Annotated in this window: 75 protein-coding genes and 1 other RNA gene (1 of these 76 only partly in view); 68 read left to right on the top strand and 8 right to left on the bottom strand. The window is 29.5% G+C overall.

The features are described from left to right. Nucleotides 1-91 precede the first annotated feature (91 nt). The 24 genes from IO99_RS19630 (at nt 92) to IO99_RS19615 (ending at nt 13,998) form a co-directional block, all read left to right on the top strand. Nucleotides 92-220, top strand: a complete 129-nt coding sequence (locus IO99_RS19630) for a hypothetical protein (protein ID WP_278245228.1) — start codon at nt 92-94, stop codon at nt 218-220. A 27-nt stretch (nt 221-247) separates the two neighbouring features. Further along, the gene (locus IO99_RS19290) at nt 248-457 is read left to right on the top strand and encodes a hypothetical protein (RefSeq protein WP_198028565.1); all 210 of its coding nucleotides are present in this window, start codon (nt 248-250) and stop codon (nt 455-457) included. A gap of 200 nt (nt 458-657) precedes the next feature. Further along, on the top strand, nt 658-1,446 hold the full coding sequence (locus IO99_RS06490; protein WP_035131532.1) for a class I SAM-dependent methyltransferase: 789 nt from the start codon (nt 658-660) through the stop codon (nt 1,444-1,446). Between the two features lie 54 nt (nt 1,447-1,500). Next, nucleotides 1,501-2,445, top strand: coding sequence for a phosphotransferase (locus IO99_RS06485; RefSeq protein ID WP_035131529.1), 945 nt, complete (start codon nt 1,501-1,503; stop codon nt 2,443-2,445). Nucleotides 2,446-2,507: 62 nt separating this feature from the next. Next, nucleotides 2,508-2,831 carry a manganese catalase family protein gene (locus tag IO99_RS06480; protein ID WP_035131527.1) on the top strand — a complete coding sequence of 108 codons (324 nt, stop codon included), beginning with the start codon at nt 2,508-2,510 and terminating at the stop codon, nt 2,829-2,831. A gap of 245 nt (nt 2,832-3,076) precedes the next feature. Further along, a complete protein-coding gene (locus tag IO99_RS06475) occupies nt 3,077-3,487 on the top strand; it encodes a VOC family protein (protein ID WP_035131525.1) in 411 nt (136 codons plus the stop codon). A 142-nt stretch (nt 3,488-3,629) separates the two neighbouring features. After that, nucleotides 3,630-4,049 carry a DUF3788 domain-containing protein gene (locus IO99_RS06470; protein ID WP_035131523.1) on the top strand — a complete coding sequence of 140 codons (420 nt, stop codon included), beginning with the start codon at nt 3,630-3,632 and terminating at the stop codon, nt 4,047-4,049. Between the two features lie 5 nt (nt 4,050-4,054). Beyond that, nucleotides 4,055-4,468: a DUF3795 domain-containing protein gene (locus IO99_RS06465; protein WP_035131520.1), complete on the top strand. Its 414-nt coding sequence runs from the start codon at nt 4,055-4,057 to the stop codon at nt 4,466-4,468. 94 nt (nt 4,469-4,562) lie between these two features. Further along, nucleotides 4,563-4,943, top strand: a complete 381-nt coding sequence (locus IO99_RS06460) for an NUDIX hydrolase (RefSeq protein WP_242844097.1) — start codon at nt 4,563-4,565, stop codon at nt 4,941-4,943. Nucleotides 4,944-5,243: 300 nt separating this feature from the next. Then, nucleotides 5,244-6,194 (top strand): AAA family ATPase, encoded by a 951-nt coding sequence (locus tag IO99_RS06455; protein WP_035131518.1) that lies wholly within the window; start codon nt 5,244-5,246, stop codon nt 6,192-6,194. 49 nt (nt 6,195-6,243) lie between these two features. Next, on the top strand, nt 6,244-6,978 hold the full coding sequence (locus IO99_RS06450; protein WP_035131516.1) for an aminoglycoside phosphotransferase family protein: 735 nt from the start codon (nt 6,244-6,246) through the stop codon (nt 6,976-6,978). A gap of 387 nt (nt 6,979-7,365) precedes the next feature. Next, nucleotides 7,366-7,782, top strand: a complete 417-nt coding sequence (locus IO99_RS06445; protein WP_035131514.1) for an OsmC family protein — start codon at nt 7,366-7,368, stop codon at nt 7,780-7,782. Beyond that, nucleotides 7,773-7,928, top strand: a complete 156-nt coding sequence (locus tag IO99_RS19005; protein ID WP_156964304.1) for a hypothetical protein — start codon at nt 7,773-7,775, stop codon at nt 7,926-7,928. The genes IO99_RS06445 and IO99_RS19005 overlap by 10 nt, the downstream gene beginning before the upstream one ends. A 101-nt stretch (nt 7,929-8,029) precedes the next feature. Continuing rightward, nucleotides 8,030-8,491: a GNAT family N-acetyltransferase gene (locus IO99_RS06440; protein WP_035131512.1), complete on the top strand. Its 462-nt coding sequence runs from the start codon at nt 8,030-8,032 to the stop codon at nt 8,489-8,491. Between the two features lie 218 nt (nt 8,492-8,709). Continuing rightward, a complete protein-coding gene (locus IO99_RS06435) occupies nt 8,710-9,150 on the top strand; it encodes an N-acetyltransferase (protein ID WP_035131510.1) in 441 nt (146 codons plus the stop codon). A 202-nt stretch (nt 9,151-9,352) separates the two neighbouring features. Further along, a complete protein-coding gene (locus IO99_RS19625; protein WP_278245227.1) occupies nt 9,353-9,484 on the top strand; it encodes a hypothetical protein in 132 nt (43 codons plus the stop codon). Between the two features lie 5 nt (nt 9,485-9,489). Further along, entirely contained in the window at nt 9,490-10,161 is a 672-nt protein-coding gene (locus tag IO99_RS06430) for an alpha/beta fold hydrolase (protein WP_242844096.1), read from the top strand. Nucleotides 10,162-10,284: 123 nt separating this feature from the next. Beyond that, nucleotides 10,285-10,731, top strand: a complete 447-nt coding sequence (locus IO99_RS06425; protein ID WP_035131508.1) for an NUDIX domain-containing protein — start codon at nt 10,285-10,287, stop codon at nt 10,729-10,731. Between the two features lie 262 nt (nt 10,732-10,993). Beyond that, the gene (locus tag IO99_RS06420) at nt 10,994-11,485 is read left to right on the top strand and encodes a hypothetical protein (RefSeq protein WP_035131505.1); all 492 of its coding nucleotides are present in this window, start codon (nt 10,994-10,996) and stop codon (nt 11,483-11,485) included. Between the two features lie 180 nt (nt 11,486-11,665). Next, entirely contained in the window at nt 11,666-11,797 is a 132-nt protein-coding gene (locus tag IO99_RS19620; RefSeq protein ID WP_278245226.1) for a hypothetical protein, read from the top strand. Continuing rightward, nucleotides 11,775-12,536: a sugar phosphate isomerase/epimerase family protein gene (locus IO99_RS06415; protein ID WP_035131504.1), complete on the top strand. Its 762-nt coding sequence runs from the start codon at nt 11,775-11,777 to the stop codon at nt 12,534-12,536. The genes IO99_RS19620 and IO99_RS06415 overlap by 23 nt, the downstream gene beginning before the upstream one ends. A gap of 188 nt (nt 12,537-12,724) precedes the next feature. Next, a complete protein-coding gene (locus tag IO99_RS06410) occupies nt 12,725-13,237 on the top strand; it encodes a GNAT family N-acetyltransferase (RefSeq protein ID WP_035131501.1) in 513 nt (170 codons plus the stop codon). Between the two features lie 58 nt (nt 13,238-13,295). Beyond that, nucleotides 13,296-13,814, top strand: coding sequence for a hypothetical protein (locus IO99_RS06405; RefSeq protein ID WP_035131499.1), 519 nt, complete (start codon nt 13,296-13,298; stop codon nt 13,812-13,814). Nucleotides 13,815-13,875: 61 nt separating this feature from the next. Continuing rightward, nucleotides 13,876-13,998 (top strand): hypothetical protein, encoded by a 123-nt coding sequence (locus tag IO99_RS19615; protein ID WP_278245225.1) that lies wholly within the window; start codon nt 13,876-13,878, stop codon nt 13,996-13,998. Between the two features lie 212 nt (nt 13,999-14,210). Here the strand turns inward: IO99_RS19615 and IO99_RS06400 are convergent, their stop codons facing one another. Beyond that, nucleotides 14,211-14,654, bottom strand: a complete 444-nt coding sequence (locus tag IO99_RS06400; RefSeq protein ID WP_035131497.1) for a hypothetical protein — start codon at nt 14,652-14,654, stop codon at nt 14,211-14,213. A gap of 441 nt (nt 14,655-15,095) precedes the next feature. Between IO99_RS06400 and IO99_RS19000 the strand changes: the two genes are divergently transcribed. The 18 genes from IO99_RS19000 to IO99_RS06315 all read left to right on the top strand — a co-directional run bounded on the left by IO99_RS19000 (nt 15,096) and on the right by IO99_RS06315 (nt 27,691). Then, nucleotides 15,096-15,248: a hypothetical protein gene (locus tag IO99_RS19000; RefSeq protein WP_156964303.1), complete on the top strand. Its 153-nt coding sequence runs from the start codon at nt 15,096-15,098 to the stop codon at nt 15,246-15,248. Beyond that, nucleotides 15,217-15,597, top strand: coding sequence for a GNAT family N-acetyltransferase (locus IO99_RS06395; protein WP_242844099.1), 381 nt, complete (start codon nt 15,217-15,219; stop codon nt 15,595-15,597). Before IO99_RS19000 ends, IO99_RS06395 begins: the two co-directional genes overlap by 32 nt. Before the next feature lie 63 nt (nt 15,598-15,660). Beyond that, on the top strand, nt 15,661-16,221 hold the full coding sequence (locus tag IO99_RS06390; RefSeq protein ID WP_035131495.1) for a GNAT family N-acetyltransferase: 561 nt from the start codon (nt 15,661-15,663) through the stop codon (nt 16,219-16,221). A gap of 76 nt (nt 16,222-16,297) precedes the next feature. Further along, nucleotides 16,298-17,044, top strand: coding sequence for a GNAT family N-acetyltransferase (locus tag IO99_RS06385; RefSeq protein WP_035131493.1), 747 nt, complete (start codon nt 16,298-16,300; stop codon nt 17,042-17,044). Nucleotides 17,045-17,180: 136 nt separating this feature from the next. Then, the gene (locus IO99_RS06380) at nt 17,181-18,101 is read left to right on the top strand and encodes a phosphotransferase enzyme family protein (protein ID WP_035131491.1); all 921 of its coding nucleotides are present in this window, start codon (nt 17,181-17,183) and stop codon (nt 18,099-18,101) included. 151 nt (nt 18,102-18,252) lie between these two features. Continuing rightward, the gene (locus tag IO99_RS06375; RefSeq protein WP_035131489.1) at nt 18,253-19,095 is read left to right on the top strand and encodes a class I SAM-dependent methyltransferase; all 843 of its coding nucleotides are present in this window, start codon (nt 18,253-18,255) and stop codon (nt 19,093-19,095) included. A 295-nt stretch (nt 19,096-19,390) separates the two neighbouring features. After that, on the top strand, nt 19,391-19,831 hold the full coding sequence (locus IO99_RS06370) for a pyridoxamine 5'-phosphate oxidase family protein (RefSeq protein ID WP_035131487.1): 441 nt from the start codon (nt 19,391-19,393) through the stop codon (nt 19,829-19,831). Next, complete coding sequence (locus tag IO99_RS19450; protein ID WP_242844095.1) at nt 19,824-19,994, top strand: hypothetical protein; 171 nt, start codon at nt 19,824-19,826, stop codon at nt 19,992-19,994. The genes IO99_RS06370 and IO99_RS19450 overlap by 8 nt, the downstream gene beginning before the upstream one ends. A 9-nt stretch (nt 19,995-20,003) precedes the next feature. Next, nucleotides 20,004-20,312 carry a GNAT family N-acetyltransferase gene (locus IO99_RS06365; RefSeq protein WP_341349076.1) on the top strand — a complete coding sequence of 103 codons (309 nt, stop codon included), beginning with the start codon at nt 20,004-20,006 and terminating at the stop codon, nt 20,310-20,312. Between the two features lie 1,056 nt (nt 20,313-21,368). Beyond that, nucleotides 21,369-22,577 (top strand): SDR family NAD(P)-dependent oxidoreductase, encoded by a 1,209-nt coding sequence (locus IO99_RS06355; protein WP_084178098.1) that lies wholly within the window; start codon nt 21,369-21,371, stop codon nt 22,575-22,577. A gap of 116 nt (nt 22,578-22,693) precedes the next feature. After that, complete coding sequence (locus IO99_RS19445) at nt 22,694-23,323, top strand: hypothetical protein (protein WP_035131481.1); 630 nt, start codon at nt 22,694-22,696, stop codon at nt 23,321-23,323. A gap of 42 nt (nt 23,324-23,365) precedes the next feature. Then, a complete protein-coding gene (locus tag IO99_RS06345) occupies nt 23,366-23,917 on the top strand; it encodes a DEAD/DEAH box helicase family protein (protein ID WP_035131479.1) in 552 nt (183 codons plus the stop codon). A gap of 384 nt (nt 23,918-24,301) precedes the next feature. After that, nucleotides 24,302-24,892, top strand: a complete 591-nt coding sequence (locus tag IO99_RS06340) for a GNAT family N-acetyltransferase (RefSeq protein ID WP_035131477.1) — start codon at nt 24,302-24,304, stop codon at nt 24,890-24,892. Nucleotides 24,893-25,084: 192 nt separating this feature from the next. Then, nucleotides 25,085-25,336, top strand: coding sequence for a dihydroxyacetone kinase (locus tag IO99_RS06335; protein WP_035131475.1), 252 nt, complete (start codon nt 25,085-25,087; stop codon nt 25,334-25,336). Between the two features lie 127 nt (nt 25,337-25,463). Next, nucleotides 25,464-25,652 carry a hypothetical protein gene (locus IO99_RS06330; RefSeq protein ID WP_035131473.1) on the top strand — a complete coding sequence of 63 codons (189 nt, stop codon included), beginning with the start codon at nt 25,464-25,466 and terminating at the stop codon, nt 25,650-25,652. 24 nt (nt 25,653-25,676) lie between these two features. Continuing rightward, nucleotides 25,677-26,270, top strand: coding sequence for a hypothetical protein (locus IO99_RS06325; RefSeq protein WP_035131471.1), 594 nt, complete (start codon nt 25,677-25,679; stop codon nt 26,268-26,270). An 81-nt stretch (nt 26,271-26,351) separates the two neighbouring features. Then, the gene (locus tag IO99_RS06320; RefSeq protein ID WP_035131469.1) at nt 26,352-26,858 is read left to right on the top strand and encodes an HIT family protein; all 507 of its coding nucleotides are present in this window, start codon (nt 26,352-26,354) and stop codon (nt 26,856-26,858) included. 302 nt (nt 26,859-27,160) lie between these two features. Next, nucleotides 27,161-27,691 carry a dihydrofolate reductase family protein gene (locus IO99_RS06315; RefSeq protein WP_035131467.1) on the top strand — a complete coding sequence of 177 codons (531 nt, stop codon included), beginning with the start codon at nt 27,161-27,163 and terminating at the stop codon, nt 27,689-27,691. 157 nt (nt 27,692-27,848) lie between these two features. Here IO99_RS06315 and IO99_RS06310 read toward each other — a convergent pair whose 3' ends face one another. Next, entirely contained in the window at nt 27,849-28,196 is a 348-nt protein-coding gene (locus IO99_RS06310; protein WP_035131464.1) for a four-helix bundle copper-binding protein, read from the bottom strand. Nucleotides 28,197-28,451: 255 nt separating this feature from the next. Between IO99_RS06310 and IO99_RS06305 the strand changes: the two genes are divergently transcribed. From IO99_RS06305 to IO99_RS06270, 8 genes are all read left to right on the top strand, one after another. Further along, on the top strand, nt 28,452-28,742 hold the full coding sequence (locus tag IO99_RS06305; protein WP_035131587.1) for a cytochrome b5 domain-containing protein: 291 nt from the start codon (nt 28,452-28,454) through the stop codon (nt 28,740-28,742). 249 nt (nt 28,743-28,991) lie between these two features. Then, nucleotides 28,992-29,561, top strand: a complete 570-nt coding sequence (locus IO99_RS06300; RefSeq protein ID WP_035131462.1) for a hypothetical protein — start codon at nt 28,992-28,994, stop codon at nt 29,559-29,561. 99 nt (nt 29,562-29,660) lie between these two features. Further along, entirely contained in the window at nt 29,661-30,575 is a 915-nt protein-coding gene (locus IO99_RS06295; RefSeq protein WP_242844094.1) for a metallophosphoesterase family protein, read from the top strand. Between the two features lie 307 nt (nt 30,576-30,882). Further along, on the top strand, nt 30,883-31,251 hold the full coding sequence (locus IO99_RS06290; protein ID WP_035131459.1) for an ArsR/SmtB family transcription factor: 369 nt from the start codon (nt 30,883-30,885) through the stop codon (nt 31,249-31,251). A gap of 107 nt (nt 31,252-31,358) precedes the next feature. Next, on the top strand, nt 31,359-33,761 hold the full coding sequence (locus tag IO99_RS06285) for a heavy metal translocating P-type ATPase (protein ID WP_035131585.1): 2,403 nt from the start codon (nt 31,359-31,361) through the stop codon (nt 33,759-33,761). A gap of 409 nt (nt 33,762-34,170) precedes the next feature. After that, nucleotides 34,171-34,440: a CD3324 family protein gene (locus IO99_RS06280; RefSeq protein WP_035131458.1), complete on the top strand. Its 270-nt coding sequence runs from the start codon at nt 34,171-34,173 to the stop codon at nt 34,438-34,440. 177 nt (nt 34,441-34,617) lie between these two features. After that, a complete protein-coding gene (locus tag IO99_RS06275; RefSeq protein ID WP_035131457.1) occupies nt 34,618-35,031 on the top strand; it encodes a RidA family protein in 414 nt (137 codons plus the stop codon). Between the two features lie 381 nt (nt 35,032-35,412). After that, a complete protein-coding gene (locus IO99_RS06270; protein ID WP_035131456.1) occupies nt 35,413-35,865 on the top strand; it encodes a GNAT family N-acetyltransferase in 453 nt (150 codons plus the stop codon). A 204-nt stretch (nt 35,866-36,069) separates the two neighbouring features. Here the strand turns inward: IO99_RS06270 and IO99_RS06265 are convergent, their stop codons facing one another. The 4 genes from IO99_RS06265 to IO99_RS06255 form a co-directional block, all read right to left on the bottom strand. Continuing rightward, nucleotides 36,070-36,675, bottom strand: coding sequence for an alpha/beta fold hydrolase (locus IO99_RS06265; RefSeq protein WP_035131455.1), 606 nt, complete (start codon nt 36,673-36,675; stop codon nt 36,070-36,072). Between the two features lie 2 nt (nt 36,676-36,677). After that, nucleotides 36,678-36,842 (bottom strand): hypothetical protein, encoded by a 165-nt coding sequence (locus tag IO99_RS18995; RefSeq protein ID WP_156964302.1) that lies wholly within the window; start codon nt 36,840-36,842, stop codon nt 36,678-36,680. Nucleotides 36,843-37,037: 195 nt separating this feature from the next. Continuing rightward, nucleotides 37,038-37,661, bottom strand: a complete 624-nt coding sequence (locus IO99_RS06260; RefSeq protein ID WP_035131454.1) for a histidine phosphatase family protein — start codon at nt 37,659-37,661, stop codon at nt 37,038-37,040. 123 nt (nt 37,662-37,784) lie between these two features. Beyond that, nucleotides 37,785-38,306, bottom strand: coding sequence for a GNAT family N-acetyltransferase (locus tag IO99_RS06255; RefSeq protein ID WP_035131453.1), 522 nt, complete (start codon nt 38,304-38,306; stop codon nt 37,785-37,787). A 456-nt stretch (nt 38,307-38,762) separates the two neighbouring features. Between IO99_RS06255 and IO99_RS06250 the strand changes: the two genes are divergently transcribed. The 15 genes from IO99_RS06250 (at nt 38,763) to abc-f (ending at nt 52,030) form a co-directional block, all read left to right on the top strand. Beyond that, entirely contained in the window at nt 38,763-39,302 is a 540-nt protein-coding gene (locus IO99_RS06250) for a GNAT family N-acetyltransferase (RefSeq protein WP_035131451.1), read from the top strand. 202 nt (nt 39,303-39,504) lie between these two features. Continuing rightward, nucleotides 39,505-39,975 carry a GNAT family N-acetyltransferase gene (locus tag IO99_RS06245; protein WP_035131449.1) on the top strand — a complete coding sequence of 157 codons (471 nt, stop codon included), beginning with the start codon at nt 39,505-39,507 and terminating at the stop codon, nt 39,973-39,975. A gap of 221 nt (nt 39,976-40,196) precedes the next feature. Next, nucleotides 40,197-41,492 carry an HAD hydrolase-like protein gene (locus tag IO99_RS06240; RefSeq protein ID WP_035131447.1) on the top strand — a complete coding sequence of 432 codons (1,296 nt, stop codon included), beginning with the start codon at nt 40,197-40,199 and terminating at the stop codon, nt 41,490-41,492. 98 nt (nt 41,493-41,590) lie between these two features. Beyond that, nucleotides 41,591-42,055 (top strand): HD domain-containing protein, encoded by a 465-nt coding sequence (locus IO99_RS06235; protein WP_035131446.1) that lies wholly within the window; start codon nt 41,591-41,593, stop codon nt 42,053-42,055. A 423-nt stretch (nt 42,056-42,478) separates the two neighbouring features. Further along, nucleotides 42,479-43,036: a hypothetical protein gene (locus IO99_RS06230; RefSeq protein ID WP_051823961.1), complete on the top strand. Its 558-nt coding sequence runs from the start codon at nt 42,479-42,481 to the stop codon at nt 43,034-43,036. 147 nt (nt 43,037-43,183) lie between these two features. Continuing rightward, nucleotides 43,184-43,837, top strand: a complete 654-nt coding sequence (locus IO99_RS06225; protein ID WP_035131444.1) for an HAD family hydrolase — start codon at nt 43,184-43,186, stop codon at nt 43,835-43,837. Between the two features lie 6 nt (nt 43,838-43,843). Beyond that, on the top strand, nt 43,844-44,062 hold the full coding sequence (locus tag IO99_RS06220; RefSeq protein ID WP_035131442.1) for a methyltransferase domain-containing protein: 219 nt from the start codon (nt 43,844-43,846) through the stop codon (nt 44,060-44,062). Nucleotides 44,063-44,139: 77 nt separating this feature from the next. Further along, the gene (locus IO99_RS06215; protein ID WP_156964301.1) at nt 44,140-44,676 is read left to right on the top strand and encodes a hypothetical protein; all 537 of its coding nucleotides are present in this window, start codon (nt 44,140-44,142) and stop codon (nt 44,674-44,676) included. 99 nt (nt 44,677-44,775) lie between these two features. Next, a complete protein-coding gene (locus IO99_RS18990) occupies nt 44,776-44,949 on the top strand; it encodes a hypothetical protein (protein ID WP_156964300.1) in 174 nt (57 codons plus the stop codon). Between the two features lie 367 nt (nt 44,950-45,316). Next, a complete protein-coding gene (locus IO99_RS06210; RefSeq protein ID WP_035131439.1) occupies nt 45,317-45,793 on the top strand; it encodes a GNAT family N-acetyltransferase in 477 nt (158 codons plus the stop codon). A 380-nt stretch (nt 45,794-46,173) separates the two neighbouring features. Further along, nucleotides 46,174-46,614, top strand: coding sequence for an NUDIX hydrolase (locus tag IO99_RS06205; RefSeq protein ID WP_051823960.1), 441 nt, complete (start codon nt 46,174-46,176; stop codon nt 46,612-46,614). A 268-nt stretch (nt 46,615-46,882) separates the two neighbouring features. Next, on the top strand, nt 46,883-47,083 hold the full coding sequence (locus tag IO99_RS06200) for a hypothetical protein (protein WP_035131437.1): 201 nt from the start codon (nt 46,883-46,885) through the stop codon (nt 47,081-47,083). 138 nt (nt 47,084-47,221) lie between these two features. Then, nucleotides 47,222-48,673: a hypothetical protein gene (locus IO99_RS06195; RefSeq protein ID WP_035131436.1), complete on the top strand. Its 1,452-nt coding sequence runs from the start codon at nt 47,222-47,224 to the stop codon at nt 48,671-48,673. Nucleotides 48,674-48,945: 272 nt separating this feature from the next. Beyond that, a complete protein-coding gene (locus tag IO99_RS18330; RefSeq protein ID WP_051823959.1) occupies nt 48,946-49,521 on the top strand; it encodes a GNAT family N-acetyltransferase in 576 nt (191 codons plus the stop codon). Nucleotides 49,522-50,053: 532 nt separating this feature from the next. Continuing rightward, entirely contained in the window at nt 50,054-52,030 is a 1,977-nt protein-coding gene (gene abc-f / locus IO99_RS06185; RefSeq protein ID WP_035131435.1) for a ribosomal protection-like ABC-F family protein, read from the top strand. Nucleotides 52,031-52,201: 171 nt separating this feature from the next. Here abc-f and ssrS read toward each other — a convergent pair. Further along, nucleotides 52,202-52,394, bottom strand: a non-coding RNA gene (ssrS, locus tag IO99_RS18685) — 6S RNA. Between the two features lie 310 nt (nt 52,395-52,704). Between ssrS and IO99_RS06180 the strand changes: the two genes are divergently transcribed. Both IO99_RS06180 and cypC read left to right on the top strand, forming a co-directional pair. Beyond that, a complete protein-coding gene (locus IO99_RS06180; protein ID WP_035131434.1) occupies nt 52,705-53,718 on the top strand; it encodes a CPBP family intramembrane glutamic endopeptidase in 1,014 nt (337 codons plus the stop codon). Between the two features lie 214 nt (nt 53,719-53,932). Next, a complete protein-coding gene (gene cypC / locus IO99_RS06175) occupies nt 53,933-55,192 on the top strand; it encodes a CYP152 family fatty-acid peroxygenase CypC (RefSeq protein ID WP_035131433.1) in 1,260 nt (419 codons plus the stop codon). A 148-nt stretch (nt 55,193-55,340) separates the two neighbouring features. Here the strand turns inward: cypC and IO99_RS06170 are convergent, their stop codons facing one another. Then, nucleotides 55,341-55,898 carry a hypothetical protein gene (locus IO99_RS06170; protein WP_035131432.1) on the bottom strand — a complete coding sequence of 186 codons (558 nt, stop codon included), beginning with the start codon at nt 55,896-55,898 and terminating at the stop codon, nt 55,341-55,343. A 286-nt stretch (nt 55,899-56,184) separates the two neighbouring features. Between IO99_RS06170 and brxC the strand changes: the two genes are divergently transcribed. Beyond that, nucleotides 56,185-57,671 carry the 5' end (the start) of a BREX system P-loop protein BrxC gene (brxC, locus tag IO99_RS06165; protein ID WP_035131431.1) on the top strand. The gene runs 2,044 nt beyond the window's last position, so only the first 1,487 of its 3,531 coding nucleotides appear in the window; it begins with the start codon at nt 56,185-56,187; its stop codon lies beyond the right edge, outside the window.

Genomic DNA, 57,671 nt, shown 5'->3' with positions numbered 1-57,671 from the left:
TCAAATATAAATACATATTATAAAAATTGCCAAATATGGTTTAACCTCGTGAATCAAAATAATTAATAGACGAAAAAAGGAGAGCACTAACATGGAAAATGTATCAGATGAATGTAAATTGGAATCAATAAAATCCTTCCAGTCAACTATCAGTAAATCCGAAAAGGCATTGGCTCAGATAACAGAAAAAGGGTCAAATACTACCTTAATAAAGAAATGACTTAAAGCTCTTCACATTGGGTTGGACATGCTAGAGAAAGTTTGGAATCAAATACCCCACCATTACAATGAGAAAGAATTAATTGAAGCTGGAAATGTTCTTACTGGTTTACTCCCATCAATTGAAAGAGTTTATGCTAAATCTAAGGTCGGAAGTCCTCAAAGAACGCTTTTAGAAAGAAGAATTAAATCATTGGAGTTTGCTATCCAAGCCATTGACCATTATTCCAATGAATAAATTATCTATTTTCATAGGTAGTTTAGGTTTTATAGATTGAATTGATGGAAGAAAAAGGATTTGTTAGTGAATAATTACTGATAATATTTATTGTATAGATTAAATAAACTTGTAACGAACAATTTTAAATTATTAGGTAATAAAATTAAATATAAATATCTATTGTAATATATTACGATTTATTAATTGGAGGTTGGAATATGGATGAAGAAAAATATATAGCAGAGTATTATAATAATTACGATGAAGATGGGCGACTTACATCTAAGTATGGTCAAATAGAATTTATTACTACAATGAATTATATCAATAGGTTTTTAAAAAAAGGAATGAGAGTACTGGAGGTAGGTTCAGGAACGGGCAGATATTCTCTTGAAATTGCAGAAAAAGGATTTCAAGTTGATGCAATTGAGCTTATTGAGCATAATATAGAAATTTTCAAGAGTAAAATTACAGAAAATTGCAACATAGATGTTAGACAAGGTAATGCAATAGATTTATCATGCTATAATGACGAGACTTTTGATATTACATTAGTACTCGGTCCTTTATACCATTTATTTGACAATAATGCTAAGAAACAAGCTATTAGTGAAGCTATAAGAGTTACGAAAAAAGGAGGAATTGTTTTTATTTCATATTGTATGAATGAAGCGACAATTATAAACTGGGGTTTTCAAAAAGGCAATATTCTTGATGGCATTAAAGATGGTATAATTAATAAGGATACATTTAAATGTTTGTCAAATCCATCTTTGCTGTTCGTGGTGCATAGGAAAGAGGAAATAGATGAATTAATGGAAGAATATGATGTTAAACGCCTTCATTTTGTTGCAACTGATTTGTTTACAAATCATATGCGTAAAACCATTAATGATATGAATGAAGAAGTTTTTCAAACATATTTGGAATATCATTTTTCTGTATGTGAACGTGCTGATTTAATTGGGATAACACATCATAGTTTGGATATTTTTAGAAAAATGTAATATATTTAAGAACAATTGTAAAAATTTACTCACCATACAAAAGGGGGATATCCAATGAAAGGGGTATATACAGAAAAAATAAGAGACATAAACCATATAAATATGTTGAAGAGTGTTCTTGATGTAATTAATGTAACACTTTCACAGCAAATTCATATTGAACGTTTTCACGATAACGGAGAAGGTGTTGACAGGACGTATAATGTCTATAAAATAATATCAGATGATAAGACATATATTTTGAAAAAGACAGATAAATATGAGGTAGAAGTTTATGAAAAATTTCTTGAGAATAAAAATCTACCTGTGCCAAAACTTGAGGGGTGGGCTTATTTTAACAACGTGAGATGGATATTAATTGAATATATTGCTGGAACGGATTTACGAATGTTTAATGAAGATATGGCCTATGGATGTGCTGACAGTCTTTCTCGTATTTTTAATATGTACTGGCAGAAAAATGACTTTAAAGATAATGAGTTGGACAACCGATTTGAAAGATATTGGACAAGAATAAATAAAAGGTCAAAATGTCTTATAAATGAGCAGAAACTATTTTCTGCATATAGTGTTTTTTTAGATAGACAGTTAGTATGTCCACGCACCTTATGTAATGGGGATTTCTTGCAGTGTAATGCAATAGAAAGCAATGAAGGTATTGTTTTAATAGACTGGGCATTTGCAGGTATTATGCCTTATTCTTTGGATATTGCGCGTTTAATATCCCACGGATCAGAGAAGTTTTTTCCTTTTCCATTTTATATGACAGATGAATATAGAGAGATTTTCCTAAAAAGCATATATGATAAATTGTTATATAAACCTGATTACAAACAGTTTCTTTGGGATGTGACACTTTCACGGCTAAATGAATGTATTGAGTTTATTGAAAGAGAATTAAATGATGAATCTCTTGAAAGAGATGAAGGTTTCACTTATTATTATAAAAATGCAGAGGCGTTAGCTGATATTATTTTAAATGGCAAAGACCAATTTTAGAAAGAAGAATGAAATCATTGGAATTAGATATTCAAGCCATTGACCATCCTTCCAATGAATAAATTACAGTAGAGAGACCTAATCCTCAGTATGCAGTACTAATGCAAGAACAACTAGGAGGAGGAAATGGTGAGTTAAAAGCAGCTATGCAGTATATTTCTCAAAGTTTTAGAATAAAGGATCCTGAAATAAAGGACTTATTCTTAGATATAGGAGCTGAGGAACTTAGCCATATGGAAATGGTTGCACAAACTATAAATCTTTTGAATGGTCATTATGTTAATAATACTGAAGATTCTAAGTTATATTTTGATTTATCAACTCCAGGACCTTCCCATGAAGCTCCAAACCCAACACCACCTTCCTTTGAAAACCCTAGAAGATAGTAGTATTTTAAATACCGTATTATTCAGAAGTGAATTATGCGGTATTTTTTATTTTGTGACTTAAATAATATGAAAAATTAATCAGATGCTGCTTAGAGCACCTCTTTATAGAAGTGATTTTTTCAAATGTTAAAATACATTATATAGTATTTATGCTACAATAAGTATATAAAACTGTAAATGTAAGTGAATAATTATAATTTGTGGTGAACTAAAAGATTATTTGAATTAACGGAGGTATAACAATGAGATTTGGAGCAATTGGATTATATGTAAATAACATGGAAACCATGGTTAAATTTTATAAAGATGTAATGGGATTAAATATAAATTGGGATGGCAGTGGATTTACAGCTATTGAAATGGAAGGACAAATTCATCATTTTATTTTATGCACAAGAGAAGGTTTTGAAGAATCTATACCTGAGGTATACCATTGGAATAAAGGCATAAACGGCAATATGGAGCTTTGTTTTGATGTTCCTAATTATTCTGATGTAGATATAGAATTTCAACGTGTTATAAATACAGGAGCAAAGCCGGTTTATAAACCTACTACTGAATCTTATGGTATGCGAATTTGTTATGTTGCAGATCCAGAAGGAAACCTTATTGAAATATGTTCAGGTAATGACGATACCTACCATGTAGAATAATCATAATTTGAAGTGATGTTAGTGTGTAATTTTCTTAAATTGTGAACCTATCAAGGTAATAAATATACATAATTATCTATAGGAGACAATGATGATTATATAAGTTTCAATTATTTGAATTTATAAAAAGGGGGATATACTTATGCTTGAAAAAGTACCAACAGAAGAGGAATTGAATCAATTAATGGAAGAGGATGTATTTAAAACTTGGTGTGCTATCAATAACTTCATTAAGGATAATTACGATATGGATATGCTATGGGATAATGGCGGGAAAACAGGTGTTTTTGAATTAAAATATCGTAAGAGTGGAAAAACATTTTGTGCGTTGTATCCAAGAGAAAAAGGTATGAGAGTTTTAATTATATTGGGAAAGAATGAACGAGAAAAATTTGAAACTTCAAGGAAAGACTTCTCTGAATATATTAATAATTTCTATGATAATACTCGCCAGTATCATGATGGAAAATGGTTATATTTAGATATAATAAATAACACAGTAATCGCAGATATAGAAAGATTATTATTTATAAAGAAAAAACCAAATAGAAAGAGAGCGTAATTATCATGAATATAACAAGATGTGGATATTGTTGCGACTTATGCAAAGCATTTGAACCAAATATAAAAGAAAATGACCAGCGAAAAGAGCTTTCAAAAGCATGGAAGGATTATTATGACCTCGATATTTTAGAAGAAGATATACATTGTGATGGATGTAGATGTGAAAAAGAAAATCGAAAACTTATTGATACCAATTGTTCTGTAAGAAAATGCGTTATAGAAGAAAATTTAAATCATTGTGGAGAATGTAACAAATATCCCTGTTCCACTTTTAATCAAAGGCAAGGACTTTCAGCAAATGAAGCAAAAGAAAAATTAGGAGAAAACTATGATGCTTCTAAATATAATGAGTATTTACTTGCTTATGATAATAAATCAAGAATTGACGAGTATAAAAAAATAAATTTTAATAAATAATTTGTAGAGGTGAAAAATGGGAAAACATTTTAAGTTATTTTCAGCAATATTTCCAATTATTTTATAAGAGAAGGATGATACTATACAAATTTTATTGCATCGTAGAAAAAATACTGGTTATCAAGACGGGAAGTGGGATATAGCAGCAAGTGGACATGTGGATGAAGGTGAAACGGCTAAAATGGCTGTTGTAAGAGAGTGTGGAGAAGAGTTAGGGATTGATGTGAAAATTAAAGATTTATCTTTTGTTCATCTATCTCATCGTGTTAGCAACAATGGAGGAAGAACTTATTATGATATTTATTTTGTCGTTAATAAGTATAATGGTATACCTAAAGTCATAGAACCAGATAAATGCTCAGAGTTGAGATGGTTTAAAATAGATGATCTTCCAGATGAAATTATTGATATTAGAAAAATAGCTCTTGATAATTATAGAAATGACATTCAATATAGTGAAGTAATTGAAATGTAAAGCTGTAAAAGATATATATACATGAATATTACTTATAAAGAGAATATACTTACAGCGGAAGATGTGATTTTGTTTCAAAGGAAAATGAATTGGGATGAAGACCCAAAGACACAATGAGAAAAATCATTGTTAAATACAATTTATTATATTGTTGCAATGAAAGATTATGAGAAATTGGAATTTCGTACCCGTCCTCATGAATACGAAGGGGCTGGTATGGAAATGGAGATAGTTATAAAATAACTTTTTATAATACGGTATTTTAGAATTACTATGAGTTTTATATTTTGGGAGGTCTTTATGGATAGTAAAATAATATTTTTTGAAGGTCAGCCGGGTACGGGAAAATCAACTATATCCCAATATATATGTGAGCAACTCCAATTAAACGGAGAATCTGTTCGCTGGGTAGATGAATATGAACATAATGCAATTCAGTTTAGTAGGTTTTGGGAGAAATATGATAATTGTGATGAAGACTTTATCGATGTTCTTGTTAGCTGCTGGGAAGAATTAATAAATACAATAGAAGAGTCAGAACATATATTTATAATTGAAAGTGCTTTCTTTAGCTATACACTTTATTTAATGAACCTAGAATTTTCTAAGGAAAAAATTAATAACTATTTTAAAAAGTTAAATATCATTTTATCAAAGTTAAATCCTCAGATTATCTTATTAAAAGGAGATACTGAAACTATTATTAGAAGAGCTTGTGAGAGAAGAGGTAATCAATGGACCAACATGACTATTGATATGATTGAGAAGGGTCCTTATCAATATTCTAGAAAGCGAGTTGGTTTTAAGGGGATGGTTGAATATTTTTCCGATGCCCAGAAGCTTTATTTTGAACTAATGCCTTTAATTAATTTTCCAATCTTACAGATTGATGTGACGGAAGATAATTGGATTACAACTGAAAATGTAATTTTATCATGGTTAGGAGACTATACCATTCAAAATCATTATCATAATGAAAATATGAATTTGAAAATATATGTTGGTAAATACCAAGTACCCAAGGAATTTCCTGCTAAAGGTGAAAATTTAGAGATATTTTTTGAAGACAACTTATTAGTTTTAAAGGGCACATATTGGGAAGATTATAAACTTAGCCCAAGGTCTGAAACTAAGTTTCTGATTAAAGGAATTCCGATGGAAGTTAATTTTAAGTTGAAAGAAGGTAAGATAAAGGGATTTGACTACACTTTTATTGATAGAAATACCTATTTCTGTTCTAAAATAGAATAATGAAGATTAATGGATAAGTTAGTGTTCTGAAAGATTAGGAGAAAAGTAAATGAAATATGGAAAAGTAATTGGCTTAGGTAATACGGCAACTGTATATGGATGGGAAGAAGGCAAGGTGATTAAGCTTTTCTATCAAGGCTATCCAAAAGAAGCGGTAGAAAGAGAATTTCATAATGCGAAGGCAATAAGAAATATGGATTTTTCAAAACCAAAGGCATATGAAATTATTTTTTTAGAAAAGCGAATGGGTATTATATATGACAGAGTAGATGGTGAATCCTTGTTGGATTGGGTTATGAGAACAGGTGAGGTACAGGAATGTGCAGTATATATGGCAAATCTACATAAGGCAATCATTAAGAATAAGATTAGTAATGTACCTAATTACAAGGAGTTTTTAAAATGTAATATAGTAAATTCACCATCAACTAATTTGAAGAAACAAGAAGAAGTATTGCAAATTCTAGATAAACTGATAGATGGAAATACACTTTGTCATGGTGATTTCCATCCAGGTAATATTTTAATATCGGATGGACATACAATAGTTATAGATTTCATGAATGTGTGTCATGAAGATTTTTTATATGATGTTGCAAGAACTGTATTTCTGGTGGAATATACACCTGTGCCGATAGAAGTAGGCGATAGAGAAATGCTCTTAGGATTTAAGAAAACATTGGCAGAGTTGTATCTTATGCAAATGAATGTTACAAGAGAAATGATACAAGATTATCTAGCAGTTATTATTGCGGCTAGAGTGGGTGAATGCCCTGAAGAATAGTTATATCCATTGTCATCATTATAATTGTATGGATAGACATACCATACCGTTTTCCTTCAAAGAACTTAATTTGAAAAAAGATTAATAAATATCATATATCTAATAGGTGTAACTGTAATATTTTTAGTGATTATTTATTTTCATTTCTATATATCCGTACAAATTTCTTTAAATATTTAGCAATTGAATGAAAGTTACAATTACTTAAAATACGTATATTATCATGGACTATTAGTATGTAAGAAGCAATAAAAGTTATCCCAAATGTATGAAAAAGGGATGCAATAAAGTAGTAAATATACTGTACTTTTGTTGTGAGTTAATACATAGTTGTAAAAAAATAAAATATTATCAAATAGTATAAACGTAATTTTAGGAGGTTTTATTGTGAGTAATAATTTGACAGTAACAGCAGATCTTATAAATGACAAGGTAAAATTTTCAGGGGTATCACGTTATAATAAGGAGATAATTATTGATTCCGTGGAAGGCGATGGGTATACTCCACTTGAGCTATTTCTTATGAGTCTGGCAACCTGCAGTGGGATGACCTTAGCTTTATTGCTTAGGAAGATGAACAAAACTGTATCTGAATTAAAAGTAGTTGCTTCAGGTGAAAGAAGAGAAACCTATCCTACATATTTTAAAAGTATACATCTAATATTTGAAATTGCATCAAAGGACGTACAGACTGATGAGTTCGAAAGGACTATAAAACTGATGGAAGAGTCGTTATGCCCTGTTTGGAACATGGTAAAAAGTAATGTTGACATAAGCTATGAGTATAAGATAACATGCCACTAAAAAAGGTAATTGAACATAATTTGGATTTGATAAAAACCGCAGACTATATAATAGATATGGGCCAAGATACAGGAGAAAATGGTGGTCAGATAGTAACAGCGGGAACCCCTGAGGATATTATAATGTGTGATGAATCATATACATGAAAATATCTAAGAAAATATATGACAAGAGTTCTTTTTTGAAAATTGAATAATGCGGTATTTAAAAATATCTTGTAATAATATTAATTTTTGAGGAGTGAAAAATGAGCAATTATAGAATTATAAAAATACAGGAACACCCTGAATTAAAAAACTACGCAGCAAATTGGTTTCATGAGAAGTGGAATATTCCCCTTGAAGCATATCTTGAAAGTATAGATGAATGTATGAAAAATAAAACTCCTGTTCCACAATGGTATATAGTAATAATAGGAGATAAAATTGTAGGTGGACTTGGTGTAATAGAAAATGATTTTCATAACAGAAAAGATTTAACTCCTAATGTATGTGCTGTTTATGTGGAAGATGATTATCGCTGTCAAGGAATTGCTGGTAAAATGCTGAACTATGTATGTGATGATATGAGAGAAAAAAATATTGATACACTTTATCTTGTTACAGACCACACGTCTTTTTATGAGTGTCATGGTTGGGAGTTTCTGTGTATGGTCCAAGCCGAGGGTGAAAAAAATCTGACAAGAATGTATATCCATAGAACAACATAAATTTAAGTTTATTGGTTAGATTATTGAAGAGATAAGAAACATATAATAAGAAATACTAAATAATATGATATGATGTAACATAGTTAATAGTATTTATTTAACTTAATAGAGTTTTCTAATAGTATAAAATATATTATTAGAAAAGCAATAGAAAGGGTGAACTTCATGAGTGTATTCTACTCTTACTTTTAATATTTTTAAAAATGAAGGAGAATAGAATGATTAAAAAATTTGATATAAGTAAATTAGATGATGTAATGGCAATCTGGCTTGAAACTAACATTAATGCTCACAGCTTTATACCGGAAGAATACTGGATTAAAAATTATGATATGGTGAAACAAATGTTGCCATCTGCTGATATTTATGTTTATGAAGAAAATAATATTATAAAGGGTTTTATAGGAATTGTAGAACAAAATTATATAGCAGGAATTTTTGTGAAAAAAGAATATCAAAAAGAAGGTATAGGACAGAAACTGATAGATCATTGTAAATCTAGATATCCATATCTCCTATTAGATGTCTTTACAAAAAACAAAAGAGCAATAAACTTCTATGATAAAAACGATTTTATAGTTGTAGATGAACGTATTCATGAGGAAACAAAAGAGATGGAGTATACTATGTCTTTTGGTGAAAAAAAGTATAATATGTAATCAACATAAAGAAAGCGTATTGCAAAAAAAATTCTGCAACAGTCTTTTAAATTAGGAGGATTATTTGTGAATAAGAAAAAAATCATTTGGGGAATAGTTATTTAATATAAAGAATAGTAAAAGGTAATATTTAGAGCATCTCTATGTAGGGGTGCTTTTATTAAAATTACTTTAAAATATGAATTTATGAAATGGATCTAATATGGATGATAGAGTAAAAGTATTAAGTGATGGGAATGTGAATATAGATTTTGTAAGTCATGATATTAACTGGAAACAGAATCAATATCACTGGAATGTTGAAGATAAAGAAATAAACATAACTGTGAGGTGAAAGGAATGCCAACTGTGATATTTGAATCAGGTTTAGGAGATGACAATGGAGTTTGGAAGTTAGTTCAGAAAGAAATTTCAAAAACTACAATAACATTTTCTTATGATAGAGCACAGCTGAGAAATAGTGCTACAGGTGATTTGTCAAGAACAAGTTTAGAGCAAGTTCACGAGTTACATACCCTTTTAAATAAAGCAAAGGTTAAAGCACCCTATATTATAGTTGCACACTCAATAGGAGGCTATAATGCAAGATTATTCGCTGGTACATATCATAAAGAATTAGCTGGTATTATATTTATTGACTGTTCACATGAAAATCAATTTGAAGATAGGGTAAACCGTTCTTCTGCTGAAGAAATAGAAATGGTGAGAAAACAATTGATTGGAGAAGAGCAAACTTTTGATAAATTATTAATGAGTGCTAAGCAAGTAAAAGAAATAAGAAAAAAGGATGCTTTAAGGAATATTCCAATAATTGTACTTACTGCTGACCATAAAGGTGAAGAGTCTGCTGCCATTTCGGAAGAAACTTGGTTAAGCTATCAAAATGACCTATTAACATTATCGGATTATAGTAAACACATCATGGTTAAAGATTGTGGTCATTATATACAGAAGGATAAGCCTCAGATAGTAATTGATGCTATAAATGAAATAGTTGATAAGATGCTTTGAATACATACATTTTACTGAAATTATGCTGCAATAAGTATATGTAACCATATTTGTAAATGAAAAATTATAGGATAGAACGAAGTAAATATTATTTATATTTGGAGATATAAAAGGAGTAAGAGAATGAAAAGAAAAATACGTAATTCTGCAAAGGCATTGATTATTAAAGATGGGAAAATGTTAGCATCAAAAATCAATGATAACGGTGATATTTTTTATATAATGCCTGGCGGTGGTCAAGAATCTGAAGAAACTTTGGAAGAGGCTGTTATAAGAGAAGTTAAAGAAGAGTTTGGATTGATTGTTGAACCAAAAACCCTTGAATTTGTAATTGAAGGAGTAACAGGGGAGTCATTTCATAGAGTTGATTTAGTATTTTTGTGTGAGTACATCAAAGAAATACCTGATGCTCAAATTACTGGTGATTATAATCAAATTGGATTTGATTGGTTACCTATTGAAAATCTTATGAATGAGCCATTATATCCTTCAAAATTAAGAAAACAGATAATGAATTTATATAATACTGAAGAAACGATAGTATATCTTGGAAATGAGAGTATGGAATAAATATTTGCTAATCCATATTGGCCTACTGATTCTGGTAAGAGTACTACGTTAAAATGTTTAATTGGAATACTGCAACCGATATTAGAAGTGTAGAAATTGAAGTGCCTAATTGTGAGATAGAAAGTGTTATTTATAGTAGTAACTTTTATAAATATAAACATACATTATATAGAATTTATGCTATAATAAGTATATAATATTGAAACTATAAAGTATAAGTGTAAAATTTTTAAACTGCCTTATAAAATTAGGAGGGTTATTTGTGAATAAGAAAAAAATCATTTGGGGAATAGTTATTTTCATTTTCTTTGCTATAATTGTATGGATTGACATACCATATATTTTTCCTAAAAATAACTTAATATCAAAAAATAATTATGATTACACCTATAAACAAGTAAGTGCATATGACTATACCTATAGACAAGAAGATGAAATAGATTCAGATTTAATAGATTATTCAACTTGGATAGATAATACTGAAAATGGCAAAGTAGATAAGTTAGTCAGTATAATTGATGAGTTATCTTATAAAAAAGCTAGGAGGCCTAAGGATTGGTCTAAATTTAGTCTTAATTTTATGGCAAGCTATGATGAAGATGAATACACTACTTATACTAAAGATGTATTTTCTATTACATTTTATGATGATAACGTAATTGGTTTTCGAGAACAAGATCAGCATAAGGAAAAGTATTATAAAATCCAAGATAAGGATTTTGATATTAGGAAGGTTATTGAAGAGCTAAAATAGTTATTTAATATAAAGAATTAGTAAAAGGTAATATTTAGAGCATCTCTTTCTAGGGGTGCTTTTTTATATACATACATTTTATTGTAATTATGCTACAATAAGTATATGAAACTATGTTGCAAGCGGATAATTATAAAATATTGTGAAATGGATACTTATTTCTTATGAGGTTGTAGTTGCATGAACGAAGGCGACATTAGAGATATTACAGACATTAAAATTGAAAAACCTAATGAAAATGCTTTTATGAAAAGCAATCACAATCATTTTCTCACAGGAGGTAATTACAATGAAAGAAATATTATTATGTGACAATGGCGAATATTTAAGAGTTGCTGATTTATGTGAAAAATTTAATGTCAATGTAAATATTGATGCATTTAGTGACCCTGAATATTTTAATACTTATCCAAATGAAATAGAAAAACAATTAGAAAGGTATAAAAATATAAAAGTCTGCTCAATCCATGGTTCTTTTACCGATTTGTGTTTTGGAAGTAAAGATAGTCTTATAAGAGAGGCTACAAAAAACAGATTTGAATATTCATATGAAATATCTCGTAAATTAGGTTGTAAAAACATAGTTTTTCACCATGGTTATGTACCTGGTACAAGTTATCCCCCTAATTGGGTTAAAAGAAGTAAAATATTTTGGGATGACTTTTTAAGAAATAAAGATGATGAAACAGTTTTTTATATAGAAAATTTGCTTGAGCATACTCCTGATTTGATTTCTGAAGTAGCATCAACAGTAAATGATAGTCGTTTGAATATATGTCTTGATATAGGTCATGCTCATTGCAATTCAAAAACATCTGTTTTAGATTGGGTTAAAAAACTTAATAAACAAATAGGATTTGTTCATTTACACAACAATTATGGACAAGAAGATGAGCACTTAGGGTTTGAAAAAGGTACAATTGATTTTTTAGAAATTTGTAACGCTTTAGAGGAATATGCTCCAAACTCAATTTGGGGAATAGAAACAAATATAAATGATATGGAAAGTTCAATAATTTGGCTTATAGAAAATAATTTCTTAAAAGCATAAGTTTTAATATGATTCACTTTGAACTTAATACACAATATTCTTTAAGGATGTACTGTCTGTAAGAAGTAATTGAGAAGTGTAATTTTAATATTATACAAAACACTATAGAAACCTTAATATGCAAATAGTTTATAAAATTAAAAGTGCATAAAACTTTACACTAATTTATCTAATATGGGGGAGCATAAATGGAAAATAACAAAGTGGAATTAAAGACACCTAAGTTTGAAGAGTTAGATTATAGAAGAAAACTTTTATCAGATAGAGAAACAATGACTTACAATATAGGATATGGAGACACTGATGGAACAGGATGTATAGATTTTAAGGAAAATACTTGGAGAGACTGGTTTTTCCGATGGGTTGATAATATTCCAGAAAGATATTATGCATATATTATTAAGATTGATGAAAATATACCTGTTGGAGAAGTCGCTCTAAGATATGTCAGTGAAAAAAAGTCTTACTGTGTTAATATATTAGTCGAAGCAAGACATAGGGGCAATGGATTTAGTGAACAAGCCTTAAGATTATTAATTGATGTTGCATTCAATGAGTTAGGAGCAGATAAGGTATTTGATGATTTTCCAAAATCCAGAAAATCAGCAGAAAAAGTATTTGAGAAAGTAGGATTTAAACGAGTTTCAGATGAAATTGTTGAATTAACTAAACAGTATTATTTAAGTAAGCAGACGGTATAATACGATGGGGATAAAAAAGTGAAAGAGTAGACTTGAAAATCGAGAGGGATGGATTTAAATGAGTGTAAAGCAAGTTAGCATTTTTATATTACTACTATTAATTATATCTTTATTGTACAGCACCATAGGACCAGGTATAACTATACTAATATTAGCAATAATGTTTTTTACATTGGCTATATTATTTACCTTTAAAACAGAATACTATGATAAGTATTTAGTACTAGTAAACCCAAAGTTATACGATGCATACGAAGAAAAAGGAAGTGACTTCATTAGAAAAAAGAGAATTACCACTATAATAAGTTATTATATATTGTCTGGTTTAACAGGATTCAATGGATTTATGCAAATAAGGTTAATGAATGAAATGGGTACAAAATTATTATTTAGCTTTAATGAGTTTTTACCATTTGCGTTAGTTGTTTTAGTAGTAGTATTTATAACAAATTATATTTGCATTTATATAGCAAAGAAATCTAAAACAGCCGGTGAAGATTTAATGTGGAATATTATTGTAGGAATTGTACTTGCTATTGCTTTAATGATCTTCATCACATTCTATATACTCAGTTAATAAATAATGATTTTAATGGTGCCATGGGTGATAAAATAGTTATGGAAAAGATGAAGAAATAATGGCTCATAGAAGAAATGATTATAACACTGCAAGAGAGAGGCATACTCAAAGATTTAGTAAGGGAATTAGAAATTGGACATCTCCTAGTGCGGTATCACTTAATATTGCTGAAGAGGTCTAGGAAAAGCTTAAGAATAAAGACACCCTATTTTAAAATACCTAGTATTTTAGAATAGGGTGTCTTTTTTAAAATGCAACTGTAAAAATTATAAACATGGATTTCATATGAAAATAGAAAAAGGTTATCTATCTGCGTCCCAGCCTAACAAGAATTTAACTATCTTCATCTTGTGCATCCATAAATTTTGATCTGCATTAATTTTAGATAATCGCTTAATTTAAAAGGGCTTTCCCTCTCAAATTTTTAAACTCGATTTTTATAGCTTCATCTTCTGCCTGAGGGTTTAAGCTTTTTTGCCAGGCAATGTAATATGACATTATTTTATCTTCATATTTAGCCCAATCATCTTCATTAATTTTTAAAAATACACTGCTACCTACTTTAGCTTGCTGTTCTTGCGTGGTTTCTTCTACGCTTTTAGTTTCAATAATTTCAATGATTTCTTCAGACAAGGCAATTCCCTTTGCTGCACTATTCCATGCACCTTGTACACCAATAAAAACCCCACCTGCCACAAGCAGCAAAGAAACAAGTAAAAGCAATAAACCGGTTTTGAAATTTCTTTTTTTAAAGTAAAGACATCCAAACAATATCCAAATTGCTATAATAAATCCCACTGCACCTATAACGGCTAATATAGTTCCAAAATTATTCATATTTTACTCCTTAATTTATACGTCGTCTTTGAATCCATTCAATTGAAGATCTATATTTATACTCCATTTTTAAAATTTCATTTTAAAATAATTATTTTCCATTAAAACTTGTATTCTTGCTATTCTTTCATTAACCCTATTAATTCCAAATATAAAAACATCCCACAGGGTAATTTAGGTACACAACCCCTTTGCAAATATTTTGATTAGTAGTTATTTTTATATTTTATCATAGCAAGATCATTGCTTCAACCATTTAATTCAGTTCACTATCCAATCTATTTAAATTTTTAATCATCCCTAAAATCTGATTTGAAAAGTTTAAAATCCTATCTTTAAAGGTATTTTTTTCAGCTATCCCTGGGTGTGATAAATATATATAATATATTGTAAATCATGTTATAATTAGTATAATTAAAACTATACTTAAGGAGGGACAATATGGAAGACTTCAATATAAAATTTAGAGAAATGAGTGATGATGAATTTGATAGATTTGCTCAGTGGGATATTTTAGATTATTCCAAAGATTTAATAAAGGCGGGTCTATCTAGTGAAGAAAATGCACTGGAGGATGCAAAAAAAAAGTTTTAATGAATTGCTCCCACAAGGAAAGGGCACAAAAGATAATTATATTTATGTGATTGTAAATAAGGACAATGAAAATTTGGGATTTATCTGGTATCAAAAGTATAAGGAAGATATAGGGTTTATTTGCGATTTTTTAATACTTGAAAAGTACCGTAAACAAGGTTATGGAAAACAGACCTTGCTTATGCTTGAAAAAGAAGCAATAGAAATGGGGTTTAATAAAATATTACTAAACGTTTTTAAATACAATAAACCTGCTTATTCACTATATAAAAGTTTAGAATATGAAGTTATAGATGAAAAAAATCAGAATATATCTATGTTGAAAAATTTGAAAATTATTAATATTTAACCGAAGATAACTATGAAAACCATAAGAACCTATGGAGTATGCAAAAAAATAAGGGGGATTACTATGTATCAAGTATATGAAACAGAAAGGCTTGTTTTAAAAGTTATAGATGGTTCATTTGCTGAACTAGTATTAGATTATTTTAATAGAAATAGAGAATATTTGAGTCAGTTTGATCCATTAAGAAGTGAGAATTTTTATAAATTAGAAAATCGTAAAAATGCAGTTGAACAGGAATTAATTGAAATAATTGATGGTAAACAATTAAGACTATGGATTTTTAAAAAAGAAGATATAGGATATGAAAGGATAATTGGAACAATTTGTTTTAGTAATATAACTAAAGGGTTTTTCTTATCATGTTATGTAGGTTATAGCATTGATTGTAGTGAAGCAAATAAAGGATACATAACAGAGGTATTAAAGAAAGGAATAGCTGTTATGTTTGATGAATATAAACTTCATCGTATTGAAGCTACAGTAATGCCTAAAAATATATCTTCATTAAAAGTTTTAGAAAAACTTAACTTCAAAAATGAAGGTTTATCTGAAAAATATCAAAAGATAAATGGGAAATGGGAGGACCATTTGCATATGGTTTTATTAAATCCAATAGTTGAGTAGTATCAGTTCTTGTTTCTTACTATAAATAAGATTATTCGAATAATAGATACATAGATAAAGCTTAGGAGATGGATAAATGAATAAGATGCAAATTAAAAAAATTGTGAAAGAAAATCTTGGAAAACATTTAAATTGTGAACAAGAAATCTTTGATCATAATGGATTAATTTTTCATAAACCAATTAAATTAAATGAATTTCAACAAAATCCATTTTTGGAAATTACGAGCATCGAAAAAACAATTATTGTTTCAGCTTCAGATGAAATTATGGAAAATGTGAAGACTTTATTAGTTGGCAAATCAAGAGATGAGGTATTTGAATGCCCTTTAATATATGGTCAATCAATTTATTATATTCCTGATATGAAAGAAATGAAGTTATGTGATTTATTACCACAATACGAATATTTCTATTTAGAAGGAAATGAGATAAATAAATTAAGAGAAATTAAAGGATTTAATAATTCATTAGAGTTTGATGAATGTGGAAATGCATCTACTGCAATTGTATTTTTTGCTATGAAAGATGGAGAAATCATAGGACTTGCTGGTGCATCGAAGGAATACAATAATATGTGGGAAATGGGTATAGATGTAAAAGGTAATTATAGAACAGGTGGTTTGGCCACAGTACTTGTAAATCATTTAATGCATAAAATATTGAGCAAAAACATTTTACCCATATACTGTGCATCATCATCTAATATTGCCTCACAAGCAGTAGCTCATAGAGCTGGGTTGATACCTTACTGGATAAGCACATATAAGAACATACTTGATGGTAGTTCATCTTATAATGAATTAGTGAAACTATTATATTAATATTACAAGTGAAATAACAAGCAATTTACAACTGCAATTTTTTTATGTGATATTTCAATAGAAAATTAGATTATAACATTAAGCAATTATAAAATAATTAACTTCCTTAAATAATTTATATTCAGGAGAAAGAATTATGATTAAAGAAGCAATAGAAAAATACAATTTTGTAAATCCCACATCAAGATTTGTGCGTCATAATGAAAATATGACATATTGTATTACTGATGATAATGGACAATATGTTCTCAGGATACATAAACCATCAAATGGTTTTTCTGTGGATTTTTTGCGTCTTGGAGTGTCACAGGATAAGTTTGTTGAAAGTGAAATGGAAGTACTTACTTATTTGGAAAACACTTCTCAATTAGGTACCCAAAAAGTAGTTAGAAACAAAAGTGGAGAACCTATTACCAGTTTAAGGGATGGAAGTCTGGTTACTGCTTTGGAATGGGTAAAGGGTAAGACTTTAGAAAATGTGGAAATTACTAATGAATTAGCCTTCAGGCTAGGATGGATGATTGGTAGTGTTCATAAATCTATGAGTAAGGTAAAGATAGAAAATAGATATATATATGGAGCAGAAATGATTGATAAATTATTGGAAGAGGCCAGGTATGCAATAGCAGCTAAGCATTATGATAAGGAGCATGGGGCAATTATTATAGATACTTTATTGAAAATTAAGATGAAGATGGATAAAGATAAAAATAGATTTTCTTTTGTTCATGCTGATCTTGGAAAATCAAATCTCCTTTTATGTAATGAAGCAATAGTTCCAATTGATTTCTCATTGTCAGGATATTGTCTTCCAGAAATGGATTTAGCATCAATATTCAGTCATATCAATAATGACCAATTAAATAAAGAAATTTTGAAGGGTTATGAATCCTATTGCAGTATAAAGGTCGATGAAAAAGCTATTCAAACATGTTTAAGTTTACAGGTACTATTATTTATCATCTGTCAACATGAAAAAATTTATAATCAGCCATGGATTGAGAAATCAATGGAACGTTGGTGTAATGATATATTTTTACAATATCTTAAAGATTAATAATTATACAAAAGGGGTTGTGGTCAAAGGAGAAGATACTGAAGAATTTCTGCAAGAAAAGCTTGAATACATGGGTTTAACATATAGTATGAGTTTATTATATTTAGTATTAAAAAATAATTGATTAACTTATTTGGTAGGAGAGAAATTTATGGAAGACAAAAGTATAGAAATAAAAAAAGATATAACTAATATATTTAATAAGGTATCAGCAGTTTTTGATGGTAGTGGTCCAAGATACTTTACATATTTTGGAGAGAGGTTGGTTGAATTTGCAGATGTAAAGGAAGGCGAAAGAGTTTTAGATGTTGCATCAGGAAAAGGAGCTTCACTTTTTTCAGCAGCAGAGAAAGTTGGAAAGAGTGGAGTTGTTACAGGTATTGATATAGCTGAAGGAATGGTTAATGAAATTGATTTAGAAATGCAACGACGAGGTGTAAAAAATGTACATGCAATGGTAATGGATGCTGAAAAATTAGAATTTGCAAATCAAACTTTTCAGCATATACTCTGTGGATTTGGAGTATTCTTCTTACCAAATTATAAAGTTGCCTTTCATGAATTTATGAGAGTTTTAAAAAGTGGTGGTCGATTTTCATTCACTACATTTCTTAGAAAAAAAGATGAAAAATTTATGTGGCTAAATGAATTATTTGATAAATATTTACCTGTATTTGAAGATGAATTAGATGAATATCAATCAGAGGATATCCCTGAATTTGATACAGAAGAAGGTTTGTATAAAATTTTGAATCAGGCTGGATTTAAAAATATACAAGTTATAAGTGAAGAAAAAGTTTTTATATACAAAGATGAACAAGAATGGTGGGATAAACTTTGGACTCATGGTGCTATAAGCACACTAGAAAAGATACCAAAAGATATGCTTGAAGACTTTAAATCAGAAGTTTTTGAAAAACTTAGAGAAATGAAAGAAGCAGGAGGCATACCACATACAAAGTCTGTTTTATATGCCTTTGGTGAAAAATTATAAATTCTTAAAAAATTTAGATACCGTATTATTCAGTAATGTGTAAAAGCATAAAATTAGTTATATATTAGTTACGTTACAATTTGTAGGTATTGCGAAGTAAATGTTCTTTGAAAACTAAATAATACGGTATTGAAGATAAAACTTAACATAAGCATATTGGAAATTAGTGCAATAAACGGTTAGTATGATACACTTTTTTTATGAGTTAAGTCATAGTGGTATTATATGATGAATTAATGATTTATAAATAGTAATTTGTAGGGAAGATTATCTATATTTTGTGAGGTGAAAAGTAATGAGGAGCCTTGAATATGCAGAGATGAGGGCTAAAATAATTGATCGATTGAAAGAACAAAAAAATGTTGTATTAGCAACCTGCGAAAATGGAAAAGTTACTGCTAGAACTGTTTACTGCACATCAAATGAATTGAAAATATATTTTATGACTTCGAAAGCCTATGCGAAATATAAACAAATTATTAAAAATCCTTTAGTGGCAATGTGTTTTAATAATATACAAATACAAGGAAGAGCAGTCATACTAGGACATCCATCAAGTGATGAAAATAAAGAAATTTTAGAGAGATATGAGCATCTTGATAAGGAATTTATGTATTGGGCTAAATATAAAAATACGGTACTCATTGAAGTAGATATTACTGAAGTTGAGTGTTGGAATAATAATGGGCGTGAATATATAGATGTACTAAATAAAAAGAGTTATAGAATTGGATAATATTAGATTTTTAAGAAAGATGGTGAGTGAATTGGATATTAAGTTAGCGAGTCCAGAAGATATCAAAATAGTAACCAATATTTCAAAGAGAGCTTTCGATACAGACGTAATGGTAGGTGCCGATGAGGTAGGAGGGCCACCCAATTATGATTCTGAAAAATGACATAAAAAAATGATGTTAAGTCATAATTTATACACTATAAAGCAGGAGGATTATCTCATTGGGGGAGCCGTTTTATTTCAGGATAAAAGAAATAAGGAGACTATGTATGTGGGAATAATATTCATAGATCCAAAAGAGTATAAAAAAGGTTTCGGATTAGAATCAATGAAATATATTGAAAAGATGTTTCCCGAGATTACAACATGGCGATTAGAAACTCCGGTTTGGAATATAAGAACAAATTCATTTTATAAAAAGCTTGGATATTTGGAAATGTGCAGAGATAAGGAATCTGTTTATTATCAAAAAGAGGTATGAGTATAATGGTAAGTTCATCAAATTACAATTTGTAGGGTTGATATAACATATTTTTTATTCAGTTATGTCGTACCTTTCTTAAATGGACAAACTAATATACAATTAAATAATTTATTCACAATACCGTACTATTCAGAATGAATATGCGGTATTTTTTATTTCGAAATTCAAGTAAATAGCGAAATAACCAATGGGTAGTACCACACTACATTCTTATATAAGTGTTCTTTGAAAATTGATTAATATGGGTTGGTAAATATGTTATAATATGGGTAATGTAATTAAATATAAATAACTATTGTACAAAAATATGAACTTGTTTTATAGTAACTAGAGGGAAAAGTGAAAATATCGGAAAATCGGAACATTAATAATCTTACAATGCGTAAGGCTTAAATTGATGAAAATAAAGGATGAATTGATAACAACAATTTGTCAGGAATAGTAATACGTAAGCATGATATGTGGAATGGTCGTTCTATACTGCCGATAGTATCTTTATTAAAGTATATATAGCTTTAATAAAGATTTAAAGTTGAATAGTTCGGTTTTGAATCATATCCTTAATGAGGTGCTTTTATGTAAATATACATTTTATTGAAAATATACTATAATAAGTTTACAGTTTTAAAATTACAAATGAACAATTGTAAACAAAGGTAAAAATTATTTATATTTTATGAGGGCGAAGTTAATGTGTATTATATTTAGTGTGACTACGGTGAGTGATGTTGAATTTATACGTTCTTTATTTACAAATGAGGAGTATGAACTATATTTTGCTGAAAACAATACGTCTGAAGACGAATGGAAAGAACGATTCGAACTTTTATCACGTAAGGAAAACTATATAATCTTTGATATCGAAACGGGCAATAAGGTTGGCTGGATTATGTATCAAATCCACGAGAATGAATGCTATTTGGATTTGATTGTATTAAAATATGGACTCATTGGTAAACATAATATGAAGTCGAGTTAAGTTGCTTTCTTATTATAAAGATAAGTATTTAAAACCAAAAATGAAATTGGCTAACAATTATAAAGAAGGAGATTATGATGTTTATAGAAAAGAATATATCCTTTAAGAATAAATTGGAAGGTAAAGTTATACTTTTAACTGGTGCAGGGGGTGGGATAGGTTTTGAAACTGCAAAAGCATTGGTTTATATGGGCGCAAAGGTTATTGTGGCCGAAATGAATAAACGAAAAATATTATTCGCACAAAGCACTTTAGATAGTATATTTGGTAAAAACTCTGTAGAATTTTATGAAATTGATTTATCTAATGAAAATCAGATATATGCTCTAGTTTCTCATGTGAAAGATAAATATGGACGCATAGATGTTTTATTTAATAATGCGACCATAGCTACTATGGGAACAGTAGAAGAAGTTTCTATTGATGTATGGGATAAGAGTTATGCCGTTAATTTCAAAGCCCCATTACTATTAACACAATTAGTTTTGCCACTTATGAAACAAAAGAGTTCTGGGACAATTGTTTTTGTTTCATCTTCTGGTGCAGCACCCTTTATGGGAGCATATGAAGTCTTTAAAACAGCACAGGTGGAATTGTCTAATACACTATATGGAGAATTGGAAAGTACAAATATAAAAGTATATACTATCGGTCCAGGACTCGTTAAAACAGAAACGGCAATGAAGGGAATAGAGCTTGTGTCATCTCATATGGGAATAACAACAGAAGAATTTTATGAAATGAATGAAAATCACATACTTGGAGTTGAAGAGGCTGGTACTGGATTTGCTATATCAGTTTTAATGGCTGATAGATATGACGGTCAAGAAATTGGTGCTATACAGGTTTTGTCTGATTCTGGCTTACTACTAAAATTAGATAGTAGTGAAAACACTAAAAGTAATGATTATAAAAACATTATTCCAACTGTTCTGAATGTGGTAAAAGTTTATAAAGAACAATATTATGGTTGGATGAAAAGAAATGTTTTTGAACGTCAATGGGTATTGCGTGATTTTAAGAAAACAGTAGGATATTCTGCTGACCAGTTTCTTGAAATTATGCAACACATTCAATACGTAGTTAATAATGAAAAGATTCAAGAGATAAGCACCTATTCATCTAATTTTCAAAAATTGATGGAATATTATAAGCGACAATATACACTGCTACAAGGATATGAAAAAAACCCTGAAAAACTCAAGGAATATTCTATAACACTTTTGCATTATATTGAGGATTTAAAAACTATTTGTGATAATTTACTTAATAATGAAAGATGAATAGAAATTTATAATCAGCCATGATTGAGAAATCAATGGAACGTTGGTGTAATAACATATTTTTACCATATCTTAAAAATTAATAATATAACAAAAAAAGTTATTAGGGGGTTAATATGAAAACAAATAAAGCAAAATTTCTTATTATATTACTATTTCTTATTTTAATAACATTTACAGGTTGTACAAATAAAGAGGGGACTAAGAAACCTGTAATTTATTTATATCCAACTTCAGAGCAATCAGTTAGCGTTAAACTAGATTATAATGGAGAGCTTACTTGTACTTATCCAGAGTACAAAGATGGTTGGAATGTAATAGCAGAGCCTGATGGTACATTAACTAATATTGGAGATAAGAGGAAGTATTCTTATTTATATTGGGAAGGGATTTCTAAAAATCAGTGGGATATGTCAAAAGGGTTTGTTGTAAAAGGAGAAGATACTGAAGAATTTCTGCAAGAAAAGCTTGAATACATGGGGTTAACTCCAAGGGAATATAACGAATTTATAGTGTATTGGCTACCAATTATGCAAGAGAATAAATACAACCTGATTACTTTTGCAGGGGAAGATTATGAAAATCTAGCTAAGCTTAATATAACTCCAAAGCCAGATTCAATATTAAGAGTAATGATGCTCTTTAAATCATTAGATAAACCTATAGAAATAGAAGAGCAAGAAATTAAATCTTTTGAAAGAAAGGGATTTACCGTTATTGAATGGGGTGGAACAGAAGTAAAATAGTATAAAAAAAGATTATTTATATTTGATAAAAGAGGTGATATTTTGAAATTAGTACTTATAATCGGAGACAGTGCTGTTGGCAAAATGACAGTGGGACAAGAACTAGCTAAAATTACGGATTTACGTTTATTCCATAATCATATGATAATTGAACCTGTACTGGAGATATTCGGATATTTTAATGGAAAAGCTATCGCTGGCATGAGAGAAGTTATTTTTGAAGAATTTGCAAAATCCGAACACTATGGATTAATTTTCACATATATGTGGGCATTTGATCAGCAATCTGATTGGGATTATGTTGAATATGTTTGTGAAATTTTCAGAAAACATAATGCAGATATATGTTATGTAGAGCTTGTTGCTCCTCAAACAATCAGATTAGAAAGAAATGCTACTGAAAATCGTCTGAAAAATAAAATCTCAAAACGAGATATAGAACTGTCAAATCAAAGGCTTATAAATGATGATAACAAGTATCGTTGTGTAAGCAATGATGGTGAAATTCCTTATGATAACTATATAAAAATCGACAATACAAATCTTTCGGCGGAAATTGTTGCACAGCTAATAAAAGATCAATTTGAGCTGTAACATCTGATTAGAATGAATATAAACTTTAATTCGTATTCTTCTGATATTGCTTATAAGTCATGTGAGATATTAAAATAAAAAAATATATCCTTGCCTAGTTTTAAATATAAATAGGTAAAAATGGATATAGAGAACTATTTAAATATAAAAATATGAACCTATTTAACTATGGATATATTTAACTATTAAACTATTTGTTGTGTACATGCGGGTTTCAGGGGGTTATCTATTTTTGAAAGTGACATGAAATTGTCTATCAATAAGTTAGTAGGTTGAATTTACAAATGAATAATTGTAGGATATTGCGAAGTAGTGATACCTATTTAACAAACAGATAAACAGGAATTTGAATTGTAAGTTATTTATATTACTGGAGGTAAATGAATGGATATTGAGATACGCAAGTTAATACCAGAGCTTGCAGAAGATTACGTGCATTTTTTTGACACTACGCCACACGATAACAATGTGGACGAGCATAAATGCTATTGTGTGTGTTGGTGTAACGATGATTATGAGGGCAAAGATCTTTCAACAGTAGCGAAAAGAAGAGAATGTGCCTTACAATATGTTAAAGGCAATAACATTCAAGGTTATCTTGTTTATAGTGGTGATACGGTCGTTGGATGGTGCAACGCAAATACGAAATCAGATTGTTTGAAATGCGCTAGTTGGCGAAGATTTATGGATTATGTACCTTTAGAGGAATTTAACACGGGCATAAATGTGAAATCCATATTTTGTTTCGTGATTGCGCCGGAGATGAAAAGAAAAGGCATTGCCACACTGCTATTGGAGCGTGTGTGTAAGGATGCGGTCCAGGATGGATTTGACTTTGTGGAGGCGTACCCATACAAAGAATCTAGTTATCAATCATCAGATTTTGGCGGCCATTTTGAGATGTATAAAAAAAGTGGATTTAATGTGTCTTTTGAGACTGAACAAGGGCTTGTCATGAGGAAGCGGTTAAAGTAGTACTTTTCAAAATAAGCAATATATTAAGCTGACAAATTCCAATTTATCGATTAGCTTGTTCGCATTTTGTAGAAATTGCGAACTAGACAATAAATTATTTTCTTTGAAGTTGAATAGTGTGATATTTACAAAATATGTTATAATTAACTGAAAGATAAATTGTAATTTATAAAATGGAAAAGGAGAATAATTATGCTTGAATATAGATTTGATACGCAATTATTAATTGAAGGAGAAAATCTCTCAGAAGATAAAATAAACGAATATATTACAAAAAATATTGAAGGCGATTGCTTACTTGCGGTTGGTGATGAGGAGCTGATTAAAATTCATTTTCACACAAATACTCCATGGAAAGTACTTGAGTATTGTGCTTCATTAGGTGATATTCACGATATTGTTGTAGAAAATATGGAACGACAGGCTAATGGTCTTCAAGGTTAAGCAATAAATATAAATTCCAGATATTTTTTATATTCATTTTTAATAGGTAGAGCTTTGAAAATTATTTATATTAAGCTAGGAGTATATACATGAATATTATTAAAGAAATAATTTGGAAGGCCGTAATATGGCAAATACAATGATAGTAGTTACTGGGACATCTGCTACAGGTAAAACAATATTAAGTAAGAAGTTGGCAAGTAAATTTAATTTATCTTTAATAAATAAAGATGAAATTAAATCATCTCTGTTTTTTACTTTTCTAGTTCAGAATATATATGAAATCTATAAGGCAGTAGAGATGCTGATGGTTTAGGTAAGAGGATAGGAGGGGGTTATTTTGAAACTATTGTTAGAAATTGCTATTAGTTATTTTACATTATACTTAGTAATTTGGTTACATGAACTAGGACATTCTTATTTCTACTGGATATATGGTTGTAAAGAAAATTGGCTTAAAGTAAGTGTAAAGCCATATTTATTCTTTTCTACGCCGGCTCCAGTTGATGAAGATAGAGTGGAATATTTAACAGATAAACAGAACCTAATAGTTTCATATGGAGGAATTGTTGTAAATTTGTTTATGGCTTTTGTAGTTATAATAATAATTCAAATTAATTCTATAAGAAATAATTATATCGAATTATTCCTATATCAATTTGTTACTCTACATTTGGCGGAAGTAGTCACTTATCTTGTACTTGGAAATATTTATTTAGTAAGTGATATGAAAGGTATTGCAGATATTAAACCCAAATTGCGTCCAGTCAATTTTGTTTTAGGAATACTTGTTAGTGCAGTATATTTTATATTTATTAAACAAATTCCTCAACAGATTTTTTCTATAACCATTATCTTTAATTTAATTGCTATAATTTGCATGGGTATTGGAAGAATTGCATTTACGTATTATTATTCTAAAAAACAGCAGTAAAAAAAGCAGAATTTGTTGACTTAGCTTTAAGTAGTGAATCATTGAGAATCATAAAACAGTTTAATTTAAGAGGTGAGTTTATTGACTAGAAAAATTATATTAGCTGACGGGAGAAAACTAGAAGTAGAGTGCTTAAGTTGTGCAATTACAAGCGGATTAATAGAACCAACTGGTGGGGTTATAATAGAAACTGAACATTTTCACGTGCATCAAGATGTGGCTTATCCGATACCTGGACTAGTCATCTTGGCCTCAAAGAGACATTTTTATTGCATGGATGAGCTAACTGCTGAAGAACGCTTAGAATATATTGACTTAATATGCAGAATCAGAGATGCACAGAGAAGATTACTTGGAATAGAAAAAGTATATTATTTTTATAATGAAGATACTACACATCATTTTCATTTGTGGATAGTTCCAAGATATAAATGGATGTATGAGTTTGGACATTCAGTTGAATCGTTAAGACCAGTATTATTACATGCACGAAATAATTTAAATAACAAAGAAAATATGAATAGAGTAATAGATGCAATTGATAAATTACGAGAAGGATTACGAGGAGTAGAAAGTAGTTCAAGGTAACAGTATCCAAAAAAATCCAAAACAGTAATTAAACTACGTAACGACGGAAATTTCTTATAAGTCGTAACACCTACAAAACAAAATAATTTTTTATTTTGTAATTCAAGCAAATAGTGAAATAACCAATTGGTAGTACCACACTACATTCTTATATAATTATCTTTGAAAACTGAATAGTTTAGTTTTGGAATATATGCTATTATATGCATATAACAATAGGGATTTAAATCGTAATAGTAGAATATTGTTCACTAATTGTGTTTTAAAATTAGATTGAATTTTATAAATATGGAGGTTTATAGATGTACAACAATAGAAAATTAGTTCTATATATTGCAACAAGTTTAGATGGTTACATAGCGACAGAAGATGACTCCTTGGAATGGTTGTTTAAAACTGAAGGCGAAGGAGATAATGGATATTCTGAATTCTACAATACAGTTGATACTATTTTAATTGGTAAAAGAACTTATGACTGGATAATTGAAAAAGAAAAAGGTAAATTTCCTTACAAGAATAAAAAGTGTTATGTATTTTCTAAATCAGAAAAAGGTAAGAATGAAAATGTAGAATTTATTAATCAAGATGTAGTGGAATTTACAAATAAAATCAAAAGACTGGATGGAGGAAACATATGGCTTGTTGGCGGTGGTGTTCTTCTAAATTCTTTTATTAAAGAAAGGTTAGTTGACGAATTTATTATTACTATATCACCTACACTAATAGGTCATGGAATACCTTTATTTAAAAAAAATGATTTTGAGTTAGAACTAAAGTTAAAGGGGATAAGGAGATTCAATCAATTTGTTGAACTCCATTACGAGATGAAATAAAACAATTGATATTTAGTTCACAATTTTCTTAAATGATGTACTATTTGTAAGATGGAGTTGAGAAGTGTAATTAGTATAGTACTAATTACACTAAAGGTAATTTAAAATAGTACAAAAGCCAGTAGTATAACACTATTGGCTTCTATATTATAGGTTATTACATGCTAGCCATGTTTTTACATTCAGTAGCACATTTTTTGCATTCTTGAGCACATTTTTGACAATGGTCATCTTTAAACATTTCACATTCTTGAGCACATTTATCACAAACAGTAGCACAAAGTTGACAGTGTTCTTTTGTAAATTGGCCATTCATAGACATCATTGCTGATGACATTTGGCACATACATGCACATTCGGTAAGAATGCTTATACATTTCTTTCTTGCTGCAACATCAGGCTCGTTTAAACATGCTGTAAAGCACTCATGACATGCCTGTGCACATTTGTTACATTCATCAATACATGGTTGAAATTTGTCTGTTGAATTAGTTACTATTCCCATTATATAGTCCTCCTAAAATAGTTTTATAGTACAAAATTTATTATTTGTAATAGGCTAATTATTATTCAAATATTGTTTGTAGAAATGATTCCCATAAATAAATGTCTACAGATATTTTATTAGATAAATAAGAAATAAAGGCATATTAGATGATTAGGTTTCAATCTATTGATCAATATATTTAAAAAAGCAATTAATTGAACAACTTCTCAAGTATAATCATATGCTATATATATAAATATTTTAGAGGTATATATGGCACTTTATTTTGATTTAAAAACCATTGAAGAACTTATAGGACATAATTACTCTAGACAACAGAAAGAATTTACATTAGAAGAGTTAGCACAATATGATGGAAGTAACGGAAAACCTACCTATGTGGCAATTGAAGGTATAGTATATGATGTGAGCAAAGTAGCAGAGTGGGCTGGTGGAAAACACTTTGGTAATACTGCAGGTCAAGATTTAACCAGTGAATTTAAGGCTTGTCATGTAATGACTAAACTTGATAAATTGCCTAAAGTTGGAGTGCTTAGAGAATAAATTATTTAATGGCTTTGATTAAAAATCAAGGCTATTTTGCTTTAATATACATTTTATACTAATTATGTTATAATGGATGGAGTTCTTTGCCCCACTTTGAAGGAGATGGAGTATTAAAATCTGATAGTCATGGGATAAATTGGCTACCTTTATGATGTAGGTAATGAATTGTAAGTTTTAGGAACTAAAATTTAGCAAATGACATTTTAAGAATTCAGGACTATTTATTTTTAGAAGAGGTGATTTTAAATGAGAAAAAAATATTTAATTGTTATGATAATTACGTTTATTCTTTGTATTACTGGTTGTAGTAATTCAAGTTCAAAAATTGATAATTATCTCAATACTGGGAAAACAATTGATTCAAATGCGAAAGATATTATGCCAGAGCTAGATGACTTGCCTAAATATGAGGATATCAAATATAGATATACACATAAATCCCTATTGATTTTTGAATCTGACTCTGTTGCATTAATTGTAAAATATGATGATAATACTTTTGAGAGTGAAAAGAAGAAAATAGACGAGCAATATACTTTTTTAGATAAAAAAATCAAGTCCAGTTTTGATGAAAGTAAATATTATATTCCAGAATATGAGTTTTCTTTGAAAAGCTATGATTTTAGAGTTGTAGACGAAAATGATACTTCAAATACGGAATTCCCTAAATCTTTTGGAATGATTGGAGTGTCTGAAGATAAAAAAAGTATAGCTTATTTATATTTTTATGATTCAGACTTAGACTACATAGGAGATGAAGATGAAGAAAATCCTATGGCTAACTTCATTAGGGAATATTTTAAATATAAATTTTAGAAACACATTTAAAGTATAGTAATTGTAAATATATAATTGCAAGGAATTTCACCTGGTGATTATCACATAACTCTATGTGGAAATATGAAGGAGGATATATTGATAGATAGCATTAAATTTGCAGTATTTACTGATTTACATTATGATCATATTCATGATGGTTATGAAAGACTTGAAAACTTAATTACTGATGTAAAGAATCAAGATATTGATTTTGTTATTCAACTTGGGGATTTTTGTATACCTAAAGAAGAAAATCGATTTTTACTTAATATCCTTGATAGTATAGGGAAGCCTTATTATCATACCATTGGAAATCATGATTCTGATTCATTCCCAAGAGAAGAGGTTATGAAGTTTTTAAAAATGGACAATAGTTATTATTCATTTAAAATGGACAAGATTAAGTTCATTGTATTAGATACATGTTTTATAAAAACTGATAATGGATATATACCCTATTGTAAGAGAAACTATGATAAGTCACGGTACATATATCCAATTATTCCAGATTATGAATTTAATTGGCTGGAAGAGCAGTTCAATGATGATAGTGAGTATTACATTATTTTTTCACACCATAGTTTTGAAAATGAATTTGCTAAAAGAGGAGTATATAACAAGGGTGAAGTTAGAGATTTGATAAACAGAGTAAATGATACAGGAAAAAAGGTGCTTTTATGCGTAAATGGTCATGATCATGGAGATTCTCTTGAAAAAATAGGACAAACATATTACTTTGGCCTTAATGCTATGTCATATATATGGGTGGGGCCTGAATACGAGCATTTCCCTTACTCAAAGGAAATACATGAAGATTACCCTTTTTTAAAAGATTTAGTATTATATAATGAGGGGCTATATGCCATTGTTACCATTAACAAAGATGGTGGCATACATATACAAGGCATCAATGGAAGCTACCAAAATGTCTCCCCAAAAGACTTGGGCATTGGTGATAGGTGGAATGGTCGTTCTATACTACCAAAGGTATCTTCTTTAAAGGATATATAGTATTTTTATGATTTCCTAAACTACCGTATTATTCAGAATTGAATTTTACGGTAGTTTTTTATTTCTCAATTTAGTTATATTATTAAATTTGCAGATAATGCAAGTCAATTAGTAAAATATGATCTTTATAAATTGAATAATGCTGTATTAGATATCTTTCATATAACATAAATATACAGCCTCTTTTATTTTGAAAAATATTTTTAAAATTATAATAAAAATATTTGACAAATATGAAAAAGATACATATACTGAATATATAAACATATGAACATGTGTGCATACATTCTGATGAGGTGATATATAAATGAATAACGAAAATGAAATAATTAATACCTGTAATTGTAATACTATCCATGAAGATGTGATTAAGAGAGTAAAGGAAACTATTCCAGATGAAGAAGATTTATATGAATTAGCAGATTTATTTAAGGTTTTTGGAGATAGTACAAGAATAAAAATTATTTGTGCATTATTCCAAGCAGAAATGTGTGTTTGTGATATTGCGGCACTACTTGGAATGAACCAATCAGCAATATCCCATCAGTTGAGAGTTCTTAAACAAACTAGGTTGGTTAAGAATAGAAAAGAAGGTAAGGTTGTATACTATTCCTTAGATGATGATCATGTTAAGGGGATATTTGATCAAGGATTAGAACATTTATATGAGAAATAAGGAATTTAGGGGGCATGGGAATGAGTAATAAAGTTTTAAAACCTAACGTTAAAGAAGATAAATCATTACAAATAAAATCTCAATCAAGTAATAAATCAAATACGATTATGGAACTGAGAACAGCGACAAAGAAAAACGTTGGAGAAATAAAAAAGCAATTTATTTTGGAAGGGCTAGACTGTGCACATTGTGCATCAAAAATAGAGACAAAGCTAAATAGTATTGATGGAATTGCAAATGCATCAGTAAACTTTGTCACTAAAACTTTAACTATGGAATTAGAAGAAATAAGTAAAGTTAATGAGTTAATTGCTTCATCTATAGAGTCCATAAACAAAATTGAATCACATGTAAAGGTTAAGGAAAAGACTATAGGAAAGTCAAATAAATTAGTGATAATTCTTGAGGGGTTATGCTGTGCAAATTGCGCATCAAAAATTGAAAAGGAATCTCAAAATATTACTAATGTTAGTAGTGCTATAGTTGATTTTGTAGCTCAAAAACTTATTCTAGAATTGGAAAACAATAGCGATAAAGATAACATTGTTGAAATGGTTAAACAAATTGTTAAAAGGATTGAACCCGATGTAAAAGTATATGTTGAAGAAGGAAATCAGAACAGAAAGCAAAGATCCCATGATCATAATCATGATCATGAGCATGAAAATAGCAAAAAGGAATTTGTAAGACTTGGAGTTGGCGCAGCAATTTTTGCCATTGCTACAGCTTTTAAATTTAATTTTTATGTTGAGTTATCATTGTTTTTAGTTAGTTATCTCCTTGTTGGTGGAGAAGTTGTGTTAAGAGCACTGAAAAATATTAGAGGAGGTCAAATTTTTGATGAAAACTTCCTTATGAGTATAGCTACTATAGGAGCTTTTGCTATTGGTGAGTTCCCAGAAGGTGTAGCAGTTATGCTATTCTATCAATTAGGTGAAATATTCCAAGGTATGGCTGTAAATCGCTCAAGAAAATCCATAGCAGAATTAATGGATATAAGACCGGATTTTGCGAACTTAAAAATTGGTAGTGATATTAAAAAGGTATCACCAGAAGAGGTTAATATAGGTGACATTATAGTTGTAAGACCTGGGGAAAAGGTTCCTCTAGATGGTAAAGTAATTGAAGGAATTTCTATGGTAGATACTTCTGCACTTACTGGTGAATCAGTTCCTAGAGAGGTAGAAATAGGAGATAATATACTAGGCGGAGTTATTAATAAAAATGGACTATTAACTATAGAAGTAGAAAAAGAATTTGGAGATTCTACTATTGCTAAGATACTTGATTTAGTTCAAAATGCAAGTAGTAAAAAAGCTCCCACAGAAAACTTTATAACTAAATTTGCAAGATATTATACACCTGCTGTGGTTTTCTCAGCATTAGCATTAGCTGTATTACCACCACTATTTATAAGTGGAGCTACCTTCTCAGAGTGGATATATAGAGCATTAGCCTTTTTAGTAGTATCTTGCCCATGTGCTTTAGTTGTATCTATTCCCCTTGGTTTCTTTGGTGGTATAGGTGGAGCTTCAAAAAATGGAATACTTGTTAAAGGTGGAAACTACCTTGAGGCATTAAATAATGTAGAAGTTGTAGTATTTGATAAAACTGGAACATTAACTAAGGGGGTATTTAAGGTGACAGAAATACAACCTCAAGGCAATGTATCAAGGGACGAACTTATCACTTATGCAGCCTTTGCTGAGAGCTTTTCTAATCATTCAATAGCAACTTCTATTGTTAAAGCATATAGTAAGGAAATAGATAATCAATCAATTGAAAATTATGAAGAGATTTCAGGACATGGTGTAAAAGCCACTGTTTTAGGAAAAGAAGTTTTAGCAGGTAATTATAAGTTAATGAATAAAGAAAATATATCCTATGCACAAGTTGAAACAATAGGTACTGTAGTGCATGTTGCTGTTAATAAAGAGTATGCAGGATATATAGTTATCTCAGATGAAGTGAAAGAAGATTCAGCTAAGGCAATTAAAGCTTTAAAAGAAATTGGTGTTAGAAAAACTGTTATGCTTACAGGAGATAATAAAGTTGTTGGAACTAAAGTTGCCAAGCAATTAGGGTTAGATGAAGTATATTCAGAGTTATTACCAGATCAAAAGGTTGAAAAAGTAGAAGCATTAGATAAAGAAAAATCCTCTAAAGGCAAGTTAATATTTGTTGGTGATGGAATAAATGATGCTCCAGTTTTAGCAAGAGCAGATATTGGGATAGCTATGGGTGGTGTTGGATCAGATGCGGCAATAGAAGCTGCTGACGTTGTAATAATGACTGATGAACCTTCAAAGATTGCATCTGCAATAAAAATAGCTAAGAAAACAAGAGCAATAGTAATGCAAAATATTGTTTTTGCTTTAGGTATTAAAGCAATAATATTAGTACTTGTAGCTCTTGGATTAGGAACTATGTGGGAGGCTGTATTTGGTGATGTAGGTGTAACACTAATTGCGGTACTAAACTCCATGAGAGCAATGAAAACAGCGCAATAAATTAATTCTTAGATCTCAATATTCTTAAATAGCGTAACAAATATATAATTAAATAACGTATCTAAAATACCGTATTATTCAAATGAATATGCGGTATTTTTGTTTTGTAATTCAAATATATTATGCAATTTGTAGGATTTGCGAACTAGATAATAAATTATGTTCTTTAAAAATTGCGTATCGTCTTAATAAATAATATAATTGACTTAATACAAATAGGGAGTGTGATATCATGAATATTAATCTCATGGATAGAAAAATGCTTAAAATACTCTGTGCAAAGTCTGTAAGTATGAGTTTGGGCGACAATTTGCACAGAGATAGATTTTAGTCGCTTTTCATAAATAAATTCATACATATACAGGCTTTGTTTCCTTAATTAAATAATAAATTTAAGGAAGTGAGCTTTATGAAATATGTAAGAATTGATAGAATATTACCAGATGATTTAGTTAAAGAAATTCAAAAGTATATTCAAGGTGAATATATATATGTCCCTTCCCCTCCTGAAAAGAGAAAAAGATGGGGTGAAAAATCTAAAAGCCGAGATTATATAAAAGCTAGAAATGCAAAGATATTAAACCAATATATAGGTGGGCAATCAATTAGCAATCTTGCTGAAGAATTCTTCCTTTCACATAGTAGTATTAAGAAAATTGTATATAAAAAGGATAAGTAATCAAAAGCTACCACTCTTGTAATGTGTGGTAGCTTTTGTATAAAAGATGATATAGAAACGATTATTATCTTTCTTAAAAAATATGGAAGCTTTAAAATGATATTGAACATAAAATTCATTTTAAAAATGAATTTGTAATTATTCTCGTAGATATTAGAACAAAAGGAGAGAGTCAAAATGAATAAAAAAATATCATTAATTCATTCTACAAATTTAGCTCCAGTAGATTATGCTTATGCTGGACGCATACCTTCAGGAATGGACTTATTATTTTTGGCGGGTGCATGTCCCATTAATAGAGATGGAGAAGTACCTAATTTGAGTGATTATGAGCTTCAGGCAAAACTTTGTGTAGAGAATTTGAAGGAAGCACTGAAGGACTGTGGGGCAACTTTGGAAGACATTGTTTATACAAGAGTTCTTGTAGCATCTCAAAATCAGTCAGATTTGGTAACTGCATGGGAAACAATAATAAAAGAGTTTGGTAATCATGATGTTCCAAGCACCTTATTTGGAGTTACAGTATTAGGATATGCAAATCAATTGGTAGAAATCGAAGCAGTAGCAGCAGTAGAAAATAATTCAAAGTGATTGAAGTATAGAGGTGAACTAATTCACACTATTCTTATTTGACGTAACAACTGAAAAAACGAGCGATTTATTAAAACACTGTATTATTCAAATTTGAATTTTACAGTGTTTTTTACGTTGTATTTCAAATGTATAATGAGATAACCAAGAGACACGCCAACCGTATATTCTTATATAATTGTTCTTTTACAATATATTAATATATGTTGTAAAATATGTTATAATATAGGATGTAAAATCAAATATAAGTATCTATTGTACAAAAATATGAACTTATTTTATAGTGATTGGAGTAAAAAGATGGAAATTTCTGAATGTTGGAACATTAATAATCTTACAATACATAAGGCTAAAATTGATTAAAATAAAGGAGGAATATAGATGTTTGAGTTCAAAGATTTTGATTACTTAACTGATGGCGAGATTGATTTAAAGATTGATGAAAAAACTCCAGCTAATGAGGAAAAAGGCTATGTACCTGCATATAAATATAGAATTACTCTACATGATTCAGATGATAGTATAGGTGCTATTGATATCCGAATCGGGTACAATGAAAATCTATATTATGGTGGACATATTGGTTATAGAGTTGAAGAAAACTATAGGGGAAATAATTATGCTTCAAAGGCTTGTAAAATTATCAAAGATGTAGCAATTGCACATGGAATGAATAGACTTATAATAACTTGCAATCCAGAGAACTACCCATCTCGAAAAACTTGCGAAAAAACAGGACTTAAACTTAAAGAGATAGTAGATTTGCCACCATATAATGAACTGTATCTAGAGGGAGAACGACAAGAGTGCATATATGAATGGATTTTAGAATAGTTATTGCCCGTAATTTTCTACAGAAACAGTAATTGTAAAGTTCATCATTAATGAATACAATATGATTAGTAAATTTATTTGGCATACTGACCAACTCCGGTGTAATATTTGTGTCGTAACTTATATTTAACACGGAAAAGTCAGTATGCCATATTTATTTTTGATAATAATACCAATTCAACTTTTTATTTTGTAGAACTAAAGTTATTCATTAAACTGTTTTAACACCCAAGGTAATACCACATCCACATTATTTATTAGTCCATAATGATCTAGATCATTAAATATTTTTAAATTTATATTATGCTTATTTAATTCTTCTTTTTGAAAATTTAGCTGTTCTAACAACTCACTATTATCATTTGTCCCGGAATAAATAGCTAACTTGGTATCAATATCCATTGGCGTTATGCAAGGCCAATTTTGCCATACTTTATATTGAGCGATTAATATTTCTAAGTTTGTTTCTTTAATCCACAGCTTATCCTCATATGTTAAATCTACTTCATCTAGGGAATTTGTTCTTTTATGATAATTAAATTTTTCATATTTATCTATCATCTTTGGTGCAACAAATTTAAAAAAATAATCTCCCAAACAACTACCTGCACATACAGCTTTCTTTATTTTATTGTTGTTTTTTAACATCTGAAAACCTATTGTCGCCCCATATGACCAACCAAAATAATAGCAGGACTCTATATTGCAATCTTTTAATATATTATTAAAGTCTTCCATTATGTTTTCTACTGAATAAAAGCTAGGTTCTTCTGATTTATCACTATCACCATATCCTCTTATATCTGGCATTATTAAAAAAATTTTTCACTTAAAATTTTAACCCAGTTAGTATCATTCCATAACTTTCTATTATAACGTCCTGCGCCTGCATGTGCCAATAACAATGCAGGACCTTTACCAGCTACACTATAAGCAATCTTTGCTCCGTCACTTGAAATAATATACCTTGTATCCATCTTATATTCCCCCTTCACATACAATTGGACAATTTCAAAACACTCTATTATCACCTAATACTATTACGTTCTCTTTTCCTTATTTTGTAGGTACCATGAAATTCTTAAAAATGTAGGTTTAAGGCACATTTTCAGTCATTAAATTATAAGCCTTTGATAAAATTTTTTCTTTTGCAAATATTACCTAATCCAATATTAATTATACTGTAAATGCTCAATATTATTACTCATAACTATTTTCCAATTTCCATCTATATACTCAATCTTATGAATACCAGTAGGAGATGTTTTGCATAAATTAGGTGACTTGTTGGTCCACTCATAATTATTCAATATGTAGTATAAAACATTTATGACTCCACCATGAGTAACAATCATTATATTTTCTTTCTCTGTTTCCATAGAAATATTATTACAAAGATATTCAAAAGAACTCTTTATTCTATTGTAAAACTCAATAGGACTTTCGCCCCCTGGATATCTCTCATTCATATCTAATGTATTATAAAAAAGCCCAGGATATCTTTCTAAAGCCTCTTTATTATCCATTCCTGCCAACTCTCCATTATTGATTTCGCGCCAATCACTAGAATATTCCACTTTTATATGTAGTATATTTTCAATTTCCATGGTTGTTTCGATAGCTCGTACTAAATCACTACTAATTATTTTATTAATATTATACTTTTCTTTATTCTTCCATAGAAAGCTTGCTAATAATCTTGCTTGCTTAGTGCCATCTTCTATTAACCCTAAATTGCTCCATCCACCTCTATAATTGCCATCATCCTGACCATGTCTAACTAGATATATTCTCAATTATAATCCGCCCCTTCATTAATAAGATAAGTTTGTCTAAAACTATTTATATTCCTAGAAGACCTGATGCAATTCATATACCCATAAACATGTAATTTCAACAATTATTTACGATTACACTGACTATTCACCTAACATATTTAATTGTATTGTAATTACATATTTTTCGTCATCAAAATAATCAATTATCTGTCCGCCATTTTTAAGCATTACTTTAATAGTTGGAATTTTATTTTTGTATGGAAATAACTTTATATCGTCATAACCAAAGGAGATACATTTCTTTAATAATTCTTTAAGCAGGATATTCCCATAACCCTTTCCACGGTATAGCTTACTAATTGCATACCCTAAATTACCGACACCTATACTTTCTAAATACTTACTTGAACTATGTCTAATTCTTCCTATACCAACAGGCTTATCATTAATGTATAAGAAGTAGGTTGTTTCTGGAATCCATCCATCAGGTAAATTATTCCCCTTCGAATAATCATCTTCTTTTTGAAGCCATAAAAGATATTCTTCATATGACTCTTCATAAACTGGATTAGAAAAACCATTCTCATTGTTTTTTATGTTTTGTAACATTTCATATTCTTCACTACAACAATTCAAAGATAATTGTTTAATTTCTATTTTCATGCCTATACTCCATTAAATATAAATTAATTTGCAAAAATGTATTATTATCCATTTATTTAATTATACATGGTATAAATACATAATTGCAAATATTTTACACGAACTGTACATAAATGTAATCGGTAAATACCAAGTCGCATTGACAAGATATTTACACGATTAGTTTTAATTTTCTTATTTGGCTCTGTTATTTTATGAAGGTTCAATAACTATAAAATCAAATAAATTTTTATAATACCGTATTATTTAAACGAATGTACGGTATTTTTTAGTTCGCAATTCAAGAAAATAATGAGATAAACAAGAGCCATGCCAACCATACATTCTTATATAATTGTTCTTTGAAAACAGATTAATACATGTTGGCAAATATGTTATAATATAGGTAATACAATCAAATATAAGTAACTATTTTACAAAAATATGAACTTGTTTTATAGTGATTGGAGGGAAAAAGTGAAAATTTCTGAAAATTGGAACATTAATAATCTTACAATGCGTAAGGCTAAAATTGATGATATAAAAGATTTGAATAGTATCTGTACTTCTTGGGAAGATAAAATTCTTCTGGAGGGTGACGTATTTCCTAAAGGATATATTGAAAATTGCATCAATAATGGTGATTTACCACCAATTAAAGGTGCTGATATATCTAATTACTATCTTATGATAATACAAAAAACAGATGGTGAGATTATAGGATTTTTTGATTTATATCATGGTTATCCGAATAATGAAACAACCTGGATAAGTATTTTTCTAATTGATAAAGCAGTTCAGGGAAATTCTTACGGCAAAGAAGTTGTTGAGTCAATCTGTCAAGAATGTAAAAATTCAGGTTGGAAATCAATAGGGCTTGGAGTCCACTTAAAGAACTGGAAGGGCCTTCGTTTTTGGACAAGTAATGGCTTTGATAGAATAATTGGTGTTTGGGGAGATAAAGAATATAGTGAAACTACATTTTCAATTATTGGACTTAAGAAAGAACTGTTATAATTTGCAGCATTTCAAACTTATATAATTGATCAGAATTGTATTATTCATCTATTTATCCCATTAAATAATAAGAGTGAATATTAAGTGATAATAATAGTTTGATTCTACTAAATAATTTGATATTTAGCCAATTTTTAGATGATGTAGTAAATTAACAGTTTTAAGATATTACATAGCAACTTGCAAAGGAGGAGGGGATATTTTGAATTATGTTTTTATTCCTATGAATAAAGAATATGCAAATGAGATTGCATATAATTGGAAATATAATGGAGTATATTCATTCTATGACATGATAGCTGACGAAGATGATTTAAAAGAATTTCTTAATGAAGATAATTGGGAAGGACGTTATTTCGCAATTCTTAATGATGAATGTGATTTAGTTGCTTTTTACTCATACTGCTTTGAAGGTGGTATTATGTGGATAGGTTTTGGTCTAAAGCCTGAATTAACTGGGAGAGGGATCGGAACTGAATTTGTAGTTGCAGGTATTGACTTTGGTATAAAAAAATTTGAGTATAAGCAAGATTATATTATGTTGGCAGTTGCTTCATTTAATAAGCGAGCAATAAAAGTATATGAGAACATAGGCTTCCAGTTTGTAGAGAAGTATATGCAAAAAACAAATGGTGGAGAGTTTGAGTTTATTAAGATGAAAAAAATAATATAAATAATAATGTAACTATTGATAGCAAGGAAAAATCAACTTTTAAACAATAAGTTCTTATACTAATAATGTAAAAAACAACAATAAGCGATTTCGCTTTTCTTACATTTTTGTAGGATGTTTCTGTATTTTTAAATTGTACGTGTTATATCCTTGAAATATTTTAAGAGTATATATCTGCATTATTGATAAGCAAACTATAAATTTATATTGAGGTGAAGAATATGTATACATACAAAACTATTATTTTTGATTTAGACGGTACTTTATTTAAAACAGATACAGTATTTATAGATGCTATACATCATACATGCATATCAAGAGGAATGGAACCAATTGATAAAGAAAGACTTCTTAAACTTATAGGAAAACCCTCATCTACGATATGTAGGGAGTTATTTGGAGAAACTTTGAGTCATGACGAAGTTCAATGTATTAGAGATGAGCTTAGAACTTATGAGGACAAGTTAATTGCTAAATCAGCACAGCTGTATAAAGGCGTTAAAACTATGTTAAGTGACCTTAAAAATGAAGGCTATACATTAGGAATTTGCACTAATGGTAGCAGGGAATATATGAATAAAATATTATCTCATTTTAATATAGAGGAATATTTTCAAATTAAAAAGTCAAGAGATGAAGGATTAGAAAAATTTCAAATTATAAAGCAAATACTAGATGAAAATGCAAGCTGCAGTGCCATTATAGTTGGAGATACTTCTATAGACTTCGATGCAGCTGATGTAGCTAGGTGCTTATCTGTAGGTGTATCATATGGCTATGGTGGAGATGACTATAAAAATTCAGATTTTATTGCAGGTAATCCATCAGATATTTACAGGATTATTAGAAAGATTAATGGAATTTACAAAGAAATCGCAGGATATATTATCAATAGAAAGCAAAAAAACAAACCCTTGATAGTGGGAATTAATGGTGTGGATGCATCTGGAAAATCAACATTTGCAAAAGAACTTGCCAGATACCTTATTATGATTGGATTTAAAAGTCATACTATTTCTATAGATGATTTTCATAATCCTTCAAAGATAAGAAACAAGGAAAAGAATCCTGTCATTTCATATCTTAATAATGCATTTAATATTACGAAAATCGAAAATGAGATTATGAAACCTCTTGTAACTGAAAATAAATTAGATAAAGAGCTTTTACTGCTAAATCTTGAAACGGATGAGTTTATCAATAATAAGAGATATGTTATAGATGAAGACACTATTGTGCTTTTTGAAGGTGTACTGCTCTATAGAGAGCCGCTTAATCAATATTTTGATTTTCGAATATTTATAGATATTTCCTTTGATGAAGTATTAGAAAGAGCGGCAAAGAGAGATTTAAATCTACTTGGTAAAAATGTTATTGAAAAGTATAACAATAAGTATATACCTATACAAAAATTATATATTGAAAAATATAACCCTAAGATTCTAAGTGATGTTATTATTGATAACAATAATTATTGGAACCCCAAGATCGTACAGCATCCTAATGTTAATAGGTGAAAGTAAGTCGGAATACAATTGAAAGAATTGAAAGAAGAGCATTTACATGAAATAAATGTTAAGTAACTAGTACTTATATCGGGAGGTGTAAAACAATAATGAACAGAATAGAGGTCTTGAGACAATATATTGATGAAATACTTTTGAATATGACAGATGTTGAAGAAAGAAGATGTGCTTACTTGCATCTATATGGAGTTGCTCAATCTTGTACATTAATTGCATTAAAGCGTGGAGTAAACGCCGAACTTGCGACAATGACAGGTATGCTTCATGATATATATACCTATGCTAAAATGGATACAAAAGAGCATGCACAAAAAGGTTCTATCATGGCAAGAGAAATATTAACATCATTACGGATAACAAATGATTATGAAACTAAATTGATTTGCCATGCTATTTATGTTCATAGTAATAAAGAATTAGTTCACACTGAATTTGATGAAGTTTTAAAAGATGCTGATGTACTTCAGCATTGTTTATATAACCCTTTGTTCGAAATAAAGCCACATGAAAAAAACAGGTATAAAAAAATCAAATCTGAATTTGGTATTGGGTAAGGTTAGAATAGTATTGATGTATAATAGAGATTATTAAATGAATGAATTTTTTTATAAAGGATTAGCTAACAGTTTTAATGGTGCTTATTTAGATCAAGACTCAGAGTGGATTTATTATTGTAATCCATTAGATGATATGTAGTAATCTAGTTAAATTTTATATATCGTCTTAGATTACACTTTAATGAGATGTTTTTAGTATATACATACATTTCATTGTCAATTAGTTATGGTAGGCGTGTATAATTATGGATGAGATGAATAATATTCTTATATTATTCATTAGCCAAGGATGGAGTGTAATGAAAGATTATATGTTATTGTAACCTATTGAGAACTAGTGGCCTTTTAAATTCGTATATAGTTTAGATTTATTTAATGGTATAAGTTTAAATATTAGATATATGAAAGGGGTCAACATCAATGAAAAAAATTATTATAGGAATTTTAGCTCTATGCATTATTGGAGCTATAGTCGTAGCTATATATGTATCACATACAAAGACAAGTATTTCCATTTGTAAGGAAACTACTAACCCAATACAGAATGATAATAATCAGTATACTGAAGAAGAGGTTAAACGGGTTAAATTGTATGTTGCAGTTATGAGTGCAGCCTTCCAAATAGAGAATGGAGGAAACGGCTTTATTGCTGTACAAAAAGACACATTAGACGGACTTATAGAAGAAAAGGCAAAGGAAGATGTACTTGAAGGACTTAAAAGTCTATCAGAAAATGTATATTGGTATGAGGATGTTAAAGATGATAAATCACTTTTTGAATTTGATGACAATGGAATGATGGCAAGAACTTTAAATGGGACTATGCTTTCAATTAAAGTAGAGCAATTTAAGAATAATAAAGCTGTGGTTGAAGCTACTTCCTGGTTTGGCAACTTAGGAGCAGTGTTCCCAAAATATAAAGCTGTCTATAAAAATGGTCAATGGGAATTAGAAGTTGTAAGTATGGCTATATCATAACAATATTAATGGATAATTTTATTAGATACTGCATTTAAGCATCTCTTAAAGGAGGTGCTTTTTAATATATAGTCATACATATTATTGTAATTATGTTATAATAAGTTTACAATTGTATAACTTATATTTTAGGATGGTGTATTTAGAATGAAAAATTTGAAACTTGTTTGTTTTGACTTGGATGATACTCTCATTAGAGAAATTCATTCCGTTATGTTGCCATGCATTTTAAATGGGAAAGAAAAAGAGCACTCTCTCATTCAAGAACAGGAAGAAAAAGGACTGCTTGACTATATATCAGCAGATTACCTTAGATCAGAATTGCTTTTAGGTCTTGAAGAACGTAAAATCGCTCAATCTTTTTTAGAGATTGCAAAACCTTTAAAAAATATCAAGAGTGTAGTTGAAGCATTACATGAACAAAATATTAAATGTATTGTTATTACTGTCGGTCCAAAGCAAGTGGCCAAAGTTGTATGTGATATTTGGGGATTTGATTATTATTATGGTAGTGATTATGAAGTAGTTGAAGGAGTATTTACTGGAAAAATCCTTAATTATATTGGGGCGGAACAAAAAATTGAGTGTTTACAAGATTTTTGTAGTAACAATAGGATTAAACCCGAAGAATGCATTGCTGTAGGTGATGGTTCAACAGATATTCCAATTTTTCAATACTGTGGAGGCTCTATCGCAATAAACAGCTCACCGAAAGTTCAACAGAATGCAATGTATGCAGTTGATACAGACGATTTGACGGACATTCTTAAATATATAGGAGAAGTTATCAAAGTTTTATAAATAATATTGGGTAAAGATAGTATTAAGTGTGCAGAATTAGTTTCTAATGCAATGAACATATATAATATAGTTGGATATTACATGTTATATATTGCTTGTGGTACTGGAATACTTGCAACCAAATTAAAGAATATGAATTTTGAAGTTATTGGAATTGATATTTCTGAAGATATGATTAATGTAGCCCAGGAGACTACAACAGGAATTAAATTTGAACTTGAATAAAAAATTCCATATTATATTCAGTTAAAAAACTTTACACTAACGAATAAAATTAAGGGGAATAATATGTGGAGGTAGTTATGAATATCTTTAAAAATCTCAAAGCTAAGCTATTTATAAGAATAGGGGTTATTTTATTGTGTTTAATTGAAATTTCAATTCTTGTGATGGTGTTCTTTAAGTATGATACAGTTATAAGTTATGGATTTTTCACAATACTTATCCCATTTCAAGTATTGTGGTGGTTTAACTTAACTGGTAATAATACTAAAGTTCAAATAACCAACAGACAAAAGATATCTACAATAATTATTAGTATTTCTAGTATATTAATTGCCATGTCGATACCTGCTGCATTACCTAAATATACCTACGTAGAAGGGAAAACAATTTTAGAAGAATCCTTAAATAAAGATGATAGTATGAAGTTTTTAGTTGAGTCGGATAATGTTTATACAATTGATGTCACCCCTTTTCATAAACCTTTCCCTAAATCTTTATTTATAAATAATAAATTCTACTATTATGAAATAATCATTAATGACAATCTAAGATATTTTGCAATAAATCCCCTCACAGGTGAGAGAATAGAGCTAGCAGATAGCTTTTATCACTAATATAGTTCTAATATAACAAACTAAACATTTTCTGTACAAGAATAGTTGCGACATTAATTTTTTTCTTTAGTATACTTTTAGTTGAAAGGAAGTTATCTTATGGATTGGCTTAAAAGAATGAATTGTGCATTGGACTATGTTGAGAATAATCTATTGAGTGAAATTGATATGAATGTTGTCGCTCAAATGGCATGCTGTTCATCTTACAATTTTCAAAATATGTTTTCATTTATAACTGAAATATCTTTGGTTGAATATATAAGGAAAAGCTAATGCGAAAATTAAGTGGCTACTTCCAAAGGAATTTAGCCACTTGATTTTTATAAATATTTCTTTTGTTAGGTATAATCAATATTATTAATCCTTCCAAGTGTGTTATCTTAAATTACTAGCATTAATTAAAGGACTTTGTTTAGGCTTTAACTCTGTATCTAAAGTATTGATATTTTACAAGAAAATATACACGTATGTTCGTTGAATTTAATATATCTTATTTATATAATACTTTAATGAGATGCTTTTAGCATATACATACATTTTATTGCAATTATGCTACAATAAGTTTGTATTACTATATATGTAAATGAAAATTGTAAGAAATGGCTATATATACATTGAAAATAAAGAGGAGAATAAAAGTATGGATATAAAAATAATATCGTCTGAAAACAGGGAACAAATAAATGAGTTTATTAATTCCCATTGGTTTTCTACTGTCATGGTTGTTAGAGGAGAAGTGGTTGATATGACAATTCTTGATGGTTTTGTTACATACGAAGGAGAAAAAATTATTGGATTAATGACATATAAAATTAAGGGTACTGAATGTGAGATTATGTCTTTAGATAGTTTGATGGAAAAGCAAGGAATTGGAACTGCCCTTGTAAACAAAGTTATTGAAATAGCAAAAGATAATGAATGCACTAAAATAAAATTGATTACAACAAATGATAATATAAACGCTCTGCGCTTTTACCAAAAACTTGGATTTGATATGGCAAAACTTTATCATAATGCATTAGATATTTCAAGAAAGTTAAAACCATCTATTCCTTTACTTGGTAATTTTGATATACCCTTAAAACATGAAATTGAATTTGAAATGGACTTATTTTAGTAATAATACTTTAGTTCGTATTTTTCTTATCTTGTCTATAAGTCAATTGGAGATATTAAAATAAAAAAATTATACTTTTACCTAATTTAGAATACATCTAGGTATATACGTAACTATTAACATAGGTAAAAATGTATATAGATAACTATTTAACTATGAATATATAAACCTATTTAACTATTAAAATAGTTGTTGTCGCCATGCGGGTTTCAGAGGTTTTATATTTTTGAAAGTGACATTAGTAGCTGGATAAAGACAAGAGGGCATATATGAATGAATTTTATAATAATTATAGCTCGTAATTTTCTACAGAAAAGTAATTGTAAAGTATCTATATTGAGCATGATAGATGAACTTGATTGGAAATGGGGAATTATAGTATGTCAAATTTAATAAATTTGGTAGGACACCTACCATCAGCTGGAGTTATTATAGTAGATGAAAAAAATAGGGTACTACTACAACTAAGAACTGATAATAATAAATGGAGTATTCCAGGCGGTGCCATGGTTCTAGGTGAAACTACAGAGGAAGCAGCAAAAAGAGAAGTCTTTGAGGAAACCAATTTAGTGGTGGAAGAGCTTAGTCTATTTAATGTTTATTCTGGAGAAGAACAACATTGGATTTATCCTGATGGAAACGAAGTATATTTTATTAGTATTGTGTATATAACAAATAGATTTAGCGGAACTGTGAAAGTTGATGGAATTGAAGGTAAGGAATTAAAATTCTTTGATATAAATAACTTACCTAAGGAAATTACACCCTGCAATAAGCCTATTTTAAGTGATCTGAAAAATAGATTAGTACATAATTTCTAGCTTAAAGATGAGGAAGAGTATTTGATTCTTGTGCATCTCTTTGCAAGGTGCTTATTATATATAACATACATTTTATAGAAATTATTATAATAAGTAATAAAAGTATACTTTTATATACTTTAAGATCTTAAGTACAAAGATTTAAAAATTCTCCTAAGCATAGTTCAATGGTAGCGATTCCTCAAATTGATATTTTAAGAATAATAATATATAATTGCTTGAGAGTCTTATGAGTGACAAAATATGAATATGAAGGAGGTTAATATATATGGCAATCATTACTTTTCTTACTATTGGCTGGATCCTAAGTTGGTTTAAATTTGAACGATTGATTATTCAAGCTTTTAGGGAGCTATTTAACAAAGATATATCAACTGCAACCTATTATTTCCTATTTTTTTGTGTAGGGGTTTTAGGTGAAATAATTTTACTATTCCAAGGTGCTTATTATGAATATTTCTTACATTAGACTTATAGGGTGAATTTTTATTCGCCCTATAAATTTATATATTACTTCAACACGGTATAAAACTTAGCCTAAATATAGAGCATATTCTTAAATTACACATATATATAATATAGAGTAATCTTTTAAAGGAGGATTTCTATGTGTAATTTATTACAAAATTCCAGCTTTGAAGTTGGTCTAGGCGGATGGGGCATTAATAATGTCAGCTTGGAAAGTCGTTTAGCCTTTGAAGGGACGCAAGCGGCTTTAATGAATACAGGAATTTCAAGTCTTTACCAAGATGTTATACTGCCACAAGTAGGAAATAGACCATTACTTTTAAGCTTTTCAGCCCTTTCTTTGTATGATAATTTAATAAGACCTAGTAGAGGCAGCCTTGTTGTTGAAGTTATCTGGCAGAATAGTTCAGGTAATCCTATAGGAACAGGGCTGAGGTTGTTAATTCCAACTACTATGCTAGTTGATAATGATAATAGATTAACCTATGTTGAGGTCACTGATCGACCACCATCAAATGCAGTAAGAGCTAGACTTCAATTCAGTAAAGCAGCTTTAGTTACTGGTGATAATCCCATTATATTAGATAATATTATTTTAGCTCCTGTGGAGGATATCAACCTTATAACGAATCCAGGTTTTCAGGAAAGGCTGTTCGACTGGACAAGCATTAATTCAGTGGCTAGTGGATTACAATCATATGAAGGAACAATCAATGCAGTTCTTAACAGTGGTGGAATTGGAAATATTTACCAAGATGTTCCAATAAGTAGCTTGCCAGCGAACTCTTCCTATCTATTGAGCTTTGCTGTCCGCAGAGGAACTGTTGGCTCTGATTTAGTGGTAAAAGTGGATTACCGTAATAACATTGGTTCTCTTGGGTTAGGGCTAAATCTGTTGATTCCAGCTAATACTTTGAATCAAAGAGGATGGAAAACCTATGCAATAGCTACAGGTATAGCAGCTCCAGTAGGTGCAACCATAGCTCGTGTTTCCTTTGAGGGAACTGCTCCTAATATATCAACCCTTGTAGATAATGTTATTTTAACTATGGTAAAAACTCCTAACTTGCTGTTAAACCCAAGCTTTGAAGATAATTTAAACAATTGGACTTCTGAAAATGTAATATCCACAACTAGTGGAGATGAATTTGAGGGTGAATGGCATGCAAGAGCTGGCAACTCAGCTTATATATTCCAAGATGTTAATATAGAAGGGGCTGGGTGCTGTTACTTGTTAACCTTTGGTGCTCAGGGACTAATAGATTCTGATGCATTGGCTGAAGTAATCTGGCTTAACTCAGAAAAGAGGGAGATTGGACTAGGTACCAGTCTTGTAATTCCTGAATTTGCATTGTTCAAACAGATTGGAACTGGCCAAGATACTCTTATATGGACTTTATTTGCCAGTGTAACTGAACCTGCACCACCAGAAGCAACAGCAGCAAGAGTACTCTTTAGCGTTCCGGCAAGTTCAACTTTGGAAATTGATTTAGTTTCCTTCACTGGTTTGAGTTGTCCACATCCTCCACCAACTCGTGGAATCAAATTTCAAGATATTTTAAATGATGGTTCCGCAAATAAAAGGATTTAGTATTCTGTATAGGGTATAATGTATGGTAACGTTTTGCAGATTTAAGTTATTTAGATATAATTAAAAATATGATTTGCCACCATAAATTAATATGGTGGCAAGTTTTTAGAGTTTTAAGTTTAATACGCAGCCTATACTAGTTCATAATGTTGTTCACTTTAAAGAGTTATAATAAGAACGCATATTTAGTTATTGAATTTTTTATATATTGAGTTATAATTAGGTAAAGTTGTAATTTACCTAAAAATATAATTTTAAAAGGAGTAGTTGTTGTGAGAAAGCTTTTGTTAATAGGTGAAAGAATTTATTTGGAAACACTTACAACCAAAGTTAATGCAAAGACCCTTCAAGAAAACATAAATGATTTTGAGCAGACAAAATATATGCATGAAGTTCCATACCCATATACTTTAGAAGATGCTGAAAGCTATATAAAGTACTTAAATTCTATAAAAGATGATTCTTGCATAGAACTGGGTATTTTCAATAGAAATACAGATGACTTTATAGGAGTTGTTTCCTTAAGTAATATTAATTATCAATATGAAAATGGAGAAATTGGATATTGGATAAGAAAAAAATTTTGGAATAAGGGTTATACCAAAGAAGCAGCACAAATGCTTATTAGGTATGCATTTCAGGAACTAAAGTTAACTAGGATATATGCAACTTTACAAAAGGAGAATACAGGATCTTTAGCTTTATTAACTAGTTTAGGATTTCAAGTAGAAGGATTAATGAGAAAAAGTGTTAAAAATAAGGGGAAGCTAGTTGATAGATATATATGTTCACTACTTAGAGAAGAATATGATGATACCCATGAAAATGCGCAAAAAATCATAGTATAGGTCTTCAATTGGTGGATTTAAATAGCTATGTTGATACAATTTTTAAATGTATTTACATAATATATTAAAAATGGTATAATAAAAAAAAACGCCAAGAGGAGGAAGTAAGTTATGAAACCAGCTATTTGCTAATATTAATTTTAATTTAATAATTAATATATTTTATAATGAGTTTTAATTTACCTAATTATATTTAGGTTTTATTGTTGTGCTCTTTATGGAATAAGGCATTTAGAAGGTAACTTACTTTATTGAAATTAAATACTATAATTTATAATATTTTAATAAGCTTTAACTATTGGAGAAAAAGCTTTGAAGAGTTATATAATGGGATATATAGCATAATAATATGTTTTAAGCTATATCTTATTTAAGTAAATTATAATAGTATTAGAGTATTTCTGACTGTAAGAAGAAACCATCTTCTTACAGTTTTTTATTTTTAAATAATAAAAAGTTATAATAATTAAGGTGTTTTTGTGCCTATCCATGAAATGCATAATTAGAATTATGGATGGAAGAAGGAATTTTTATGTTCGAATTAACATTAAATGGTGTAAAAAAATATATGGATGCAACTCTTGTTCTTAAAAATATATCCTTTCAGATTTATTCAGGAGAAAAAGTTGGTATAGTAGGGGTTAATGGAAGTGGAAAGAGTACTGTTCTTAAGTTAATAGCAGGAGTGTTACCAATGAATTATTGTATTGGGTATCCGGGAGCTACAAGTCCAGGATATGATGAAGGTTTTATTTGTAAGCCTAGAGAAGCTACTTGTGCATACCTTGAGCAAATTCCTAAGTATGAAGATGGCATAAAGGTTATTGATGTTCTAAAATTAGCTTTTGAAGAAGTTTATAGCATAGAGAATAAAATGCGTGAATTAGAAGAAAGAATGAAGTTTTTAGAAGATAATAATTTAGAAAAAGCTTTAAAGCAGTATAGCCAATTAGTTGAATTATATGAAGTTAAAGATGGATACAATACAGAAGAAAAATTAAGTAGGATTTGTACGGGGTTAAAATTAGATGAAAGCTTTTTAAATAAAGAGTTTAATTTATTAAGTGGCGGTGAAAAAACTACGGTTGTCCTTGGCAAACTGCTCATAGATAACCCAGATATATTACTACTAGACGAGCCTACAAATCATCTGGATATGGAGTCAACTGAATGGCTTGAAGCTTATCTTAAAAGCTACAATGGTATTGTAATTATTGTATCTCATGATAGATACTTTTTAGATAATGTGGTAACAAAGATTATAGAAATAGAGGATATGGAAAGTAAGACTTATAAAGGAAATTATTCTGATTTTTCAAAGCAAAAAGAAGAGAATATCCTTGAACAATTTCACCAATATAAGGAGCAGCAAAAGGAGATTAAGAATGTACAGAACGCTATAAAGGAGTTAAGGGATTGGGCAGCTAGGGTAGATAATAATAAATTCTTTAAACGAGCTGCTAGTCTACAAAAAAAGCTTGATAAAATGAAAAGTAGTGATACCGAAAGTAATAAATTTTATCGAACCAGAGGTCAATATGTAAGAACTGAAAAACCGAAGTTTGAAAGAAAGAATATGAAGCTTAACTTTAAAGATGGTGAAAGATCTGGTAATGAGACAATTAAAGCTGAAGGGCTTTCTAAATCTTTTGATGATAATGTTATTTTAAGAGATGTAGATTTATTGATTCATTTCGGTGAAAGAGCAGCATTAATTGGCCCAAACGGTAGTGGTAAAACTACTTTCTTGAAAATGCTTTTAGATGAAGAAATGCCAGATTCTGGTGCAGTGGAATTAGGTGCTAATGTAATGGCGGCATATTTACCGCAGAAAATCACCTTTAAAAATGAGGAGTTTACTGTACTAGAGTGCTTCAGAGAAGATATTTCAATACTTGAAGGGCAAGCACGTGAATATCTATCAAAGTTCATGTTTTATGGGAATAGCGTATTTAAAAAAGTAAAGCATTTATCTGGGGGAGAGAGAATAAGACTAAAGCTTGGTAAGCTATTATATGAAGATGTAAATTTATTGATACTAGATGAGCCTACTAATCATCTTGATATTGACTCCATAGAAAACTTTGAAGAAGCTCTAGAAGACTTTAAAGGAACTATATTCTTCATATCCCACGATAGATATTTTATTAATAAAATAAGTGAAAGAGTAATTGCCATTGAAGACAATGGTTTTAAAAGCTATCCTGGAAATTATGATTATTATAAAAATGTAAAAGAGCAGCTTAAGCTACAAGAAATTAAAGAGCCCGTGGTAAAACCTGAAAAAGTTAAGAAACCTAAAAAGGTTGATGAGGATAAACAGAAGGAAGTGGAAAAGGCTAAGGTTGAAAAAATTATTGAAGGCCTTGAAAATGAAATAAAGGATATTGATGTTGCCATGACTGATGACAAGTTAGATTATGAAAAGCTTAATAAGTTATACTGCAAAAAAGAAGAGTTAAGTAGTAAGCGTGATGAAGCTATGGAATTGTGGGTAAGTTTAAATTAATAACTATAGGTAACTATAATTATATTAGTGAAAAGTTGTAGAAATCATTATCCAGGGACGTAACTCCTCTTTACTCCCATTTTGAAGAAGATGGAAGTATTAGAGCTGGTAGTCATCGGATTAAAACAAAAAGCCAACGCTTAAGACTATAAGCTTGGCTTTAATTTTAATATAAAATCCAAAATACCGGTACTCTAATTTTGAAGCCTATCTCACGATAGGTGGGTGTCCTCACAGATGTCTCAATCGCCCTCAATGCCGTGAAAAGGACTCACAAGAAGGTACATTTCCTCATTTAAATATTGAACTCCCTAAAATTAAATGTAGGTTCAAAATAAGAGCTTAACGCATATTCCAGAAATTTAACTTTTTATTTATTAGTCATTTCCTTGGTGTGAGATTATAATATCATATTTTAGTTTAATGTACAATATATTTTTTTATGGTAAATTAATCCTATAATGTTGTATTTTAATTTAAAGCAAATACCATGATTTGTATATATTTAGTAATTTTGATATAATGAAGTTGTTGAATATTTATGTTTTTTATTTATTATATTTTAATTTAGCAACTTAGTTATATGAGGTAAAAACTTAGTTATATTATGAAACTACATAAATATTCATATAACTTATCTTAGTATAACAGTAATAAATATAAGGAGAGTATTTATGGAAAATTTGGATAAGCAACACAGTGGCAAAGGTACTGTTATTATATTCTTTATAGTATGTTTTGGAATGACAGCACTAATGGGATTTTTAATGGCTTTTGCATATTCTAAAGGGGCTGTAGGTGCATTTCCCCTTGTACAAATGTATTACCCAGCCATGGGAGTTGTGTTGGCATTCTTATGTAACAAGGAAATAAGAACCAGGGCACCTAAAAAGTTTTTTGGAGTATTTTTAATTTTCTCAATGGCATCAGTAATTATACTTTCTATACAGACCTTTACTGGATATGGTGAGCCAGAGATTGTAGCTGGAATATTAGTCACAGCAGGAAGTTTTCTGGGACTTATTATGCTGGGTGTTGAAGATAGCAAAACCAGGGCAGAATTTGGACTTAGCATAAAAAAGAATGGTAAGAAATCATTATTCTATATTCTTATTTTTGTTGTACTTTACTTATTAGCAAATTTAATATCCTGTGCTATAAGTGGATCCCTTGATGATTTTTTTACATACCTTAAGTATCCGACTATTTTTAAATTACTTCTGCTTTTACCATTAAATTTTTTATTTACTTATTTTCTTTTCTTTGGAGAAGAATACGGATGGAGGTATTTCTTACAACCAGTACTTCAGGATAAGTTTGGTAAAAGATGGGGTGTACTTTTACTTGGAGTAATTTGGGGACTTTGGCATTTCCCAATAAATTTATTTTATTATAGTCCAGATACGTCTTTTTATAGCATAGTTACTCAGCTTATAGTTTGTATATGTTACTCTGTTTTCTTTGGCTATGTATATCTTAAGACGGAAAATATTTGGGCTGTGTCCATGATACATTATTTAAACAATAATCTTGGTTTTCTACTCTTTGGTGCAGATGGTTCAAATGCTGTTATTAGGTGGCAAGATGTCATAATTTCACTTGTGATTTTTAGTGTTATTTATTTGCCATTTTTAGCTACAAAAGAATATAGAAAGAAAACTCATATTTCAGAAGAAATAAATAAATAGGAATATATAAAGATACCCACCCAAACTACATAGGTGTATATCTTTATATTTATCTTTAATGTACACTAATAGTTATAGTAAAAAGCCAGTGCTTATGATTTTTAATTAAGCATTGGCTTTATAATTTTTAAATAAAAATCTATTGAATTTTAGTTTCACGAATATTTTTAGATAGTGTGGGAAATATAGGTGGATAGAAAGGGGTAGATAGTAGATGATAATAGATGAAGTTGATAAAAAAGATAAAGATATAGAGAGTTTTTTTAATTTATCTCGGGAAGGATATATGTTTATAAAAAATAGAATGGATCAGTATAAGACTAATATTTTTGAGACTCGACTATTAGGAAAAAAAGTTATTTGCATTAGTGGGGGAGAAGGAGCAAAAATATTTTATGACCAAGAACGATTTAAAAAAAATAATGCATTACCCAAACGAGTACAAAAAACATTATTTGGTATGAATGCCATTCAAACAATGGATGGAGAAGAACATCTTCATAGAAAGAAACTTTTCATGGCCTTAATGACACCATTCAATGGGGAACAATTAGCAAAACTTGTATCAGAGGATTTGGAAGCTAGTATTGATAAGTGGAAAGTCAATGATGAAGTCATACTTTTTCAAGAATCTAAAGAGATTTTATGTAGAGTTGCATGCAAGTGGGCTGGAGTTCCGCTAATAGAATCTGATGTTAAAGAGAGAGCTGAGGATTTTAGTGCAATGGTTGATGCATTTGGAGCAGTTGGACCACGTCACTGGAAAGGCAGAATTGCAAGAAATAAAGCTGAAGAGTGGATAGTTGGTATAATAAAAGATGTACGATCTTACAAGCTAAAGGTAGAAGAAGATTCAGCACTTTATTCAATGGCTTTTCATAAAGATCTTCAGGGTAAAGAACTTAGTGACGAAATGGCAGCAATAGAACTTATAAACGTACTAAGACCCATTGTTGCTATTTCAACTTTTATTACATTTACAGCTTTAGCTCTATATAAACATCCAGAATATAAAGATAAGCTATTAAAAGGTGGTAGTGATTATCTTGAAATGTTCATACAAGAGGTGCGCCGCTACTATCCATTTACACCTTTTCTTGGTGGGATAGTAAAAAAAGATTTCAATTGGAGTAATTATGAATTTAAAGAAGGAATGCTTGTATTACTTGATGTATATGGCACGAATCACGATTCTAGAATTTGGGATAAACCCTATGAGTTTTGCCCAGAGCGTTTTAAGGAATGGGAGGATAACTTATTTAATTTCATACCTCAAGGTGGAGGTAATCCCTTTAAGGGACATCGCTGCCCTGGAGAGAATATCACTATGGAAATAATGAAAGCATACCTTGATTTTCTTGTTAACAAAATTGAGTTTGAAACTCCTGATCAAGATTTAACTTATAGTTTAGTAAGAATGCCTACATTACCTAAAAGTGGATTTGTGATTAAGAATGTGCGAAGAAAATCATAGGATTTTAATAAATATTGAGCATGTACTAGCAATAATACTAAATTACATGCTCAACACTTTATAAAGAATAGTGAATGATTTTAAGACTAAATATATAAGTTGTTTACAGATATCAAGGTGTTAACAAATACTTTTTTATTAAGAAATTTTATGAGGTAATAAAGCTATCTTTACAACTACTTAAATATTTCATGGTTTTTACTAAGAAAACTATACCAAAAATAAATATCGCTAACACATATAAGATATTTATTACAGGTATAAATACTACTATAAAAGCTAATATAGTAGCAATAGTTAATTCTTTATATTGATTCCATCTATTATCAGCTTCTTCAGCTAACACATGCTTATCATGATTGTGAAGCATTTCTTTCATACCCATGAATAAATTGTATATTACATATAAGGTTAATATTAAGGAAGCTAATCCTACAAGAATACCAAATGGTCCTAAAATTCCAAAGGTGATACCACTGTTATTGTTTTTAACTTCGTATATTGAAAAAATAGAAAGTATTATGGTAAAGATATTTAATGTTGAAGCCTTTGAAAAATGCTGGCTATGCTCTTTAAGCTGACTAAAGGCCATAGCAAATAGTATAAATCCAATTACATCGGGGAGTATATCAAAACCACAAATTCTAAAGTCTAAAGATATAAACAAGAATCCCCAAAAAAAATTATTTAAGCCCTTTTCTATCATTTTATGCACCCCTTATTATTTTTTATTACTATACCTATACCCCTTTCTTTTATCCATAAGTTATATGGAAATATTCTCTTACTTATATTAAATCATATGTAATATAGTATGTAAATAATGTTTAAAATTACATTGTTAACCATAGGATTCATATCTGCTTTATATTCATGTCTACAGCTAGTTGTAATATGGTATAATATTAAGGCAAGTTTACATAAGGCTTAAGTAAAAAGCCTATTTATAACCTAGGTATAGGAATAAGTTAATAGTAACCAGGGGGATCAAAATGAACATAAAGTTAAAGGATTTATTTGAGAAAGAAATTAATAGAGATATAAAAGGTGTAATTAAGGTAGGTCAATGTGACCAGGAGAATATAAAGCAGGAACTTGAAGAATACGTGGTTACTGATGAGCTAGGGCGCCATTTTAATGAGTTTTTTCAGGCATACAGCAGAGGCATATTAGATAGTACTGATAGGATTGGAGTATGGATTTCAGGATTTTTTGGTAGCGGTAAATCTCATTTTTTAAAGATTTTATCCTATGTTTTATCTAATGAAACCATAGGAAATAAAAGTACTTTAGATTATTTTTATAGTAAGGAACTACAGGATTCTACCCTAAGGAATATGGAGCTTATAAAGAACCAATCTACAGATACTATCCTTTTTAATATAGATTCTAAGTCTGACCGGGCTTCAGAATTCCATAGGGATGCTATTGTTAATGTACTTAATAGGGTTTTCAATGAAATGCAGGGTTTTTGTGGATCTATGCCTTGGATTGCTGATATGGAAAGACAGATGACTGAAGATGGGGTATATGAAGATTTTAAAGAAGTGTTTCATCATATATCAGGAAAACCTTGGACTCAGGGTAGGGAAGATTTTTATTATGAAGAGGATGCCTTAATAGAGGCTTTATCAAAGGCTACTAAGATGAGTGAAGATGCTGCAAGAAACTGGTATAGTAAATGTGAAGAAAATTATTCCTTAACTATAGACAAGTTTTCTTCTAGGATTAGGGAGTATTGTGATTTAAAGGGAAATAATCATCATGTGGTATTTTTAATAGATGAAATTGGCCAATATTTAGGAGAAGATACTCAGCTTATGCTAAATCTTCAGACAGTGGTGGAGGATTTAGGTAGCAAATGTAAAGGTAGATGCTGGGTTATTGTTACATCTCAAGAGGATTTAGATGTGTTTACTTTAGGTAAAGGCAATGACTTTTCTAAGATTCAAGGAAGGTTTAATACAAGATTATCATTATCTTCTGCTAATGTGGATGAAGTAATTAAAAAACGTATTTTGAGAAAAAAAACTCAGGCAATGGAGATGCTACAAAGTCTATATGAGGAGAGAGAATCTTTTATTAGAAATCTTTTAACCTTCACCACAGATACTGTGGACATGAAATTATATAAGGACATGGATAATTTTGCACAGGTTTATCCCTTTGTACCTTATCAGTTTAACTTATTACAACATGTTTTTAATGGCATAAGAAGCCATGGAGTAGCTGGAAGAAGTTTGTCTAAAGGCGAGAGAAGTTTACTGGGAGCGTATAAGCAAGTGGCAGTTGAGTATATGGACAAAAACATAGGAACCTTAGTTCCATTCTCAGCTTTTTATAGTACTATAGAAACTTTTTTAGACCCTTCTATTAGAATAGTTATTGGTTATGCTGAAAATAATGAAAAGCTAAATAGCTATGATGTTAAAGTCCTTAAATTACTATTCCTTATAAAATATGCTAGGGGAATAAAGGG

It is taken from the genome of Clostridium sulfidigenes (genome assembly GCF_000732635.1).
Classification (GTDB): domain Bacteria; phylum Bacillota; class Clostridia; order Clostridiales; family Clostridiaceae; genus Clostridium_J; species Clostridium_J sulfidigenes.
The sequence above is the reverse complement of the archived record's forward strand: the minus strand, read 5'-3'. Positions and strand labels throughout refer to the sequence as shown.

Bases quoted from the DNA above. Each gene is read 5' to 3' on its own strand.
- IO99_RS06240 (WP_035131447.1), top strand. From the start codon at position 40,197: ATGTATACATACAAAACTATTATTTTTGATTTAGACGGTACTTTATTT.
- IO99_RS06235 (WP_035131446.1), top strand. From the start codon at position 41,591: ATGAACAGAATAGAGGTCTTGAGACAATATATTGATGAAATACTTTTG.
- IO99_RS06275 (WP_035131457.1), top strand. From the start codon at position 34,618: ATGAATAAAAAAATATCATTAATTCATTCTACAAATTTAGCTCCAGTA.
- IO99_RS19615 (WP_278245225.1), top strand. From the start codon at position 13,876: ATGGCTCATAGAAGAAATGATTATAACACTGCAAGAGAGAGGCATACT.
- IO99_RS06435 (WP_035131510.1), top strand. From the start codon at position 8,710: ATGATTAAAAAATTTGATATAAGTAAATTAGATGATGTAATGGCAATC.
- IO99_RS06315 (WP_035131467.1), top strand. From the start codon at position 27,161: ATGTACAACAATAGAAAATTAGTTCTATATATTGCAACAAGTTTAGAT.
- IO99_RS06280 (WP_035131458.1), top strand. From the start codon at position 34,171: ATGAAATATGTAAGAATTGATAGAATATTACCAGATGATTTAGTTAAA.
- IO99_RS06430 (WP_242844096.1), top strand. From the start codon at position 9,490: ATGCCAACTGTGATATTTGAATCAGGTTTAGGAGATGACAATGGAGTT.
- IO99_RS06230 (WP_051823961.1), top strand. From the start codon at position 42,479: ATGAAAAAAATTATTATAGGAATTTTAGCTCTATGCATTATTGGAGCT.
- IO99_RS19005 (WP_156964304.1), top strand. From the start codon at position 7,773: ATGCCACTAAAAAAGGTAATTGAACATAATTTGGATTTGATAAAAACC.
- IO99_RS06385 (WP_035131493.1), top strand. From the start codon at position 16,298: ATGAATAAGATGCAAATTAAAAAAATTGTGAAAGAAAATCTTGGAAAA.
- IO99_RS06355 (WP_084178098.1), top strand. From the start codon at position 21,369: ATGATGTTTATAGAAAAGAATATATCCTTTAAGAATAAATTGGAAGGT.
- cypC (WP_035131433.1), top strand. From the start codon at position 53,933: ATGATAATAGATGAAGTTGATAAAAAAGATAAAGATATAGAGAGTTTT.
- IO99_RS18995 (WP_156964302.1), bottom strand. From the start codon at position 36,842: ATGGATACAAGGTATATTATTTCAAGTGACGGAGCAAAGATTGCTTAT.
- IO99_RS06255 (WP_035131453.1), bottom strand. From the start codon at position 38,306: ATGAAAATAGAAATTAAACAATTATCTTTGAATTGTTGTAGTGAAGAA.
- IO99_RS06285 (WP_035131585.1), top strand. From the start codon at position 31,359: ATGGAACTGAGAACAGCGACAAAGAAAAACGTTGGAGAAATAAAAAAG.
- IO99_RS06415 (WP_035131504.1), top strand. From the start codon at position 11,775: ATGAAAGAAATATTATTATGTGACAATGGCGAATATTTAAGAGTTGCT.
- IO99_RS06215 (WP_156964301.1), top strand. From the start codon at position 44,140: ATGAATATCTTTAAAAATCTCAAAGCTAAGCTATTTATAAGAATAGGG.
- IO99_RS06305 (WP_035131587.1), top strand. From the start codon at position 28,452: ATGGCACTTTATTTTGATTTAAAAACCATTGAAGAACTTATAGGACAT.
- IO99_RS06395 (WP_242844099.1), top strand. From the start codon at position 15,217: ATGCACTGGAGGATGCAAAAAAAAAGTTTTAATGAATTGCTCCCACAA.
- IO99_RS19630 (WP_278245228.1), top strand. From the start codon at position 92: ATGGAAAATGTATCAGATGAATGTAAATTGGAATCAATAAAATCCTTC.
- IO99_RS06450 (WP_035131516.1), top strand. From the start codon at position 6,244: ATGAAATATGGAAAAGTAATTGGCTTAGGTAATACGGCAACTGTATAT.
- IO99_RS06180 (WP_035131434.1), top strand. From the start codon at position 52,705: ATGGAAAATTTGGATAAGCAACACAGTGGCAAAGGTACTGTTATTATA.
- abc-f (WP_035131435.1), top strand. From the start codon at position 50,054: ATGTTCGAATTAACATTAAATGGTGTAAAAAAATATATGGATGCAACT.
- IO99_RS06335 (WP_035131475.1), top strand. From the start codon at position 25,085: ATGCTTGAATATAGATTTGATACGCAATTATTAATTGAAGGAGAAAAT.
- IO99_RS06400 (WP_035131497.1), bottom strand. From the start codon at position 14,654: ATGAATAATTTTGGAACTATATTAGCCGTTATAGGTGCAGTGGGATTT.
- IO99_RS06330 (WP_035131473.1), top strand. From the start codon at position 25,464: ATGGCAAATACAATGATAGTAGTTACTGGGACATCTGCTACAGGTAAA.
- IO99_RS06210 (WP_035131439.1), top strand. From the start codon at position 45,317: ATGGATATAAAAATAATATCGTCTGAAAACAGGGAACAAATAAATGAG.
- IO99_RS19000 (WP_156964303.1), top strand. From the start codon at position 15,096: ATGGAAGACTTCAATATAAAATTTAGAGAAATGAGTGATGATGAATTT.
- IO99_RS06205 (WP_051823960.1), top strand. From the start codon at position 46,174: ATGTCAAATTTAATAAATTTGGTAGGACACCTACCATCAGCTGGAGTT.
- IO99_RS06300 (WP_035131462.1), top strand. From the start codon at position 28,992: ATGAGAAAAAAATATTTAATTGTTATGATAATTACGTTTATTCTTTGT.
- IO99_RS06380 (WP_035131491.1), top strand. From the start codon at position 17,181: ATGATTAAAGAAGCAATAGAAAAATACAATTTTGTAAATCCCACATCA.
- IO99_RS06310 (WP_035131464.1), bottom strand. From the start codon at position 28,196: ATGGGAATAGTAACTAATTCAACAGACAAATTTCAACCATGTATTGAT.
- IO99_RS06365 (WP_341349076.1), top strand. From the start codon at position 20,004: ATGATGTTAAGTCATAATTTATACACTATAAAGCAGGAGGATTATCTC.
- IO99_RS19620 (WP_278245226.1), top strand. From the start codon at position 11,666: ATGAACGAAGGCGACATTAGAGATATTACAGACATTAAAATTGAAAAA.
- IO99_RS06270 (WP_035131456.1), top strand. From the start codon at position 35,413: ATGTTTGAGTTCAAAGATTTTGATTACTTAACTGATGGCGAGATTGAT.
- IO99_RS06265 (WP_035131455.1), bottom strand. From the start codon at position 36,675: ATGCCAGATATAAGAGGATATGGTGATAGTGATAAATCAGAAGAACCT.
- IO99_RS18990 (WP_156964300.1), top strand. From the start codon at position 44,776: ATGGATTGGCTTAAAAGAATGAATTGTGCATTGGACTATGTTGAGAAT.
- IO99_RS06470 (WP_035131523.1), top strand. From the start codon at position 3,630: ATGCTTGAAAAAGTACCAACAGAAGAGGAATTGAATCAATTAATGGAA.
- IO99_RS06225 (WP_035131444.1), top strand. From the start codon at position 43,184: ATGAAAAATTTGAAACTTGTTTGTTTTGACTTGGATGATACTCTCATT.
- IO99_RS06290 (WP_035131459.1), top strand. From the start codon at position 30,883: ATGAATAACGAAAATGAAATAATTAATACCTGTAATTGTAATACTATC.
- IO99_RS06390 (WP_035131495.1), top strand. From the start codon at position 15,661: ATGTATCAAGTATATGAAACAGAAAGGCTTGTTTTAAAAGTTATAGAT.
- IO99_RS06170 (WP_035131432.1), bottom strand. From the start codon at position 55,898: ATGATAGAAAAGGGCTTAAATAATTTTTTTTGGGGATTCTTGTTTATA.
- IO99_RS06485 (WP_035131529.1), top strand. From the start codon at position 1,501: ATGAAAGGGGTATATACAGAAAAAATAAGAGACATAAACCATATAAAT.
- IO99_RS06465 (WP_035131520.1), top strand. From the start codon at position 4,055: ATGAATATAACAAGATGTGGATATTGTTGCGACTTATGCAAAGCATTT.
- IO99_RS06455 (WP_035131518.1), top strand. From the start codon at position 5,244: ATGGATAGTAAAATAATATTTTTTGAAGGTCAGCCGGGTACGGGAAAA.
- IO99_RS06440 (WP_035131512.1), top strand. From the start codon at position 8,030: ATGAGCAATTATAGAATTATAAAAATACAGGAACACCCTGAATTAAAA.
- IO99_RS06490 (WP_035131532.1), top strand. From the start codon at position 658: ATGGATGAAGAAAAATATATAGCAGAGTATTATAATAATTACGATGAA.
- IO99_RS06340 (WP_035131477.1), top strand. From the start codon at position 24,302: ATGGATATTGAGATACGCAAGTTAATACCAGAGCTTGCAGAAGATTAC.
- IO99_RS06405 (WP_035131499.1), top strand. From the start codon at position 13,296: ATGAGTGTAAAGCAAGTTAGCATTTTTATATTACTACTATTAATTATA.
- IO99_RS19625 (WP_278245227.1), top strand. From the start codon at position 9,353: ATGGATGATAGAGTAAAAGTATTAAGTGATGGGAATGTGAATATAGAT.
- IO99_RS06195 (WP_035131436.1), top strand. From the start codon at position 47,222: ATGTGTAATTTATTACAAAATTCCAGCTTTGAAGTTGGTCTAGGCGGA.
- IO99_RS06375 (WP_035131489.1), top strand. From the start codon at position 18,253: ATGGAAGACAAAAGTATAGAAATAAAAAAAGATATAACTAATATATTT.
- IO99_RS06475 (WP_035131525.1), top strand. From the start codon at position 3,077: ATGAGATTTGGAGCAATTGGATTATATGTAAATAACATGGAAACCATG.
- IO99_RS19445 (WP_035131481.1), top strand. From the start codon at position 22,694: ATGAAAACAAATAAAGCAAAATTTCTTATTATATTACTATTTCTTATT.
- IO99_RS06200 (WP_035131437.1), top strand. From the start codon at position 46,883: ATGGCAATCATTACTTTTCTTACTATTGGCTGGATCCTAAGTTGGTTT.
- IO99_RS19290 (WP_198028565.1), top strand. From the start codon at position 248: ATGCTAGAGAAAGTTTGGAATCAAATACCCCACCATTACAATGAGAAA.
- IO99_RS06370 (WP_035131487.1), top strand. From the start codon at position 19,391: ATGAGGAGCCTTGAATATGCAGAGATGAGGGCTAAAATAATTGATCGA.
- IO99_RS06425 (WP_035131508.1), top strand. From the start codon at position 10,285: ATGAAAAGAAAAATACGTAATTCTGCAAAGGCATTGATTATTAAAGAT.
- IO99_RS06410 (WP_035131501.1), top strand. From the start codon at position 12,725: ATGGAAAATAACAAAGTGGAATTAAAGACACCTAAGTTTGAAGAGTTA.